The sequence below is a fragment of the Vibrio rarus genome (genome assembly GCF_024347075.1).
GTDB lineage: Bacteria > Pseudomonadota > Gammaproteobacteria > Enterobacterales > Vibrionaceae > Vibrio > Vibrio rarus.
Window position 1 is genome coordinate 2190404 of sequence record NZ_AP024900.1, and the last position, 57671, is coordinate 2248074.

50 protein-coding genes (2 of these 50 running past the window's edge) are annotated in these 57671 nt (G+C 43.8%); 15 read left to right on the forward strand and 35 right to left on the reverse strand.

From position 1 onward, the window contains the following. A protein-coding gene (locus OCU56_RS09950) for an ABC transporter permease (protein ID WP_261873079.1) crosses the window boundary here: on the reverse strand, positions 1-270 show its start. The gene continues 1422 nt to the left of window position 1, outside the view; 270 of the gene's 1692 nt are visible here — the first part of the coding sequence; the start codon lies at positions 268-270; its stop codon lies beyond the left edge, outside the window. A gap of 6 nt (positions 271-276) precedes the next feature. Further along, the gene (locus OCU56_RS09955) at positions 277-1422 is read right to left on the reverse strand and encodes an ABC transporter substrate-binding protein (RefSeq protein WP_261873080.1); all 1146 of its coding nucleotides are present in this window, start codon (positions 1420-1422) and stop codon (positions 277-279) included. Positions 1423-1821: 399 nt separating this feature from the next. Here OCU56_RS09955 and OCU56_RS09960 point away from each other — a divergent pair, with 399 nt between their 5' ends. Continuing rightward, positions 1822-2769: an IS30 family transposase gene (locus tag OCU56_RS09960; protein ID WP_261872596.1), complete on the forward strand. Its 948-nt coding sequence runs from the start codon at positions 1822-1824 to the stop codon at positions 2767-2769. Between the two features lie 115 nt (positions 2770-2884). Here the strand turns inward: OCU56_RS09960 and OCU56_RS09965 are convergent, their stop codons facing one another. From OCU56_RS09965 to guaB, 3 genes are all read right to left on the reverse strand, one after another. Continuing rightward, positions 2885-3406 carry a DUF2058 domain-containing protein gene (locus OCU56_RS09965; protein ID WP_261873081.1) on the reverse strand — a complete coding sequence of 174 codons (522 nt, stop codon included), beginning with the start codon at positions 3404-3406 and terminating at the stop codon, positions 2885-2887. A 144-nt stretch (positions 3407-3550) separates the two neighbouring features. Further along, entirely contained in the window at positions 3551-5128 is a 1578-nt protein-coding gene (gene guaA / locus OCU56_RS09970; RefSeq protein WP_261873082.1) for a glutamine-hydrolyzing GMP synthase, read from the reverse strand. 232 nt (positions 5129-5360) lie between these two features. Beyond that, positions 5361-6824, reverse strand: a complete 1464-nt coding sequence (gene guaB / locus OCU56_RS09975; protein WP_261873083.1) for an IMP dehydrogenase — start codon at positions 6822-6824, stop codon at positions 5361-5363. A gap of 208 nt (positions 6825-7032) precedes the next feature. On the opposite strand from guaB, the gene xseA reads away from it, so the two are divergent. Next, positions 7033-8379 (forward strand): exodeoxyribonuclease VII large subunit, encoded by a 1347-nt coding sequence (gene xseA, locus OCU56_RS09980; RefSeq protein WP_390904836.1) that lies wholly within the window; start codon positions 7033-7035, stop codon positions 8377-8379. A gap of 40 nt (positions 8380-8419) precedes the next feature. Here xseA and OCU56_RS09985 read toward each other — a convergent pair whose 3' ends face one another. From OCU56_RS09985 to trmJ, 20 genes are all read right to left on the reverse strand, one after another. Further along, the gene (locus tag OCU56_RS09985; protein ID WP_261873084.1) at positions 8420-8647 is read right to left on the reverse strand and encodes a zinc ribbon domain-containing protein; all 228 of its coding nucleotides are present in this window, start codon (positions 8645-8647) and stop codon (positions 8420-8422) included. 416 nt (positions 8648-9063) lie between these two features. Next, a complete protein-coding gene (gene der, locus OCU56_RS09990; RefSeq protein WP_261873085.1) occupies positions 9064-10551 on the reverse strand; it encodes a ribosome biogenesis GTPase Der in 1488 nt (495 codons plus the stop codon). A 312-nt stretch (positions 10552-10863) separates the two neighbouring features. Continuing rightward, positions 10864-12024: an outer membrane protein assembly factor BamB gene (gene bamB, locus OCU56_RS09995; protein WP_261873086.1), complete on the reverse strand. Its 1161-nt coding sequence runs from the start codon at positions 12022-12024 to the stop codon at positions 10864-10866. Between the two features lie 11 nt (positions 12025-12035). After that, positions 12036-12650: a YfgM family protein gene (locus tag OCU56_RS10000; protein ID WP_261873087.1), complete on the reverse strand. Its 615-nt coding sequence runs from the start codon at positions 12648-12650 to the stop codon at positions 12036-12038. Between the two features lie 11 nt (positions 12651-12661). Beyond that, complete coding sequence (hisS, locus tag OCU56_RS10005; RefSeq protein ID WP_261873088.1) at positions 12662-13930, reverse strand: histidine--tRNA ligase; 1269 nt, start codon at positions 13928-13930, stop codon at positions 12662-12664. Between the two features lie 40 nt (positions 13931-13970). Next, positions 13971-15092: a flavodoxin-dependent (E)-4-hydroxy-3-methylbut-2-enyl-diphosphate synthase gene (gene ispG / locus OCU56_RS10010; RefSeq protein WP_261873089.1), complete on the reverse strand. Its 1122-nt coding sequence runs from the start codon at positions 15090-15092 to the stop codon at positions 13971-13973. 2 nt (positions 15093-15094) lie between these two features. Beyond that, positions 15095-16024, reverse strand: coding sequence for a RodZ domain-containing protein (locus OCU56_RS10015; RefSeq protein ID WP_261873090.1), 930 nt, complete (start codon positions 16022-16024; stop codon positions 15095-15097). 48 nt (positions 16025-16072) lie between these two features. Further along, positions 16073-16747: a type IV pilus biogenesis/stability protein PilW gene (pilW, locus tag OCU56_RS10020; protein ID WP_261873091.1), complete on the reverse strand. Its 675-nt coding sequence runs from the start codon at positions 16745-16747 to the stop codon at positions 16073-16075. 61 nt (positions 16748-16808) lie between these two features. Beyond that, positions 16809-17924, reverse strand: a complete 1116-nt coding sequence (locus tag OCU56_RS10025; protein WP_261873092.1) for a bifunctional tRNA (adenosine(37)-C2)-methyltransferase TrmG/ribosomal RNA large subunit methyltransferase RlmN — start codon at positions 17922-17924, stop codon at positions 16809-16811. Positions 17925-18073: 149 nt separating this feature from the next. Further along, on the reverse strand, positions 18074-18502 hold the full coding sequence (gene ndk / locus OCU56_RS10030; protein WP_261873093.1) for a nucleoside-diphosphate kinase: 429 nt from the start codon (positions 18500-18502) through the stop codon (positions 18074-18076). Between the two features lie 82 nt (positions 18503-18584). Then, the gene (gene pepB / locus OCU56_RS10035) at positions 18585-19871 is read right to left on the reverse strand and encodes an aminopeptidase PepB (protein WP_261873094.1); all 1287 of its coding nucleotides are present in this window, start codon (positions 19869-19871) and stop codon (positions 18585-18587) included. Positions 19872-20082: 211 nt separating this feature from the next. After that, complete coding sequence (iscX, locus tag OCU56_RS10040; protein ID WP_261873095.1) at positions 20083-20277, reverse strand: Fe-S cluster assembly protein IscX; 195 nt, start codon at positions 20275-20277, stop codon at positions 20083-20085. Between the two features lie 22 nt (positions 20278-20299). After that, complete coding sequence (gene fdx / locus OCU56_RS10045; protein WP_261873096.1) at positions 20300-20638, reverse strand: ISC system 2Fe-2S type ferredoxin; 339 nt, start codon at positions 20636-20638, stop codon at positions 20300-20302. 12 nt (positions 20639-20650) lie between these two features. After that, a complete protein-coding gene (hscA, locus tag OCU56_RS10050; protein ID WP_261873097.1) occupies positions 20651-22501 on the reverse strand; it encodes a Fe-S protein assembly chaperone HscA in 1851 nt (616 codons plus the stop codon). A gap of 19 nt (positions 22502-22520) precedes the next feature. Beyond that, positions 22521-23036, reverse strand: coding sequence for a co-chaperone HscB (hscB, locus tag OCU56_RS10055; RefSeq protein WP_261873098.1), 516 nt, complete (start codon positions 23034-23036; stop codon positions 22521-22523). A gap of 60 nt (positions 23037-23096) precedes the next feature. Beyond that, positions 23097-23420, reverse strand: coding sequence for an iron-sulfur cluster assembly protein IscA (gene iscA, locus OCU56_RS10060; protein WP_261873099.1), 324 nt, complete (start codon positions 23418-23420; stop codon positions 23097-23099). Between the two features lie 48 nt (positions 23421-23468). Continuing rightward, positions 23469-23852: a Fe-S cluster assembly scaffold IscU gene (gene iscU, locus OCU56_RS10065; RefSeq protein WP_261873100.1), complete on the reverse strand. Its 384-nt coding sequence runs from the start codon at positions 23850-23852 to the stop codon at positions 23469-23471. Positions 23853-23885: 33 nt separating this feature from the next. Further along, the gene (locus OCU56_RS10070) at positions 23886-25100 is read right to left on the reverse strand and encodes an IscS subfamily cysteine desulfurase (RefSeq protein ID WP_261873101.1); all 1215 of its coding nucleotides are present in this window, start codon (positions 25098-25100) and stop codon (positions 23886-23888) included. Positions 25101-25127: 27 nt separating this feature from the next. Further along, on the reverse strand, positions 25128-25631 hold the full coding sequence (gene iscR / locus OCU56_RS10075; protein WP_261873102.1) for a Fe-S cluster assembly transcriptional regulator IscR: 504 nt from the start codon (positions 25629-25631) through the stop codon (positions 25128-25130). A 112-nt stretch (positions 25632-25743) separates the two neighbouring features. After that, positions 25744-26475: a tRNA (cytosine(32)/uridine(32)-2'-O)-methyltransferase TrmJ gene (trmJ, locus tag OCU56_RS10080; protein ID WP_261873103.1), complete on the reverse strand. Its 732-nt coding sequence runs from the start codon at positions 26473-26475 to the stop codon at positions 25744-25746. Between the two features lie 153 nt (positions 26476-26628). Between trmJ and suhB the strand changes: the two genes are divergently transcribed. Further along, positions 26629-27432 (forward strand): inositol-1-monophosphatase, encoded by an 804-nt coding sequence (gene suhB, locus OCU56_RS10085; protein WP_261873104.1) that lies wholly within the window; start codon positions 26629-26631, stop codon positions 27430-27432. A 164-nt stretch (positions 27433-27596) separates the two neighbouring features. Here suhB and glmM read toward each other — a convergent pair whose 3' ends face one another. The 4 genes from glmM to rlmE form a co-directional block, all read right to left on the reverse strand. Continuing rightward, entirely contained in the window at positions 27597-28934 is a 1338-nt protein-coding gene (gene glmM, locus OCU56_RS10090) for a phosphoglucosamine mutase (RefSeq protein ID WP_261873105.1), read from the reverse strand. A gap of 16 nt (positions 28935-28950) precedes the next feature. After that, the gene (folP, locus tag OCU56_RS10095) at positions 28951-29781 is read right to left on the reverse strand and encodes a dihydropteroate synthase (protein WP_261874808.1); all 831 of its coding nucleotides are present in this window, start codon (positions 29779-29781) and stop codon (positions 28951-28953) included. A 91-nt stretch (positions 29782-29872) separates the two neighbouring features. Continuing rightward, the gene (gene ftsH / locus OCU56_RS10100) at positions 29873-31810 is read right to left on the reverse strand and encodes an ATP-dependent zinc metalloprotease FtsH (protein WP_261873106.1); all 1938 of its coding nucleotides are present in this window, start codon (positions 31808-31810) and stop codon (positions 29873-29875) included. A 108-nt stretch (positions 31811-31918) separates the two neighbouring features. Beyond that, complete coding sequence (gene rlmE / locus OCU56_RS10105) at positions 31919-32548, reverse strand: 23S rRNA (uridine(2552)-2'-O)-methyltransferase RlmE (protein WP_261873107.1); 630 nt, start codon at positions 32546-32548, stop codon at positions 31919-31921. 131 nt (positions 32549-32679) lie between these two features. On the opposite strand from rlmE, the gene yhbY reads away from it, so the two are divergent. Beyond that, on the forward strand, positions 32680-32976 hold the full coding sequence (gene yhbY / locus OCU56_RS10110) for a ribosome assembly RNA-binding protein YhbY (RefSeq protein ID WP_261873108.1): 297 nt from the start codon (positions 32680-32682) through the stop codon (positions 32974-32976). 70 nt (positions 32977-33046) lie between these two features. Here yhbY and greA read toward each other — a convergent pair whose 3' ends face one another. Continuing rightward, a complete protein-coding gene (gene greA / locus OCU56_RS10115) occupies positions 33047-33520 on the reverse strand; it encodes a transcription elongation factor GreA (RefSeq protein WP_261873109.1) in 474 nt (157 codons plus the stop codon). 492 nt (positions 33521-34012) lie between these two features. On the opposite strand from greA, the gene OCU56_RS10120 reads away from it, so the two are divergent. Both OCU56_RS10120 and dacB read left to right on the forward strand, forming a co-directional pair. Beyond that, on the forward strand, positions 34013-35050 hold the full coding sequence (locus OCU56_RS10120; RefSeq protein ID WP_261873110.1) for a porin: 1038 nt from the start codon (positions 34013-34015) through the stop codon (positions 35048-35050). A gap of 115 nt (positions 35051-35165) precedes the next feature. Then, entirely contained in the window at positions 35166-36548 is a 1383-nt protein-coding gene (gene dacB, locus OCU56_RS10125) for a serine-type D-Ala-D-Ala carboxypeptidase (RefSeq protein ID WP_261873111.1), read from the forward strand. A 50-nt stretch (positions 36549-36598) separates the two neighbouring features. On the opposite strand, the gene OCU56_RS10130 is transcribed toward dacB, so the two are convergent. Both OCU56_RS10130 and tyrS read right to left on the reverse strand, forming a co-directional pair. Next, the gene (locus OCU56_RS10130; protein ID WP_261873112.1) at positions 36599-37444 is read right to left on the reverse strand and encodes a magnesium transporter; all 846 of its coding nucleotides are present in this window, start codon (positions 37442-37444) and stop codon (positions 36599-36601) included. A 396-nt stretch (positions 37445-37840) separates the two neighbouring features. After that, positions 37841-39028 (reverse strand): tyrosine--tRNA ligase, encoded by a 1188-nt coding sequence (gene tyrS / locus OCU56_RS10135; protein ID WP_261873113.1) that lies wholly within the window; start codon positions 39026-39028, stop codon positions 37841-37843. A gap of 127 nt (positions 39029-39155) precedes the next feature. Here tyrS and OCU56_RS10140 point away from each other — a divergent pair, with 127 nt between their 5' ends. Continuing rightward, a complete protein-coding gene (locus tag OCU56_RS10140; protein WP_261873114.1) occupies positions 39156-40451 on the forward strand; it encodes a peptidoglycan DD-metalloendopeptidase family protein in 1296 nt (431 codons plus the stop codon). 58 nt (positions 40452-40509) lie between these two features. On the opposite strand, the gene OCU56_RS10145 is transcribed toward OCU56_RS10140, so the two are convergent. From OCU56_RS10145 to erpA, 3 genes are all read right to left on the reverse strand, one after another. Next, positions 40510-43620 (reverse strand): efflux RND transporter permease subunit, encoded by a 3111-nt coding sequence (locus tag OCU56_RS10145; RefSeq protein ID WP_261873115.1) that lies wholly within the window; start codon positions 43618-43620, stop codon positions 40510-40512. A gap of 10 nt (positions 43621-43630) precedes the next feature. Beyond that, positions 43631-44713: an efflux RND transporter periplasmic adaptor subunit gene (locus OCU56_RS10150; protein ID WP_261873116.1), complete on the reverse strand. Its 1083-nt coding sequence runs from the start codon at positions 44711-44713 to the stop codon at positions 43631-43633. 127 nt (positions 44714-44840) lie between these two features. Next, positions 44841-45182 carry an iron-sulfur cluster insertion protein ErpA gene (gene erpA / locus OCU56_RS10155; RefSeq protein WP_261873117.1) on the reverse strand — a complete coding sequence of 114 codons (342 nt, stop codon included), beginning with the start codon at positions 45180-45182 and terminating at the stop codon, positions 44841-44843. 198 nt (positions 45183-45380) lie between these two features. On the opposite strand from erpA, the gene hemL reads away from it, so the two are divergent. From hemL to OCU56_RS10195, 8 genes are all read left to right on the forward strand, one after another. Then, the gene (hemL, locus tag OCU56_RS10160; RefSeq protein ID WP_261873118.1) at positions 45381-46667 is read left to right on the forward strand and encodes a glutamate-1-semialdehyde 2,1-aminomutase; all 1287 of its coding nucleotides are present in this window, start codon (positions 45381-45383) and stop codon (positions 46665-46667) included. Between the two features lie 108 nt (positions 46668-46775). After that, positions 46776-47861, forward strand: coding sequence for an AI-2E family transporter (locus OCU56_RS10165; protein WP_261873119.1), 1086 nt, complete (start codon positions 46776-46778; stop codon positions 47859-47861). Between the two features lie 12 nt (positions 47862-47873). After that, complete coding sequence (gene rsmC, locus OCU56_RS10170) at positions 47874-48893, forward strand: 16S rRNA (guanine(1207)-N(2))-methyltransferase RsmC (protein WP_261873120.1); 1020 nt, start codon at positions 47874-47876, stop codon at positions 48891-48893. A 107-nt stretch (positions 48894-49000) separates the two neighbouring features. Then, positions 49001-52384, forward strand: coding sequence for a response regulator (locus OCU56_RS10175; protein WP_261873121.1), 3384 nt, complete (start codon positions 49001-49003; stop codon positions 52382-52384). A gap of 577 nt (positions 52385-52961) precedes the next feature. Then, a complete protein-coding gene (locus tag OCU56_RS10180) occupies positions 52962-54635 on the forward strand; it encodes an ABC transporter substrate-binding protein (protein ID WP_261873122.1) in 1674 nt (557 codons plus the stop codon). 151 nt (positions 54636-54786) lie between these two features. Beyond that, a complete protein-coding gene (locus OCU56_RS10185; RefSeq protein ID WP_261873123.1) occupies positions 54787-55773 on the forward strand; it encodes an ABC transporter permease in 987 nt (328 codons plus the stop codon). 1 nt (position 55774) lies between these two features. After that, positions 55775-56809 (forward strand): ABC transporter permease, encoded by a 1035-nt coding sequence (locus tag OCU56_RS10190; protein WP_261873124.1) that lies wholly within the window; start codon positions 55775-55777, stop codon positions 56807-56809. Further along, on the forward strand, positions 56806-57671 hold the 5' portion of the coding sequence (locus OCU56_RS10195) for an ABC transporter ATP-binding protein (protein WP_261873125.1). It continues 154 nt past the right edge of the window; the window shows 866 of its 1020 coding nt (coding positions 1-866); the start codon lies at positions 56806-56808; the stop codon falls past the right edge of the window. The genes OCU56_RS10190 and OCU56_RS10195 overlap by 4 nt, the downstream gene beginning before the upstream one ends.

Consider the following 57671-nt stretch of genomic DNA (forward strand, 5'->3'; position numbering starts at 1 on the left):
CTTCCACCACGATGTATTCCAACACGCTTGCACAATAGCAAAAGAAATCAAGCACGCTAAGTAGCTACTGGCCATCGCTGAAAAGAAGGTTAAAGCGATGGAACGCCACACGCCATGCCAATTAAATACTTGCTCAAAACCGTGCAGTGACGGAGTCATCATCCCCAGCGGTGGAACATAACTTAGGGAGGATGACACCACGCCTAATATTCCAGGGACTGTGGGTACTATGCATAATAGCACCACCAGTCCGTAGAAAAATCGTAGCATCAGCGCTTATTGCCCATAACGTTTCAGCCACTCTTGCTCAATTTTCACCTGCCAGCTTGGGTGAGGTTCAGCAATAGACTTAAACTGCTCAGAAGCTTGAGCTGTGCCCTTTAAATACTTTTGTTGCAGTACTGAAGGATCGCCCCATACATTAAGATCCCCTTTATGGGATTGAGCTTCTGGGCTAAGTAAAAAGTTAATCGCCACCAGCGCCCCTTCTTTTACTGAAGAGTTCCAAGGAATAGCCAAAAAGTGAATATTAGAAAGTGCGCCGCTATCCATTGCGTAAGGTTTGGTTGTGTATTCCAAATTCCCCGCAGCCTGTGCCGAATACACAGCATTAGGATTAAAGGTAATCGCTAAATCAAGCTGCCCATCATCCAACAAGCGAATCGTCTCCGCTGAACCTGCAGGAAACTGCTTACCGCTACGCCATGCAACACTATGGAAGGTATCAAGATAGCCCCATAATAAAGGGCTTAAACGAGAAAAGGCATCCTCAGTTACCGGTTGAGCCAATGCGGGATCATTATCTGAAAGTTCAATCAGCAACGCTTTTAAGAAGCTACTGCCATGAAACTCTGGAGGTTTAGGATAAGTCAGGCGGTTCGGGTGCACTTTGGCATAACTTAACAAATCGGCAAATGATGCTGGCGGTAGCGTTAAACGCTCTTCATCATAAATAAAGACTAACTGCCCCACTCCCCACGGGGCTTCAAGCCCTTCCGTTGGCTCTGAAAAATCAACAGTGACAGGAAGTGACTTATCAACATACTGCCAACTAGGTAACGACTCAGTAAAAGGGCCAAATAACAGCTCTTTCTCTTTCATTGACTTAAAGTTTTCACCATTAATCCAAACCAGATCAATACTGCCACCTTCACTTTTACCTACCGCTTTTTCTGCTATTAATCGTGGGGTACTTTCTGCTATATCCGATACTTTGACATGTTTTAATGTCACCGAATATTGTTGCTGTAACTGTTTATTAGCCCATTGAATATAGCGATTAATTTCTTGGCTACCACCCCATGCGTGAAAATAGACCGTTTGCCCTTGGGCCTTTTTTTCTATTTGTTCCCAATCAAGAGTAGCGCCATTCACTGCAAACGTTGTGCACAATGTTAGGGCTGCCGTTAATAATTTTTTCATAGAGACTTCCGTTACTATCCTTGGCTTTTGCCTATAAAAGGGTGAATTATATAAATCTGGCAGGCGATAGGTTATTTTAATATGCCACCATGGCTTAAGGTAAGCTTTTTTACATCCTAACCTCAAGGGGCTGTAAATAGCAAAGCTAAATAGGTATTTTATAAAGACCTGACATTAAGGTAATTACTTTCAATTAAATTTATAGCTTTTGTAATAATGAACAAATATTCTTAATGAATTGCCCTCTTATTTTTTACTGTGCTATTTCTGTGAATCGTTTTAATTTGGCTTACCCCCGATTTCAGATAATAACTGCGACATTCATGGAAAGGCATAGAAGAAGAAGCCAACTGCCGAAAGTGGTACGCTCTTCTCGCCAAAGAAACAAGCAGAACTACTATGAATTATCAGCAGTTGACCGAGGGAAGAAGATATCAAATTTCTGCCCTTTTGGAACGGGGAATTTCAATATCTGAAATTGCTAAGACAGTTAAATGCCATCGCTCAACCGTTTATCGAGAGCTGAAACGATGTAGCAAGAAAGAACAATATCGGCCAGACAAAGCACATCATCAATCAATAGAAAAACGACGGCAAGCCCGTAAGTATCAAGTACCTCAATCGCGTATAGATTTTATTGAGGTTCTGTTGTCTATCGATTGGAGTCCAGAGCAAATATCTAATGTCTTAACCCGCGCAGGGGCTAAAGTGAGCCATGAGTGGATTTACCGATTCGTCGCTCGTAATAAGCGACAAGGTGGAAAGCTATTTAAGCACTTGCGCCAAGGCCATAAGCGGTATCGACGGGGCAAGACAGAGAAAGCACCTGCAATCAAAAACGCAGTTTCAATAGATGAAAGGCCTGACATTGTTGATAGTCGTGAACGCTTTGGTGACTGGGAAATTGATACGGTCTTAGGCAAGCATGGAACGGGGGCAATTGTCACTCTCTTAGAGCGTCAAACGCGTTTTTATCTGACACAGAAAGTGCCCTCTAAGTCAGCAAAAGACGTGACTAACGCAACCATAGCAATGCTGATGCCTTATAAAGCGTTCGTTCATACTATTACCGCAGATAATGGTCGTGAGTTTGCAGGTCATGAAGAAATAGCACGGGCATTAGAAACCGACGTGTACTTCGCACACCCTTACAGCTCTTGTGAACGAGGAGCGAATGAAAATGCTAACGGCCTGTTGAGACAGTACGTAAAGAAAGGAACAGATCTAAGAACGGTTAGTGATGATGATATTGAAAGGGCGCAACAACGAATTAATTATCGTCCAAAAAAGTGTTTAGGGTTCAAGCAACCTGCTGTCATTTTTAGAGAAATGATGGAGGCTACTTGAATATTAAGAATGTCGCACTTCGGAGTTGAATTCGGGCCTAGCTAATAAGTACTTTTAATCGAGCATAAAAAAGGGCAGCCAAAGCTACCCTAAAATAAATGACACTAAACCAGAATTACCACATAAGATCGTCAGGAACGACAAAGTCTTTATATGGGTCATCTTCGTCTGGTGTATCGTCTTCCGTTTTAATGGTTTCAACAATCGCTTCCGGCACACGGGTAGCTATCTTCTCTGCCACAATCGTTGGGATCACAGCGTAGCTTTCGCCGTAACGTGCGATACTTAAAATGCCTTTGATTAATTGGCTACGATTCAACTCTTCCACATACAGTGATTTAACTAGCGTCCCATCGGTGAAGTTATACTTGATCTCACCTTTACTAATATCAATGCGATTCATTTCAATTAACTGTTTTACTTGAGCTTTAAGTTCTTTAGCAAGACGCTGCTGCTCACGCTCTTGGTTAATTTTTTTATCGCGCTCTTGCTGAGCAATGCGGTTTTCTTCTGCTGCGGCTTTCGCTTCACGAGCTTGTACTCGGGACTTCTTTGCGCCTTTTTTTGCTTTCTTGAGCTTCTTCTCGTTCACCAAGCCCGCTTTTAGCATTTGTTCTTGAAGGGTCAGTTTTGCCATTTCTAATACTTCTATTGTTCAATTAATCTCATTACGGTTATTTTCGCACGCTTAACACTATTTTTCCTAATTTTTGAGTCACATAAAAAAACCCGCAAGTCATACTCACGGGTTTATTGTCATTGCTTTAAGCTAATGTGTTGCTTATTCCCACTCGATAGTCGCAGGTGGCTTACCTGAAATATCGTAAACAACGCGAGAAATGCCTTCTACTTCGTTGATGATACGGTTAGATACCTTACCAAGGAAGTCGTATGGAAGGTGTGCCCAATGAGCGGTCATAAAGTCGATGGTTTCTACTGCGCGTAGGGATACAACCCAGTCGTATTTACGACCATCGCCCATTACGCCAACAGAGCGTACTGGTAAGAACACAGTAAATGCTTGAGAGACTTTATGGTAAAGATCGGCATTGTGCAGTTCTTCAATAAAGATAGCATCGGCGCGACGTAGTAAGTCACAGTACTCTTTTTTGATTTCACCAAGCACGCGAACACCTAGACCTGGCCCTGGGAACGGGTGGCGGTAAAGCATGTTGTATGGCAGACCAAGCTCTAGACCAATCTTACGGACTTCATCTTTAAACAGTTCACGCAATGGTTCAACTAAGCCCATTTCCATATCGTCTGGCAAACCGCCTACGTTATGGTGAGACTTAATCACATGTGCTTTACCTGTTTTAGAAGCGGCTGATTCGATAACGTCAGGGTAAATAGTCCCTTGTGCCAACCATTTAGCATTTTTAAGCTTCTTAGACTCTTCATCAAATACATCCACAAATACGTGACCAATCGTCTTACGTTTTTGCTCAGGATCAGATTGACCTTCCAGAGCTTTAAGGAAACGCTCTTCTGCTTCAATCTTGATGATGTTGAGACCAAAATGATCACCAAACATATCCATCACTTGCTCGCCTTCGTTGAGACGAAGAAGACCGTTATCAACAAACACACAAGTGAGTTTGTCGCCGATGGCACGGTGTACTAGCATAGCAACAACAGAAGAATCTACACCGCCGGACAGGCCAAGGATCACTTCGTCATCACCCACTTGCTCTTTAATGCGAGCAATTGCGTCATCAATGATAGATTGCGAAGTCCATAGCTTTTCACAACCACATACGTTCATCACGAAGTTTTCAAGCATACGCGCACCTTGGCGAGTATGAGTCACTTCTGGGTGGAATTGAACGCCGTAGTATTTTTTCTCTTCATTTGCCATAGCAGCAAACGGACAAGTATCTGTTTCAGCAATCTTAGTAAAGTCAGATGGGATTTCTACGACTTTGTCACCGTGGCTCATCCAAACATCTAAAAGAGCATTGCCGTCTTCAGCAATGGCATCTTCAATGCCGTTAAATAGAGCAGACTCTTTAACCACTTTAACTTGTGCGTAACCAAATTCGCGCTCATCGGAACCGGCAACTTTACCACCAAGTTGCTCCGCCATTGTTTGCATGCCGTAACAAACGCCCAGCACAGGAACACCAGAATCAAACACATATTGAGGTGCACGAGGAGAGTTAAGTTCTGTAACACTTTCTGGGCCACCAGAAAGAATGATGCCGTCTGGATTAAATTCACGGATATCCGCTTCTTCTACATCCCAGCTCCAAAGCTCACAGTAAACACCAATTTCACGTACACGGCGCGCAACCAGTTGAGTGTACTGAGAACCAAAATCAAGGATCAAAATACGTTGGTCGTGGATATTCTTAGTCATTTAGAAATCTCAATAGTATTAGATGGATGGAGGTAGACACCTCCACAACTTTAAATAAATTTTATTCTAATCTAGATATACCTAGATTAGATTTGGCTAAGCAAATTGCTCGTTATATAAGAGAAGGCGCACCGTTTACCTAATACTAATCGTAAAAAGTAACTGAGCACCTTCTGTATAACGTTAGGAAAACCATCGCCATAAAAATAACGATGGTTATAAACCGCAATAATTAACCTAAACGGTAGTTTGGTGCTTCTTTAGTGATCTGAACATCATGAACATGAGATTCGTTTAGACCCGCACCAGAAATACGAACAAACTCAGCTTTAGTACGCATGTCTTCGATTGTTGCAGAGCCAGTTAGACCCATGCTAGAACGTAGACCGCCCATTTGCTGATGAACGATTTCTTTTAGGCGACCTTTATAAGGAGTACGACCTTCGATACCTTCAGGTACAAGTTTGTCTGCTGCGTTATCCGTTTGGAAGTAACGATCAGAAGAACCTTGAGACATAGCAGCAAGTGAACCCATGCCGCGGTAAGACTTGTAAGAACGACCTTGATAAAGAATGACTTCACCCGGTGCTTCTTCAGTACCTGCGAACATAGAACCAACCATGACACAAGATGCGCCAGCAACGATGGCTTTACAGATATCGCCTGAGAAGCGGATACCGCCATCAGCAATAACTGGAATATCAAATTCTGCAGCAACTTCCGCCGCATCAGCAACGGCTGTTACTTGAGGAACACCCACACCAGTTACGATACGAGTAGTACAGATTGAGCCAGGGCCGATGCCCACTTTAACTGCACTCACACCAGCGTCGATAAGTGCACGAGCACCTGCGCCAGTTGCAACGTTACCACCAATGATCTCTAGATCTGGGTATGCGGCACGTGTTTCGCGAATGCGGTTTAATACGCCTTCAGAGTGACCGTGTGAAGAGTCGATAAGCAGTACATCAACGCCCGCTTCAACAAGAGCAGCAACACGCTCTTCGTTACCCGCACCAGCACCAACAGCGGCACCAACACGTAAGCGACCACGTTCGTCTTTACAAGCGTTAGGTTTACGTTCTGCTTTATGGAAATCTTTTGCTGTGATCATGCCACGTAGTTTGAACTCGTCGTTAACAACAAGGACTTTTTCAACGCGTGCTTCGTGCATTTTCTCTTGAACTTCTTCAGGAGAGGCACCTTCTTTAACTGCCGCTAAGTTCTCTTTAGCCGTCATAACTTCAGCAACGGTCTTGCTCATATCCGTTACAAAACGAATGTCACGACCGGTAATGATACCCACCAACTCTTGGCTCTCTGTTACTACAGGGAAACCAGCAAAGCCGTGTTTTTCAGTCAGCTTAAGAACTTGATCAATCGTTTGCTCAGGACGAACTGTAACAGGATCAGAAACGATACCCGCTTCAAAGATTTTAACCTGACGAACCATCTCTGCTTGCAGAGCGATTGGCATGTTTTTGTGAATAAACCCAATGCCGCCTTCTTGAGCTAATGCAATAGCTAAGCGAGCCTCAGTAACTGTATCCATAGATGCAGAAATCATTGGGATGTTTAAGTTAATATTCTTCGTCAAGCGGGTGCGTAGATCCGCTGTATTTGGGAGAACGGTGGAGTGAGCTGGAACCAGTAGGACGTCGTCGAAGGTCAGCGCTTCTTTGGCAATACGTAACATTTGCAATATCTCACAACATAGATGTTAAAAGTAAGGACACCAACTTTTTGTCTGTATTAGAAACAGAGTTGGAATTGATATTGCGGTGGGATTATACGCAGAGCGCAATCGTTTGGCCACACATTTCTCAAATTAAAATTTGCGCTTTAACCATTGCTGTGTATTATACTGGCGCTATCCTCCATACACACCTCTGACGAGCGCCATTTTGCCTTCCCAGCAAACTAGCAACAACATCTTTACTGTTTCACGCCTGAACGCTGAAGTTCGCTTACTCCTTGAAAATGAAATGGGAGTGGTTTGGCTAATGGGCGAAGTTTCTAACTTCTCAGCACCGGTTTCTGGCCATTGGTATCTCACCCTTAAAGATTCTCGTGCCCAAGTAAAGTGCGCTATGTTTCGCGGCAATAATCGCCGAGTCACCTTTAAACCAGAAAATGGCAAACAAGTTTTAGTCAAAGCGCGCTTATCTTTGTATGAACCTCGTGGCGATTATCAATTAATTATTGAATCTATGCAGCCTGAAGGCGATGGCCGATTGCAGCAGCAATTCGATCAATTAAAGATGCAATTAGCGGCAGAAGGACTGTTTGCACAATCTAATAAATTGCCGATTCCTGAACATCCTAAGCATGTAGGAGTGATAACTTCATCTACGGGCGCGGCACTGCACGATATCTTACGTGTATTAAAACGCCGTGACTCTAGCCTACCCGTTATGATTTATCCCACTATGGTGCAAGGGGAAGCCGCATCTATCAGCATTGCGCAAGCCATAGGGTTGGCTAATGCCCGAAATGAATGTGATGTATTAATTGTGGGTCGCGGTGGCGGTTCTTTAGAAGATCTGTGGTGCTTTAATAATGAAATTGTTGCCAGAACCATCGCCTCTAGCCAAATCCCTATTATCAGTGCGATTGGCCATGAAGTAGACGTCACTATCGCCGACTTTGTTGCCGACCTGCGCGCAGCGACGCCTTCTGCGGCAGCTGAACTTGTCAGTCGTGATCAAAGCTTTAAGTTGCAAGGTATTGTTGCTAAGCAAAAACAGCTGAACCATGCCATGAGTCGTTACTTAAATCAGCAGCAGCAACAAGTACTCATCCTGCAACATCGACTGGATAAACTGCACCCTAAACATCAATTGCAAAAACAAAGCCAGCAACTAGATGAGAAAGAGGCGTTGTTGAAGCAAGCCATGCTCGGGCAGTTAAACGCTGTAAAACAGCGCTTTGCTCGCCTACAAATGCAATTAGATATGCACAGCCCGGCCAATAAAATTGCTAAGCAGCAGCAACATTTGAGCTATCTTGAGTTGCGCCTTAACAAAGCAATGCAAGCTCAAGTGCGTCAACAAAGACATCACTTTGAACTGCTTACCGAAAAACTTGATGCCGTTAGTCCACTGGCTACCATGCGCCGTGGTTACTCTATATCAACAAAACTTGGCAAGGTTGTCACACAGTCCAAGCAATTAACGGAAGGGGATATTTTAGTCACTCGCTTCGCTGATGGCGATATTACTTCAACCGTAAATGGACCTAGCAACAAATAGGCTTCTACGAGCCTCAACAAGGTACTGGGTTAAACCTTGTTTAATCCAGTACGCGAAATTCAAATCGAGCTGTAGACTTTGACTTGAGTTCATTACAGCTATGATTGCAAAAATAACTCACCGCTCCACAAGCCTGTAACTTTTCTAAGCGTGCACCACAATCGGCACAAAACGCCAACTTCTGATAATGTACTTGGCAATGAACACAATGGTACTTGCCATCCCACGTCAATTGTTTACTGCATTTCGGGCAGAGGTTCTGTGGCATAGTCGCTCTTTCTCCTATAATTGATACCAATAGTACTAAATAACGGGTCATTCTAGCGGATTACAACACTTGATAACCCCGTTGAAATTATCACATTCTGTTTTTTATTTTACCTCCATGTATGCTAAAACTCACCTGACAGCATTAACGTGATCTTTGTTTGATCTTCTACTTTATCGCTCATGATCAGCGATCTACCATTAAAAGAACATTTATATAACCACACACCGAAAGCATAAGTTACATATCCTGCATTTCAATTTTATATAGTCATTTATTTCACCACGACCATTAATTGACGACATTTACAGTATTTAATAAAAAGATCATGTTAGGTCACTCATCACGTTTTGTACAAATTACAGGCGAAAAAAAACCGTTTCTATAACAGAAACGGTTTATCTCAATCTTAATGGTTACTTCTTGCTACGACCTTTCAGCATTTGCGATAAGCGTTTTTTCTTACGCTCTTGCGAGATAGTCATCTTACTGGTTTTGCCTTCAAATGGGTTTTCACTGCTTTGGAATTGAATACGAATTGGCGTACCCATAATCTCTAAAGCACGGCGATAGTAATTCATTAGGAAGCGTTTATAAGAAGCAGGTAACTCATTAACTTGGTTACCATGAATCACCACGATAGGTGGGTTGTAGCCCCCTGCGTGAGCGTATTTTAATTTCACACGACGGCCACGAACCAATGGAGGTTGGTGATCATCGGTTGCCATCTTCATGATGCGAGTCAGTACTGATGTACCTACGCGAGTAGTCGCGGATTTATACGCTTCTTGTACTGATTCAAATAGATTACCAACACCGGTACCGTGCAGTGCTGAAATAAAGTGAATTCGTGCAAAATCGACAAAACCTAGACGGCGGTCTAGCTCTTTTTTCACGCGCTCTCTCACGTCATTATCTAAGCCATCCCACTTATTTACAGCGATGACAATAGAGCGACCTGCGTTTAAAGCAAAGCCGAGTAGGCTTAAATCTTGATCAGAGATATTTTCGCGCGCATCAATCACTAATAGTACGACGTTTGCATCTTCTACCGCTTTCAAAGTCTTAACTACCGAGAATTTTTCTACGGTTTCATTAATACGTTTACGACGACGAACGCCTGCCGTATCAATCAAGACATATTCACGCTCGTCACGCTGCATCGGTATATAGATAGAGTCACGAGTGGTGCCAGGCATGTCATACACCACCACACGTTCTTCACCTAAAATACGGTTAGTCAGTGTTGATTTGCCGACATTAGGTCGGCCAATGATAGCCAGTTTAATCGGTTGATCTTGCAGACGTTTATATTCTGCTTCCGCTTCTTCTTCTGTGTATTCTAGCTTGTCGTCTTCTGCGTCTTCAAAGCCGGTAAGATCTTCTAACTCACCTTGCTCTTTAAGCAATGCTTCTGCAAATGGATTAAGGGCTCGGTCGATTAATGCGCTCACACCACGGCCATGGGCCGCGGCAATTTGGTACATGTTTTCAACACCTAACTGCCAAAACTCGGCACTGGCTGCGTCAGCATCGATACCGTCCACTTTATTGACAACCAGCATGGCCGGTTTTTCTATGGTACGTAGGTGCTTTGAAATGGCTTCATCAGAAACCGTCAGTCCTGCACGGCCATCAACCATAAATAACACGACATCAGCTTCATCAATCGCCGCGAGTGACTGTTCTGCCATTTTGGTTTCTACGCCTTCCTCAGTGCCGTCAATACCGCCGGTATCGATAACAATGAATTCATGTTCACCAAGTTTAGCTCGGCCATATTTTCTATCGCGTGTTAAGCCTGGGAAATCGGCTACTAACGCATCTCTTGTGCGAGTTAAGCGATTGAATAATGTGGACTTTCCTACGTTAGGACGCCCAACAAGCGCAACAACTGGAACCATAATAACCTCAAAATAAAAGCGTTATGTAGTTATAGGTAAGCTGGTTTGCATTCACTTATACCAATCACAATAATTAAATGGTCTGAAATCGCGCTGGAAAAACAGTTGAGAACAAGGCGCTACTTTTGATGTTCTACATTCAAAAATTGCAACGCCGTTATCAAGTGTTTTAACAAGCTAGAATGATCAGCTAATTACTACGATTAGTATTACCTATAACTACATCAAAAATTAATAATAAAAACGGCTCTTAACTGTTTCCAGTCAAGAGCCAATTGTGAATTATATCACATTACTGAAACGTCTGAAGATCTATTTGATCTTCATCATTTTAACGTCACCGTTACGTGTCGTAACGACAAAGCCATCGTCCACGGCAAGAGGCGAAACAGCGAAACCGCTGTCATCTTCCATCTGCTGTGCAATGAATTCACCCGTATTACGATCAAGCCAGTACAGATAACCTTCGCTATCCCCTAGCACTAATTTACGGTCAATGACGGTAGGACCCGTTAATAGACGATATTCCAGTTGACGGTTTTGCCACAACTCAGTACCACTTCGCGCATCAACAGCCACTATGTAATCTTTATCTGTCACCAAGTAAATATTACGACCATCTGTCGCCATATCTTGAGCCGAAGAATAGTTACGTTTCCATGCAGGTGAACCAGAGCGTAGGTCGATGGCAATTAATTGACCGTTGATACCTATGGTATAGAGCATGCCACCGACAATCAGAGGTTTCGCATCCGAATCCACTAAGCGATCGATTTCTGTTGCCCCTTTCGGCGTCCCGACGGGTTGTTGCCAGATCATCTGACCACGTTCAACAATTGCAGCAGCTAAACGTCCGTTCGCGGTTCCCCAGAACACACCACCAGAAACGGCCACTGGCGCACTGGTTCCGCGGAGTGTTAGGTTTGGCACTTCCGTACTTACTGTCCACTTCTCGTTACCCGTATCTTCATCTAGAGCGACTAAAGCACCACGAGTAGTATGCACAATAACCAAGTTGGCATCGGTTTCTGGTACAGATAACACCTCACCATCAACGTCTACTCGCCAGTTTTCTGCACCTGTTTCCGCATCTAGCGCGACCACTTCCCCGTTTTCTGTACCGATAAATAGCTGCCCATAAGAAGCATTAATACCACCAGATAAACGAGCTGGAACATCTTTTTCTAAATCCACAGACCAGAGTTTATCGCCACTTTCAGGATCAAGTGCAACAACATCTCCATCACGACTGGCAATATACACCTTGCCATAAGCGTAGGCGGGCGTCAGTTTAGAAAAATATTGTCCAACACCATCACCTACAGAGGTTGACCAAACAACATCGGGAGTGAATTGACTTTCCACCACCGGCACAGGGGCCATTACAATGGTGTCTTCTTCGCTCGCACAACCGACAATAGCTACCGTAAATGCGGTAATCAGTGTGCGGCGAAACCACTTGTTCGTTAGCATGCAATGCAATCCTATTTGGCTAGGTCGTCAAGTTTATACTGAATCGATTGGCTTGCATCTGTTGCTTGCTGCGCTTCAGAATAGGCTGTGTATGCGGCTTCACTGTTACCTTTACGAAGTTGTAGATCACCTTCAAGCTCAGCAATACGCCCTTCCCAACCGGCATATTTCATTGTTGATATTTCAGCTAGCGCGCCATCAACATCGCCCAGTTCCGATTTCACACGAACGGCACGTAAAGCGATAACAGGTAAAATAGCGTCGTCTTTAGTGTTGGCTTTGGCCCACTCTAATTGATCTAATGCTGACTGATAATCACCGGCAGTAACTTGCGCTTGAGCCAATTGTAAAGCAGCAAGCACTGAGTATTCACGGTCCGCATTGGCTGCGATAAATGCTTTAACACTTTCAGAAGCGTCCAAACCTTTAGTATTCAGCGCTTGTACTGTTTCTGCGTAAGCATCACCGGCACTTTCTTGAGCTTGTATTGTTGCGTCTTGATAATAACGCCAACCAAATAAGCCACCTAGACCGATAACGGCACCTAAAATGACGGCTTTACCATTTTCTGACCACCAATCCTTGATGGCTTCAACTTGTTGTTCTTCGCTATCGTACAATTCCACGACCGATCCTCTTAAATTAATTCTTTTAGTTTATTCGCAAGATCTGTTTGCGCGATAGTGACTTGCTCGCCGCCAATAAGATCTTTAACTACCACATTATTTTCAGCAACTTCGTTCTCACCGAGTACTAGGGCTACTGCCGCGCCAACTTTGTCCGCACGTTTAAATTGTTTTTTGAAATTGCCACCACCAAAGTGAGTCATGACACGTAATTCAGGCATTTGCTCACGTAAATTTTCCGCCAGCTTCATCCCTGCCATTAATGTGCCTTCACCCGCTGTAACTACATAAGCGTCAACTGAACGACGAACATCATCTAATTCTAAGGTTTCTAACATCAACACTAGACGTTCAAGACCCATAGCAAAACCAACCGATGTGGTAGGTTTACCGCCTAATTGCTCCACGAGTCCATCATAACGGCCACCGCCGCAAACAGTACCTTGCGCGCCAAGGCTTTCGGTAATCCATTCAAATACAGTGCGGTTGTAATAATCCAATCCACGCACTAAACGTTCATTTACTTGGTATTCGATTCCTGCATTATCAAGAAGTTCACATAAACCAGCAAAGTGTTGTTTTGATTCTGGATCTAGATAGTCAGACAAACGAGGGGCATCCCCAAGAATGGCTTGTACATCTGGATTTTTAGTGTCTAAAACACGCAAAGGGTTGGTATGCATACGACGTTTACAGTCATCATCCAATACCTCTATGTGTTGCTCTAAATACGCAATCAATGCTGTGCGGTAGTTGGCGCGAGCTTCAAGTGAACCAATGGAGTTCAACTCTAGACGTACATGCTTATCAATACCTAATTCACGCCATAAACGCGCAGTCATCATGATAAGTTCTGCATCCACATCAGGACCGTCTATACCGAACACTTCCACGCCACATTGGTGGAATTGACGATAACGACCTTTTTGTGGGCGTTCATGACGGAACATAGGTCCCATATACCATAAACGTTGCTCTTGATTGTATAAAAGACCATTCTCGATACCAGAGCGTACACAACCGGCAGTCCCTTCAGGGCGCAAAGTTAGGCTATCGCCATTGCGATCTTCAAAGGTATACATTTCTTTTTCAACGACATCGGTCACTTCACCGATGGCACGACTAAATAAGTTTGTCACCTCAACGATAGGCATACGTACTTCGTTGTAGCCATAAGCGCTAACGACACGTTTAACCGTAGACTCAAGTTTCTGCCAAAGAGGAGACTGAGTTGGGAGGCAATCGTTCATGCCTCGAATTGCTTGGATTGTTTTTGCCACAATTAAATACCGTATATTGTAAGGGCCGAGCCCTCTGCATTTATTCTTGAATATCGTTAACGTCGATTCGATTTGCAGGGTCTAATTGACTCGCTTTAGCGCGGATCTTAGTCTCTAGTTGATCGATGATATTATCATTATCAAATCGTTCTTTCTGACGCTTACCATCTAGGTAAAAAGCGCTCTTTCTATTGCCACCAGCAATCCCCATATGGGACGCTTCTGCTTCACCTGGGCCATTAACTACGCAACCAATAATAGATACATCCATAGGGGTAATTATATCTTCTAGTCGCTGTTCAAGGGCGTTCACCGTATTGATGACATCAAATTCTTGACGTGAACACGTTGGGCAAGCAATAAAGTTAATACCACGCGAGCGAATGCGTAGTGATTTTAAAATATCAAAACCCACTTTAATTTCTTCAACTGGGTTGGCGGCTAATGAGACTCGTAAAGTATCACCGATACCTTCCGATAACAGCATACCTAAACCCACGGCTGATTTAACAGCGCCCGCTCTAGCCCCGCCCGCCTCGGTAATACCTAAGTGCAGGGGTTGATCAATTTTGTTTGCCAATAGGCGATAAGAGTCCACCGCGAGGAAAACATCCGACGCTTTTACGCTTACTTTAAATTGATCAAAATTCAGTCTATCTAAGATATCAACATGACGCATTGCCGATTCAACCAAGGCTTGTGCGGTAGGTTCACCGTACTTTTCTTGGATCTCTTTTTCTAACGAACCACCGTTTACGCCAATACGAATAGGGATATTTCTATCTCTTGCACAATCGACGACAGAGCGAATGCGACTTTCATTACCAATGTTACCTGGGTTAATTCGCAGGCAATCCACACCGTATTCCGCCACTTTTAGCGCAATACGATAATCAAAATGAATATCGGCAATTAAAGGAACAGCCACTTGCTGTTTTATCGCTTTAAAGGCTTCCGCTGCGTCCATGGTAGGGACAGAAACGCGGACGATATCTGCGCCCACTTTTTCTAAGGCGCGGATTTGCGCCACAGTGGCATCCACATCAGTGGTGCGGGTATTGGTCATCGACTGGACGGCGATGGGTGCGCCATCGCCAATAGGTACGTCGCCTACGTAGATACGTGTCGATGGGCGACGCTTGATTGGAGATTCGTGATGCATAATTACTCTGCAGTGAAACGTGCTACTTTGCCTGAAGTATACCTAGAAAGGTCGATAGGTTCACCCGAAATTGAAAGTGAAACCGCTTCAGGCGCACCTAGAACAAATTTGAATGGGCCTTGACCTTCAAGTTCAAGCTGTTGACCGTTATGTTTTACCCCAGTCCATAGCATTTTGCCATGCACATCTTGCACTTGAATCCAGCAATCAGCTTTAAAGCTCATTGCAATTTTGGGAGCCGCTATCACTGGGGCTGACGCGGCTTTTTCTGCTGTGTTATCCGTGGCAACACCCGTTTCACCGTCTTTTGTTGCCGGTGTTGTGCTGTCTGGTGCTGTGCTGTCTTGTGGATGCGTCTCAGGGTTTGATGACTCAGGGTTTGCTGACTCAGGCTTAACTAACAAACTCGGGTCTGAGACCGCTTGCTGAGGTGCACCCGCCTCTGTTGACTGAGTTGTGACCATAGGATCACTCACTACCGTATCGGTGTTTTGCTCACTCTGCCACCACCACACGGCTGAGATACCGACAATAATCGCAAAGATACCCCAAGTGAGTTTCATGATGTTGTTGTCATGCTTGGTCTTCTTGGTTTTCTGAGAAAAGCTTTGCATGTTGTGTTCGGCTGGTTGAGCTAACTCAGAATCATCAAATAGCTGTACTAGTTGCTTTTCGTCCGCCCCAACAGCGCGCGCATAAGAGCGAATGTAGCCTCTAGTGAAGGTATGCACTAGCCCTACTTGAAAATCGTTACTATCTATACTTTGTACTATTGCTAATCGGAGTCTGAGACGATCGGCAATTTCTTTCTGGCTAATTCCTAAAGACTCTCGCTTAGCTTTTAAAATATCGCCAACTTTAGGCGTTGTATTTCCGCTTTCAGCATAAGCCTCAGTCTGTTGCACGTCTGAGTTATTTGATTCTTTGTTCATTGTATAATGTACTTCATTCCTTAAGGAGGCTCGGTGGGATATAGGTCATTAATGAGCTAGCGATGACATTCCATTAAGTTCATCTTGTAGCTCTTGCGCCTCACTCCCAAAACCAAACCTCGAGTGAATATATTGTAACCGTTGTCGAGCTTCGCTAAAGGCGCCGAAGTGAATTGATAGTTTGACCAATTCAATACTGCTTCGGAAGCGAGATGGCTCGTACTTTAAAGACTTAAGAAAGTAAGCCTCAGCTCGGCGTAAATCTCCCTGCATTTTGGCACAGAGTCCTGCGTTTTCGTAGCTTGCAGGTACATGTTCATAACTAGACAGTTGAATAGCTTGCATGAACGTCTGTTGAGCTAAAGCGTATTGCTGTTGTCGACACAAAAACACACCATAATCATTCAACACATCACCATTTTCTGGTGATTCTGTTAATGCTTTTTTATACCATTTGTCAGCAAGTTCTACTTCAGATACCTGTTGATAATAATAGGCTATTGCGGATGAAGCATGTACATAATTAGGTGCATAACGGTGTGCTAGGTCAAGATTTTGCTTTGCTCTGACATTGTACCCTAGCGCAAGGTAGTTTATACCTAATTCGATTCGGGCATCCGCAGCTTTGATAGGATTAAATTTAGCGGTTTCAGCCTCGTTGTTAACTGTAACACAACCAAGAGTGAGACTGAGTAAAAAAAGTGTGACCGATCCTTTAAACATAAGGTTTCCCGATAGTATTGGCAGGAAACCTTACTCCATATAATCAGCCGAGCTCACTTTATTACAGTGATTTTACCGGAATGGCTTCCCCAGTGTTTTTCAGGGTACGTTTAGTTCGGTCAATAACATCACCGACTAATTGACCACAAGCGGCATCTATATCGTCACCACGGGTCTTACGTACAGTTACCGTAAAGCCGTCTTGCATTAATGTTTTCATGAAACGATCAATACGTGAATTACTCGGCTTGTTATAAGGTGAACCAGGATACGGATTAAAGGGTATTAAATTGATCTTAGCTGGCGTATCTTTTAATAATTGTGCGAGCTGTCTCGCATGCTCCATATCGTCATTCACATGATCCAACAGAATATACTCAACCGTCACCTTACCTCTGTTTGCATTAGACGCTGCAATATAACGGCGCACTGAAGCTAAGAACTCTTCTATGTTCCAACGCTCATTGATAGGCATAATTTGATTACGCAATTCATCCGTTGGCGCGTGTAACGAAATGGCTAACGCCACATCAATGTTGCCGGTCATTTGATCAAGGCCAGATACCACACCTGAGGTTGATACGGTTACGCGACGTTTTGATAAACCAAAAGCCAGATCATCTAGCATAAGATTTAGAGAGGGCATTAAATTCTTCATATTTAGAAGAGGCTCACCCATTCCCATCATAACGACGTTGGTAATAGGACGGCGGCCGGTTTCTTTTTCCAAACCAATCTCACGGGATGCGCGCCAAATTTGACCAATGATCTCTGAAACGCGAAGGTTACGGTTGAAGCCTTGCTGTCCTGTTGAGCAGAAAGTACATTCTAATGCACAACCTACTTGAGATGAGACACACAAAGTCGCACGATCCCCTTCGGGAATGTATACGGTTTCCACATCTTGGTCGCCTACTCGCATCGCCCACTTAATGGTACCGTCACTTGAATATTGCGCATCCGAAACGTAAGGAGAACGAATTTCAGTAAGACGAATGAGCTTCTCACGCAACTTCTTATTTAAGTTAGTCATTTTTTCGAAGTCATCACAACCAAAATGGTATATCCACTTCATTACTTGATCCGCTCTAAATGCTTTCTCACCAAGCTCATCAGAAAAATACTGACGCAACCCTTGGCGATCAAAATCGAGCAGATTAACTTTAGCTTTAGTCATGGTGCCTCTCAACGACGAACATCAAATCTTGGGGCGCAGATTGTACAGTGTTTGTGCAACCGCAACAAGGAGTATGTGAGTTCAAACAAAAAGGCCTAAGCAAACGCTTAAGCCTTTGGGTGGGTGTTTTAGCTATTGGGAAGCCCCAATTAACTTCTAGCGTGGATCTCTGACGTTGGGAAGAAGAACTCTATTTCACGTGCTGCTGAAGTTGGACTGTCAGAACCGTGTACAGAGTTAAAGCGCATACTTAATGCATGGTCGGCACGAATGGTGCCACAGGCGGCTTGTTCTGGGTTGGTTTTCCCCATTAACTCGCGGTAACGAGCAATGGCGTCTTCCCCTTCTAGTACTTGAACCATGATAGGTCCAGAGGTCATAAACTCAGTGAGCTCACCAAAGAAAGGTTTGCCTTCATGTTCAGCATAGAAGCCACTAGCTTGTTCATCAGTAAGGTGCACCATTTTCGCGGCAACGATACGCAATCCTGCTTGCTCAATGCGTTGATAAATAGTGCCTATAAGGTTGCGTTTTACCGCATCGGGTTTCACGATAGAGAATGTTTTTTCAATGGCCATTTAATTTCCTTTATAGCTCTTGGTTTATCTATGATGGATGTACAAAAAACAAAAAAGAGGCCACCAAGGACCTCTTATTATTTTACTGATTATTCAACAAGTTGGCTAGAGTTCGAACCCCCATACCGGTACCACCCGCAGCCCACTTATCGGTACTCGACTTACGATAAGCCCCTGCACAATCAAAATGCAACCAGCCCGTTTTATAGTCTTCTACAAAGTAAGACAAGAAGGCAGCTGCGGTTGACGCGCCCGGTGAGTAATCACCGCTACTGATGTTGGATAGGTCAGCAAAGTTTGACGGCAACATACCGCGATGAAAATCGGCTAATGGTAAAGGCCACAAGCCTTCTTTTTCTTCTGCAGCGCAAGCAAGAGCCTGCTCTGATAAGGCATTATCAAAGCTCAATAATGCATGGAAGTCGTTACCTAATGCATTTTTAGCGGCGCCAGTTAGTGTGGCACAATCGATAATGATCTCTGGGTTTTGCTCGCTAGCGTAAATTAGACCATCGGCTAATACTAAGCGTCCTTCAGCATCAGTATTCATGATCTCTACTGTTTTGCCATTTTTATAGGTAATGACATCGCCTAATTTAAGGGCACGGCCTGAAATCATATTTTCAGCACAGCAGAGAATCAATTTAACACGCTTATTTAAGCCACGTAGGATAGCCAGCGCCAAACCGCCAGTAATGGTCGCCGCGCCACCCATGTCTGACTTCATCGCTGTCATAAATTGCGAAGGTTTCAGGCTGTAACCGCCAGAATCAAACGTGATCCCTTTACCAACCAGACAAGCCATTACTGGCGCTTCTGGATCTCCGGTTGGGTTAAAGTCTAATTGCAGCATAGCGGAAGTACGCGCTGAACCACGCCCTACCGCATAAATGCCTTCCCAACCTCCGGTTAAGAGATCTTTATCTTTTACGATTCGGTAGGTTACTTGACCCGGAGCCACTGATTTAATCAACTCTCCTGCCATCGTTGCTAACTGACGAGGTGCGACTTCTTCTGCGCTTTTATTGATAATATCTCGTGTCCAGTTAGCCACAGTAATACGATCTTGTAGCTCTTTTTCTTCCGCTTCTGCTAGTGGTTGCCATTGTAAGCTGTTATCACGTTTTGGGTTGCGGAAGCCTTGAGCAAAAGCCCACACTCCTTCCAGATCCCATTCGCTACCCACTAGATTAACTTGTTTAATTCCTTGAGAATCAAGTTTACGGCCCGCTTTTTGAATGGCGCCATAATCATGACCTTGACCTACATGAACAGAGCAACCTTGCTCCGTATAAGAAAGAATGGCATTTTTGCCCCATTGAGGTGCTGCTTTATCTGTAGATAATGATACTTGCATTGCTGTCGACATGACCTCTCCTTGCCCTCTATTTATGTGTTTTTTATATACTTTCAAGATACAGGATTCCAAGTGTCTACGACAGAGGAAACGCTGTTATTAATGGAAAGTTAGATGTTCCATCTTTAGTCACAATGATCTGTATTATGCCTATCTAAGTGCTAAAAACATAAAAATCGGACTCAAGGGCCCGATCTTTATTAAATAAGTGTTAACTAAAACACTAATCTGCCTCATCAATCCAGCATAGGATTATGGCTTCTAATATTTTTTCATTTGAATGATTTGGTTCATCATCAAATTCTTCCAGCTCAGTCACCCACTGATGCAGGTCGGTAAAGCGCACTGTTTGAGGCTCTACATCTGGAAATTTTTCAACTAATTCAATAGCAATATCGCGACTGTCAATCCACTTCATATTTACTTCCCTGTCATTCTAATTAATGCTCTTCAGACACTTGGTTGAGTGTATAGCGAGGTATTTCAACAACCAGATCTTCCTCTGCCACCACGGCTTGGCATCCTAAGCGAGACTCAGGCTCTAAACCCCATGCTTTATCTAGCATGTCATCTTCAAGCTCTTCGCTTTCCTCAAGGGAGTCAAACCCCTCACGTACAATCACATGACAAGTAGTACATGCACAGGATTTCTCACAGGCGTGCTCAATTCCAATACCATTTTTCAACGCCACGTCTAAGACAGTTTCGCCGCTGTTAGCTTCTAAAACTGCCCCTTCAGGGCAAAGATCATCATGGGGTAAAACTACAATCTTTGGCATAATGACTTATCTCTATATGTCGTCTACTGACTGGCCAGATAGCGCCTGGCGAATCGATTTATCCATACGACGGGAAGCAAATTCTTGGCTCGCTTTATCCGTCAGCTTAATTCCATTTTCAATCTCATCGGCACTATTACCATTACGCAATACGATAAGTTCTTCAATCACTTGTAGTAATTGTGTGCGCTCTTGCTCTGTGAGCAATTCGTCACCATCTGCTTGTAATGCGGCAATAAGCCCTTCGATTACTCTATCGGCTTCAACACGTTGCTCAGCCAAAGCTCGAGCTTGCATGTCTTCTTTGGCGAATGTCATGGAGTCTTTGAGCATATCGGCCACTTCATTGTCGCTCAAACCGTAAGAAGGTTTTACTTGTATTTCTGACTGAATGCCCGTGCTTTTCTCCATGGCGGTGACCGAGAGCAACCCATCGGCATCCACTTGATAGGTCACACGAATATGCGCCGCTCCTGCCGCCATTGGTGGGATACCTTTTAAGGCAAATTTAGCCAGTGATCGGCAATCCTCCACCATTTCACGTTCCCCTTGTACGGTATGCACTGTCATTGCAGTCTGACCGTCTTTAAAGGTTGTGAACTCTTGCGCTTTAGCGACAGGAATGGTGGTGTTGCGGGGAATGATCTTCTCAACCAAACCGCCCATGGTTTCAATACCTAAAGAGAGTGGGATGACATCAAGGAGCAGCATATCTGAGTCAGGTTTATTGCCCGCGAGAATGTCCGCCTGAATAGCGGCACCTATGGCGACCACTTCATCAGGATTAATGCTAATTAATGGCTGTCTTTCGAAAAATTCACCGACCATAGAACGCACTAACGGAGTACGGGTAGAGCCACCAACCATGACGACTTCCAGCACTTCTTCTTTGCTCACTGAAGCATCTTTTAATGCGCGGCGACAAGACATTAATGTCTTTTTCACTAGCGAACGAATAAGATCATCAAATAAATCACGGGTCACAACGCCCTGCCAACCTAAGACAGATACTTTTGTTTGCTCACTATCAGATAAAGCAATTTTTGTTTTAGCTGCTGCGTTTAATAAAATGCGCGTTTGTTCTGCCGTTAAACTGTCTAAACCCATTTGTTGTTGCAAGTACTCAGCCAGTAGGTGATCGAAATCATCCCCCCCCAGTGCCGAGTCCCCGCCAGTTGAGAGCACTTCAAATACGCCTTTTGATAATCTCAAGATAGAGATATCAAATGTACCACCACCTAAATCATAAACGGCAATCACACCTTCCTGAGCTGAATCTAAACCGTAGGCAATTGCCGCCGCTGTAGGTTCATTCAATAAACGAAGTACATTGAGACCGGCTAATGTAGCCGCATCTTTAGTACCGGCACGCTGCGCATCATCAAAATATGCTGGAACGGTTATGACCACGCCAGTTAGTTCGCCACCTAACGTGGTTTCCGCTCGCTGTCCTAGGGAGCGTAAGATGTCCGCTGAGACTTGAATTGGGTTTTTATTGCCATTACTGGTTTGTAATACAGGTAAGCCATTATCACTGGCCACTAACGAGTAAGGGAGATTAGGGTAACGCTGTTGAATGTCAGTAACCGAACGCCCTAATAGGCGTTTTACTGAAATAATGGTATTGATAGGATCACTTTCAGCTGCGTCCAGCGCTGAATAGCCCACGCAAAAACTATCCGTTTTATAGTGAACGGCTGAAGGTAATATGGCGCGACCCTCAGGATCTAATAATGGGCTAGCTTGACCACTGCGCACAGCGGCGACCAATGAATTTGTGGTACCTAAGTCAATACCTGCCGCAAGCTTATGTTGGTGAGGGGCCGAGCTTTCGCCTGGCTCTGCTATTTGAAGTAATGGCATGACATTCCTATAGTGGCGACTAATTGAGTAGTCGTTCTTCTAATCGTTCTATTTCTACTAATAGTTTAGCGATAAACTTGAGTTTTCTAACACTGTCTGCAGCGTCACTCCAGCTTTGGGCATTGAGTTGCTGCTCGACTAATTGTAATTGCTGATGATGCATTTTGGATACAGACGATTCAAAATCAAACAATAATTCATCTGCATTATCACTCTCGCCAATTTGCTCAAGCTCTTCTCGCAGTTCCATTTGTTGCATCAAAAAAATAGGATCTTGCAACGTTTGCTGTTCTGCGCGAATGTCATGCTGATTTTCTGCCAACATGTACTCGGCACGAGAGATAGGATTTTTTAGCGTTTGATAAGCGTCATTAATCGTAGCGGCTTTGTGCACTGCCATTAACTGGTCTCGCTCAGATGCTGTCGCAAATTTATCAGGGTGAAAACGACGCTGTAATTCTCTGAATTGAGAAGAAAGAAGGCTACCGTCCACTGTAAATTGTGTTGGTAGCCCGAATAGTTCGAAGTGGTTCATAATGAGACTCTAGATGTCTAAAGATTTGAGTTAAGCCTAACCCAAATCTTAATTCACTAATTAAACGTTGAAGCTCTCGCCACAACCACACTCGCTCTTAGCGTTCGGGTTGTTGAACTCAAACCCTTCGTTAAGACCTTCTTTAACGTAATCTAGTTCTGTACCATCAAGGTATACAAGGCTCTTGGCATCGATGATTACTTTCACGCCTTGCAGCTCGAAAATACTGTCTTCATCGTTCACTTCATCTACGAATTCAAGCACATACGCCATACCTGAACAGCCGGTTGTTTTCACACCCAAACGTAAGCCGATGCCTTTACCACGACTGTCTAGGAATGCTCTAACGCGGTCTGCCGCGGTTTGTGTCATTGAGATGGCCATACTACAACCTTTATTACCAATGAGGGGACAAGCCCCTCTAACTAATTATTACTCTTGATGTTTTTTCTTGTAATCTGATACTGCCGCTTTAATCGCGTCTTCCGCAAGAATAGAGCAATGCACCTTAACTGGTGGCAGTTCTAGTTCTTCTGCAATTTCAGAGTTTTTGATTGCGGCTGCTTCATCCACCGTTTTGCCTTTTACCCACTCTGTGACGAGGGAGCTAGAAGCAATGGCGCTACCACAACCGTAGGTTTTAAATTTTGCATCTTCAATGATGCCCTCTGGGGTCACCTTGATTTGCAGTTTCATTACGTCACCACACGCTGGTGCACCTACCATTCCGCTACCTACATTGGCATCGTCTTTATCAAAAGATCCAACATTGCGTGGGTTTTCGTAGTGGTCAATTACTTTTTCGCTGTAAGCCATAATATAGTCCTCTTACTCTCTACTTCCGTGGAACTAGTGATGTGCCCACTCAACGGTGTCCAGATCAATACCTTCCTTGTACATGTCCCAAAGTGGCGACATGTCGCGTAATTTCGTTACCGCTGTGCGAACTTGCTCAGCCGCATAATCAATATCTTCCTCTGTGGTATAACGACCAAAAGAGAAGCGTACTGAACTGTGTGCAAGCTCATCATTTAAGCCTAATGCACGAAGTACGTACGATGGCTCAAGGCTCGCAGATGTACATGCAGAACCTGAAGAAACCGCAAGGTCTTTTAAAGACATTAATAATGATTCACCTTCAACAAATGCAAAGCTCACATTCAAGTTGTGAGGAACGCGTTGCTCAAAGTCACCATTGACAGTTACCGCTTCCAAATCTTTAATCGCATCCATTAAACGGTTACGTAGATTTAAAGCGTGTTGATAATCTTTTTCCATATCCAGTTTTGCAATACGGAATGCTTCGCCCATACCAACAATTTGGTGAGTAGGTAACGTACCGGAGCGGAAACCACGTTCGTGACCGCCACCGTGCATTTGTGCTTCAAGACGAATACGCGGTTTACGACGCACGTAAAGTGCACCAATACCTTTAGGGCCGTAGATCTTATGTGCTGAAAGAGAAATAAGGTCTACTTTCATTTCTTGAACATCAATCGGCAATTTGCCTGCTGACTGCGCTGCATCTACATGGAAGATGATTTTACGTTCACGACACATTTCGCCAATTGAAGTGATATCTTGAATCACGCCAATTTCGTTATTCACATGCATAATAGAAACTAAAATCGTGTCTTCACGTATCGCTTGTTGCAGTTTATTTAAGTCGATAATGCCGTTAGCTTCTGGCTCAAGGTAAGTCACCTCAAAACCTTCGCGTTCTAGTTGACGACATGGGTCAAGAACCGCTTTGTGTTCTGTCTTACAAGTAATAACGTGCTTGCCTTTCTTTGAGTAGAAATGAGCAGCACCTTTAATTGCTAGGTTATCGGACTCTGTTGCACCGGAAGTAAAGACGATTTCACGAGGATCGGCATTCAATAAATCCGCAATGTTTCCACGAGCATTGTCCACTGCTTCTTCAGCTTGCCAACCAAAGCGATGTGAACGCGAAGCTGGATTACCAAAGGTGCCATCCATAGTCATATACTGGACCATTTTCTCGGCAACACGTTCATCTACAGGGCTAGTTGCTGAGTAGTCTAAATAAATTGGCAGTTTCATTATTTACTCCAAGTAAAACTGTTTGCTCTATGAGCGGACATTGATACCGATGGCTTCAGCTATCGATTTAGAGCTAAACCCATGACTGGAAGCAAGCTCCATATCTTGGCGTCCGGAAATCTCTAAAACTTCATTGTCCATCATCAACTCACCTAAGGTGATGTTGTTTAAAAAATCACTGATTCGAGAACTTAAGTCTCGCCATAACGTATGGGTAAGACAGCGTGCGCCACCTTGACAGTTGGCTTTGCCATTGCATCGAGTGGCCTCAACAGATTCGTCAACTGCCGAGATAATGGTGCCAATGGCAATCAATTGTGCATCTTTACCTAGGTTATAACCGCCACCAGGGCCTCGAACACTAGCAACCAAGCCTGCTTTACGCAGCTTTGAAAATAATTGCTCTAAATAAGAAAGCGAAATCCCCTGGCGTTCTGAAATTTCAGCCAGAGGTACTGGGCCAGACTGAGAATGCAATGCTACATCAAGCATGGCGGTTACGGCATATCTTCCTTTCGATGTAAGCTTCATATCACACTCTTTCCAATTGCTTTGTTAGGCAAAAGTTTCCCATACCCGACAAAAACGGTCAAGTATTTATTTGACCAATTTACTCAAGTATTTAACCGCAATGGTTATGTGGCTATTTTTTATGCGTATTTTGTCTTTGTATTGCCGTTAATACGCCACGTAAAATATTGATTTCTTGTACTTCTGGACGAGCGCGACTAAAGAGTCTTCGCAGCTTATTCATAACCTGATTAGGCTTGTCCTTCTCAATAAACTGGGTATCAACTAGCACATTTTCAAGGTGTTGATAAAACATTTCTAGCTCATTATGTCTTGAGTATTCAACGGGCTCACCTTGTGGGTACTGTGCTTTATCACTTTCAAGAAAGGCCATTCTTATTTCATAACAGAGGGTTTGCACCGCCATCGCAAGGTTTAGTGAGCTGTATTCAGGGTTAGCAGGTATGGCAACGTGATATTGGCAAAGCTGTAACTCGTCATTGGTCAAACCGGTTCTTTCGCGACCAAACACTAAAGCAACCGGTGCACTACTCCCCTCTTGAACAAACTTAACCCCACACTCTCGTGGTTCTAACATTGGCCAGTTTAATGTGCGTGAACGTGCACTCGAGCCAACCACTAACGCACAATCAGCCACGGCCTCTTGCATGTTGGAAAATACTTGAGCATTACTCACCACATCATCCGCACCTGCGGCCAAGGCCATAGTTTGATCGTCAATCTCACATTGGGGATCAACCAAGACGAGTTGCTTGAGTCCCATAACCTTCATCGCTCTTGCCGCAGAGCCAATATTTCCAGGGTGAGAGGTTCCCACCAATACCACTTTGACGTTCTCTAACATCAAACCTACCTCAATTTATTACAATCGACGCATAGTATCACAGACCCTTATGGGAATAAAAAAACGCTCGTGCAAAAAATAACCACTTCCCTTTTCCATCGAACTTGCTTATACTCGCCCCGCTTTCGTTCTTTAACATCCGTTGGGTAAATTATGCATCCTATGCTAAATATCGCTATTCGCGCTGCGCGAAAAGCAGGCAATCATATTGCGAAATCTCTAGAAACTACTGACAAAATTGAAACTACGTTAAAAGGCACAAATGATTTTGTGACTAACATAGATCAAGAAGCAGAATATTTGATTATCGATACCATTAAATCTTCATACCCTGACCACAGCATCATTGCTGAAGAGTCTGGTTTAACAGTAGGTAAAGATGACGCAGTTCAATGGATCATTGACCCACTGGATGGCACCACTAACTTCGTTAAAGGTATCCCTCACTTTTCTGTTTCTATTGCTGTTCGCATCAATGGCCGTACTGAAGTGGCGTGTGTATACGACCCTATGCTTAACGAACTGTTCACCGCACAACGTGGTTCTGGCGCTCAGCTAAACAACTCTCGTATTCGTGTTAAGCAACTTAAAGATCTTCAAGGTACTATTCTTGCTACTGGTTTCCCTTACAAGCAAAAACAACACTCTGAATCTTACTTCAATATCATGAGCTCTCTATTTACCGAAGTGGCTGACTTCCGTCGCACAGGTTCTGCAGCTCTTGATCTTTGCTACCTTGCAGCTAACCGCGTTGACGGTTACTTCGAGCTAGGCCTAAAACCTTGGGATATGGCAGCAGGCGAGCTTATCGCTCGTGAAGCAGGCGCCATCCTAACTGACTTTGCTGGTGGCACTGACTACCTTAAGTCTGGTAATGTTGTTGGTTCAAGCGCACGTGGTGTTAAGAATATTCTTCGTCACATTCGTGAACACGCTAATGAAGGCATGCTTAAATAAGCCACCTTTATCAAAATATACAAAAACGGCCATCATTTGATGGCCATTTTTTTTGTAGCGCTCATACCAAATCGTAACAAGTAACCGCTCGGTCTAGCTGGTTTTGACACCAGCTATTTCAACTAGGCTATTGCAACTCAGTGGCTGCAATTGGTATGCAATAATTAGCAATTTTCGCGTACAGTATCAGCAATACGATTCGCCAGTGTCAATACTAGCTCACCATCTTCCCCTTCAACCATCACACGAATCAGTGGCTCTGTGCCTGATTTACGTAGCAATACGCGGCCTTTATCCCCTAGCTCTTGCTCTGCTTGAGCCACAGACTCTTTCACTATATCCAGTTGCATTGGATCCGTTGCGCCGCTAAAGCGAACATTGATCAGCTCTTGTGGGTATAGGGTCATGCCTTGAGAAAGGTCATACAGATTCATGCCACTATCCACAATAGACGCCAACACTTGTAACGCGGCAACAATGGCATCACCGGTTGTGACTTTATCTAATAGGATCACGTGACCTGAGTTTTCTGCACCAATGCTCCAGCCTTTTTCTTTCAGCTGTTCCATTACATAGCGATCACCGACTGCCGCGCGAGAAAATGGAATACCCAACTGCTTAAGGCCGTTTTCCATTCCTAGGTTGGTCATTAAGGTCCCTACCACGCCACCTTTTAGTTCGCCACGACGTAACGCATCACGGGCAATAATGTAGGCAATTTGGTCACCATCTACTTTGTTACCTAGGTGATCAACCATAATAATACGGTCACCGTCGCCATCAAATGCTAGGCCTAAATCTGCTTTTTCTTCAACGACTTTAGCCTGTAGTGCGCGTACATCGGTAGCGCCGACTTGTTCATTGATGTTTAAGCCGTTTGGCTCACAACCAATTAATACTAACTCTGCACCGAGCTCTTTAAATACATTAGGCGCAATGTGATACGTTGCGCCATGGGCACAATCAATGACAATTTTTAATGTGGATAAATTAGCAGAGTGTGGAAATGTGCTTTTACAAAATTCGATATAACGGCCAGCAGCGTCATTCATGCGTGAGGCTTTACCGAGTAATGCCGACTCAACACATTCAATCTCTTTATCCAGTTCAGCTTCAATCGCAAGTTCAACTTCATCCGCCAGTTTTGAACCTTCAGAGGAGAAGAACTTAATTCCGTTATCGTAATATGGGTTATGAGAAGCCGAAATCACAATGCCCGCTTCTGCGCGGAATGTTTGCGTTAAGTAAGCGACAGCAGGCGTTGGCATTGGTCCCGTAAATGAAGCTTTCAAACCGGCTGCAGCCAGTCCTGCTTCAAGTGCAGACTCCAACATATAGCCAGAAATACGAGTGTCTTTACCTATGATAACTTTTTTGGTGCCTTGTTTAGCTAGCACGCGACCTGCAGCCCAACCTAACTTTAATGCAAAATCAGGAGTGATCGGGTACTGACCCACTTTTCCTCGAATACCGTCGGTACCAAAATAGCGTCTTTTAGACATGTTAAATTCCTAGTTCTTATTTTAATGAGTTCATAAAGCTCACGACTCGCACGGCATCTACCGTTTCATCTACATCATGTGCTCTAATAATTTGTGCGCCTTTTTGCGCGGCAATTACCGCACATGCGACACTTGCGGATACACAATCCGCAGGGGCTTTATTGAGTAGCTTAAATACCATCGACTTTCTAGACATCCCTGCCAAGATAGGCATATCAAAGCGATGAAACTGTTCTAGGTGTTGTAATAAATGGTAGTTATGTTCAAGTGTTTTACCAAATCCAAAGCCAGGATCAAGTATTAATTTGTCCCGCGCAATTCCGACTTTTGCGCAAGCGTCAATACGCTCTTCTAAAAACGATGCCACATCAGACAAGAGATCATGGTACTGAGGATGAGCTTGCATGGTTCTAGGCTGCCCTTGCATGTGCATCAAACAAATGGGCACCCCAGATACCGCGGCGACCTGCAAAGCCTCAGGTTCACGAAGCGCTCGTACATCATTAATGATATCCGCTCCTGCTGCCGTGGCTTGACGCATCACCTCAGCTTTACTGGTATCTATAGAGATCCATACATCCGATTCTGCGCGCAGAGCTTTAATCACTGGGATTACCCGCTCAAGCTCCTGTGCCAACGTCACTTTTGGAGCTCCCGGACGCGTAGACTCCCCACCAATATCAATGATACTTGCTCCTGCTGCGATCATTAATCGAGCTTGAACTAAGGCATCTTCAATACGGTTAAATTTCCCACCATCGGAGAAAGAGTCAGGAGTAACGTTAAGGATGCCCATAACTTGAGGCGTAGTCAGATCGAGCTGTTTGGTTCCGTGATGTAAAATCATAGCGTTAACGAGTTTTAGATTATTCAAAGGGGTTTGCTAGGGGCAAATATAGAAAAACCCCGAGAGCTCTCGGGGTTTATTATCATATGAGTTATTCTGAATCTTTATCAGTTGATTCTGATGTAGATTGTTCTGTCTTTTCAGGTTCCGCTTTCGCTTCAGGCTTACTTGGAGCAGGTTTAGATTCCTCAGCAGATCGGGTTGGTTGTTCTCCCCAGCCGGCAGGTTCTCTAATATCAGATTTACGCTCCATGAGGTCATCAATTTGACCAGCATCGATTGTTTCGTACTTCATCAATGCATCTTTCATTGAGTGCATGATATCCATGTTCTCTTCAAGAATTTGACGAGCACGAGCGTAGTTGCGGTCAATGATTTGACGAATTTCATCATCAATCAGTTTTGCAGTGTCATCTGACATATGTTTGGTCTGAGTCACGCTACGACCTAAGAAGACTTCGCCCTCTTCTTCAGCATAAAGAAGCGGTCCAAGTTTTTCAGAGAAGCCCCACTGAGTCACCATCTTACGAGCAATATCAGTAGCACGTTCGATATCGTTCGAAGCACCCGTAGACACTCTCTCTTTACCGTAGATAAGTTCTTCAGCAAGACGGCCACCGTAGAGGCTTGAAATCATTGATTCAAGGTGACGACGGTTCATGCTTACGCGATCTTGTTCTGGCAAGTACATGGTCACACCTAGCGCACGGCCACGTGGGATAATAGACACTTTATACACAGGATCGTGCTCTGGAACTAAGCGACCTATAATGGCGTGACCGGCTTCGTGATAAGCCGTTGACTCTTTGATGTCATCGGTCATTACCATTGAGCGACGTTCCGCACCCATCATGATTTTGTCTTTTGCTTGCTCAAATTCAACCATTGATACGTTGCGCTTGTTACCGCGAGCGGCAAATAGAGCGGCTTCGTTAACTAGGTTAGCAAGGTCAGCACCAGAGAACCCCGGTGTACCACGAGCAATTAATGATGGTTCCACATCGTTTGCTAAAGGCACTTTACGCATGTGCACTTTAAGAATTTGCTCACGACCACGAACATCAGGAAGACCAACAACGACTTGGCGGTCAAAACGACCTGGACGCAATAATGCAGGGTCCAATACGTCAGGACGGTTGGTTGCGGCAATAACGATAATACCTTCATTACCTTCAAAGCCATCCATCTCAACCAGCATTTGGTTCAATGTTTGTTCACGCTCATCGTGACCACCACCTACACCTGCGCCACGTTGACGACCTACAGCATCGATTTCATCAATGAAGATGATACAAGGAGCGGCTTTCTTAGCTTGTTCGAACATGTCACGCACACGAGATGCACCCACACCCACAAACATTTCAACAAAGTCAGAACCAGAAATAGTAAAGAACGGTACTTTTGCTTCACCGGCAATCGCCTTAGCAAGCAAAGTTTTACCTGTACCAGGAGGACCGACTAGCAGAACACCTGTTGGGATCTTACCACCCAACTTTTGGAATCGGCTTGGGTCACGCAAGTAATCCACTAGCTCTTTTACATCTTCTTTTGCTTCATCACAGCCAGCAACGTCAGAGAAAAGTGTTTTGATCTGTTCTTCACTCATCATACGAGCTTTAGATTTACCGAAAGACATAGCGCCTTTGCCGCCGCCGCCTTGCATTTGACGCATGAAGAAAATCCACACACCAATCAGTAGAATCATAGGGAACCATGAAATAAAGATAGTCCCTAGAAGACTTTGCTCTTCTGGTGGGGTACCACTTACTTTCACGTTTTTATTGATCAAATCATCAAGAAGCTTAGTGTCATACACTGGCATATAAGTCACATTACGTGAGTTATCGTTGCGGTAGAAGACAATTTCTTTGTCATTGATTTTTGCTTCACGAATTTGACCTTGGCCAACTTCCTGTACAAAAGTGGTATAGTCCACTGATTTTCCGTTACTGTCTCCAGGGCCAAAGCTCTGGAAAACGGACATTAGCACTACAGCTATCACTAGCCACAGAATTAGATTTTTTGCCATGTCACTCAAGGTGTAAGCCTCTCGATAACTAATTGTAATTAAAAGTAGATTACTACAGTTTTTATGCTGTAGCCAGAATGTAACAGCTTTCTCGTGCTTGAAGTTCGATTAGCCTTTGTAACCAGTTGCTACAATGAACACTTCACGAGAGCGAGCTCTAGAAGAATCAGGTTTACGGACTTTCACTGTTTTGAACATTTCGCGTACATCTTTAACGTACTGATCAAAACCTTCCCCCTGAAACACTTTAACAACAAAACTACCATTGGTAGCTAGAACTTGTCGACACATATCAAGTGCTAATTCAACTAAATACATCGCTCTTGGTTGGTCTACGGAGTTATTGCCAGCAATATTAGGAGCCATATCAGACATAACCACATCCACCATACTTGGCTGAATGCGTTCAAGCAATGCTTCTAGCACGCTATCTTCCCTAAAATCCCCCTGTAAGAAGCTTACACCAGCAATGGGGTCCATAGGCAACAAATCACACGCAATTATTTGTCCATTGTCACCAACTATTTTCGCAGCGTACTGAGACCAACCACCAGGGGCTGCCCCCAAATCCACGACCGTCATCCCTGCTGTGAACAGTTTATCCTTGGTATGAATTTCTTCCATTTTGAAATAAGCCCGTGAACGATAGCCTTTTTTACGAGCTTCATTTGCGTACTTATCATCAAAATGCTCTTTTAACCATCGACCCGAACTGGCCGAATGCTTTTGTTTGCTCATGCAATTTCCAACGTGTTTGGAGTAGGCAATTAGCCTAATATCCCCGTTTCATGGATAAAGTATAGTCTTGAGACCTATATGACGTTAAAATAGGATTTTTCAACCCTTACATAAAAGAAATTGGCCGCGATATGAACTTAAGCACCAAACAAAAGCAGCATCTAAAAGGCCTAGCGCACCCGCTAAAACCGGTTGTGCTAATGGGCGCAAATGGACTTACTGAGGCTGTTCTAGCGGAGATTGAAATTGCACTGGATCATCACGAGTTGATCAAGGTTAAAGTTGCATCTGAAGATCGTGACACAAAAAACCTTATCATTGATGCTATCATCCGTGAAACCGGCGCAGAAAAAGTACAGACTATTGGTAAAACACTGGTCATGTACCGCCAATCAGAGCAACGTAAAATCGAACTCCCTCGTAAATAAAGTGACTTCGATTTATCGTACTAAAAAAGGCTGCTAATGCAGCCTTTTTGCTATCGCTAAGCCAATTAAACTATAGATATTCTACTTGATCAATTTCGTAGTCTTTTACGCCACCAGGAGTGGTGATAGTGACTTCGTCACCTTCAAGTTTACCGATCAAACCACGCGCAATGGGTGAGCTTACAGAGATGCGACCTAGTTTAATTTCCGCCTCATCTTCACCAACGATTTGATACTTAAACTCTTCTTCTGTATCCACATCAATAAGTGTCACTGTTGTGCCAAAAATGACCTTGCCGCTATTTTCCATTTTAGTGACATCAATCACCTGAGCAACAGATAACTTGTATTCAATATCACGAATTTGCGCTTCACAAATACCTTGCTCTTCACGCGCCGCATGGTACTCAGCATTTTCTTTAAGGTCGCCTAATTCGCGAGCTTCGGCAATCGCTTTAGAAATAAGAGGACGTAGTTTTAGCAATCTTTCTAGTTCTGTTTTTAATTGCTGCTCACCACGAACAGTCATTGGTACTTTTTCCATAATAAACCTCTTTGTCCTGTAAATTTAGGACAATAAAAGCCTATCAAGTAACAAACTTAATAGGTAATTAACTGACAATAATGCCCTAATTGTACCGAAAAACTCGTTCACTTTCACCTTAAATTGATGGCTCTACCCCTCACTTACCTATGAGCACTACTGATAAAAAACCCACTTCTTTGACAAAATAAATCTAAATTTTCATCAAGGCTGTGACAGATAAGACCAGAAGTACAACCACTGTAACTTACTGTTTTAAGGCATTTAGCACCCCGTAGACAACAATTAACCTAAAAAAGTTCCATTCATTTATATAATTTTACTTCCATTAGTTGCATGTTTTAGATTAAATCTTCACCGAAACTCAGCCCTTTTATAGGTGAAACGCCTTACATTACAACAACTTAACCAAGATCTTGACCAAGGCTTTGTTTAGGATGTAGGGTATGTCTCATCAATTTTTATTGGACAAATACAATCAAGGATTTGGAAATGAATAAGAAAATTATTGCTCTAGCAGTAGCAGCAGCTGCATGTGCCACTCAAGCATCAGCCGTTGAATTATACAACCAAGATGGATCTACTTTCTCTATCGGTGGTCACGTTGCGATAAGTGCTAAAGGTAACTCTGATGTTGGTGGTACTGATCTTATCTCTAACTCACCACGTATTAACTTCAATGCTACACAAGACCTAGGTAATGGTTTTACAGCTGATGCTAAAGGTGAATGGTCACTTAACTACCTTGACGGTGGCGAAAATTCATTCACTACTCGTCTTGGTTACATTGGTGTATCTCACGACGTATACGGTCGTGCTGTAGCGGGTACGCAGTGGGCTCCGTACTACGATGTTGCTGGTGTTACTGATATGCCTATCGCATTTGCCAATGACTTCCTATACGACAACCATGGCGCGCTAGGTACTGGCCGTGCAGAAAACATGGTTTCTTACCGTAACGATTTCCAACTAAATGACAACCTATCTATCTTTGGTGGCCTAGGTCTACAAGACGGTGCAACTGCTGGCTTCGACAACCGTGGCCAAGTAGCTATCGGTGTAAACTTCGCTGACTTCATGGTTGGTTATGCATACACTGCAGGTGATCGTACCGACGGTCTAACTAGCAAAGAAGATGCTACTTCTCACGCACTTTCAGCTAAATACGGTTCATACGGTGACGGAGTTTACGTTGCAGGCGTTTACACTATCAACGAATACATGAACGGAACAACTAACTACAATACTAATGCTAGCACTGCTGATGTATTAGATGACTCTAACGGCATGGAGTTTATCGTTGCATACGCCTTCGCTAACAGCCTAAACCTATCTATTAACTACGAAACTCTTCAAAGCAATGACAAGAAAGTTGTAGATGGTACTGTATACAGCCAAATGGCATTCCAAGCCGAGTATAACATTACTCCTACATTCGTTGGCTTTGCTGGTTACCAACTAGACCTTGGTTCTGACCTAAACAAAGAAGAAAACGACATGTGGAACCTTGGTGTTCGTTACTACCTATAATGGTAGAAAAACTATAATAGCCTGACTACACAACTTGCTATTAAAACACCTGCCTATTGGCAGGTGTTTTTGTTTATACTGTAATTTAAATAGCTTCAGCTTTGTTAGGAATGCCATGCGCGCTTTTATTCTACTACTGACCTGTGTCACTTTTATCGCCTCAGCGTCAATTATCACGCCGTATGAAATCTTACCGCAAGGACATTTATCCAGCGTCATTGTGACACATGACTCCGAGGTAAAAGTATCCACTAATGCACAACAACTTTTTCCACCCGCCAGCACCCTAAAGTTAATCACCGCCTTAGCTGCCAAGCTTCACTGGAAAAATGGCCATCAATTTTCGACGCAACTGTTTAAGCAAGGCTCAGATTACAGCCTTCGCTTTTCAGGCGATCCTAGCCTCAAACGAAGTGATCTTGAGGTATTGTTAAGTGAGTTAAAAGGGCACACTATCGCAGGTAATTTGTATCTCGACGGTTCTCTCTTTACCGGTTACGACCGTGGTGTAGGTTGGCCATGGGATGTCCTTGGTGTGTGTTACGCAGCGCCTGCTTCAGCATTAACTTTAGATGGCAATTGCGTACAAGCCTCGATTAGCACATTAAAAGACGGCACCACTTCAGTCTTCGTGCCTAAGCATCAACCTATTATCGTAAAAAACCAAGTTAAGACTGTTTCTAAAGAAGAAAAAGAGCGCAGTTACTGTAACTTAGATCTTGTGACATCACCGAACAACAGTTATACGTTAAGCGGTTGTTTAACCTATCGAAATACCCCTTTGCCCCTTAAATTTGCCGTGCAGTCTCCTAGCCTTTACCTTAAAAAAAACGTTGCTGATATTCTTAAACGACAAGGGACTAAGGTGCAAGGGAAGATAATGCTCGGTCAAACGGATCAGCAGGCGGTATTGCTCGCACAACATCACTCAGCCCCTTTAAACCAGCTGCTTGAATTTATGCTTCACAAATCTGACAACCTCTATGCAGATAACATTACTAAACAACTTGGGGCGGACTTATATGGCAAGAAAGGAAGCTTTAAAAGTGGCACATCTGCGATAACAGAGATCTTACTCAAACAAACGGGGATCGATTTATCCAATGGGATTTTAGAAGACGGTTCAGGCTTGTCCAGAAACAACCGTATCTCGCCACATACCATGATGGACGTTCTGCAATATATAAAGGATCATGATAAACAGTTGCACCTGATCAGCTTACTTGCGACATCCGGTGTAGACGGTACATTAAAGCATCGACCCAGCATGCGTATTTCACCGATTAAAGGGCAAATCAAAGCAAAAAGTGGCTCACTATTTGGTAGCCATAATATGGTTGGTTACGTCTATGACAAGCAAGGCAATATCCAATATACCTTTGTGCAATATGTCACTAACTATCATCCAAAATCGACCAAGAAAGGCGCTGAACCGGCCATCACTCGTTTTGAGAAAGCGTTTTACCAGTCAATGATTGAACCGAAAATAACGCCATAGTGAGTGCTTGCACAGTAGGGGCATTTCCTGCCCCTACTCAAGCGATGACATCATGCAATATCGAGAAAGTAATTCACTACGTTGAAGTAAATCCACATTCCAGAAATATCCACGATCGAAGCCAGTACAGGACTAACAAGTACCGCAGGATCCAGCTTAAAGGCCCGTGCAATAATCGGTAGTACGCCACCGAGCGTGGTGGAGATGGAGATCTGAATAAACAAAGCAACCGCAATCGCTAACGCGATCATATTTAGGTCGTAACCTGCGGTGGAAACCCCCTCACTAAATAATAGAATGCGTCCCACCATCACCAGCGCAATAACCAAACCTATGCACAGCGCTACGCGACTTTCTTTCCATAGCACAGACAACCACTGTCGCTTCTTTAACTCTCCTGTGGCTAACGCTCGAATGACCAGTGTCGCCGATTGAGTACCCGTGTTGCCTCCGGCAGCGGCAATGACCGGCATATAGATAGCCAATAGCACTAATTGACTCAAGGTATCTTCATAACTGGCTATAATCAGGCCAGATACAATGCCCATTAATGCTAAACCAATAATCCAGCCTATACGTTGCTGTACATGGGCTAGCACTCCTGTAGAAAGGTAGCCTTTATGGGGCTCAGCTTCTGAGCGGATAAATCCTAATTGATGTGCGAAATGACGCGCTCTTACATCCTCACCAATGACTTCTAGTTCGGCAATAATATGCTGAACAAAAGCCACAGAGCATTGATTTAAGATCGCTACCGCCTCTTCTATAGGCATCACTTTAAGCAGTCTCACCTGCTGTTTTTCTTCATACTCCCAAAATGCGCTTGTGGCTGCGCAAATTTCCTCACGAGAAAAGGTATTAATATCGTGAGCTAACGTTGTGTTCATTACCGTCATGGCGAATCTCCCGATTAGCTGTGTCAACATCAGCTAGGTAAAAGCTAATATAAATGGGGTAACGACCATCGAAATAGCACCCAGCTTTCGCTGCAATAGCAAAACTAAAGGCGGTATTAGCGACTAGAATATAAGGAGAAAAATGTATAGGGAATGGGGGCTTTATTTGCATTCTCTACCGCGAAGGCAGAGACGAACAACGAATACATACCGACAGCGAGCTATTTTTCTCCCTTTATACTAGGAGGATGGTCGGTAGTGTTCATAGTGTTCTCCAAAGGTTACTGGGATGCCCCAGCGGCGCGTAATATAACAAAAATCAGACTTGCTTCACAAGTTCACAAAATGAAAAAAGGCGCCTAAAAGGCGCCTATTAATTAAAACTTACAACTTAAGCTACTTGAAGGTTAGACGAGCAAACTTACGCTTACCCACTTGGAAAACAAACGTGCCTGCTTGAGGAACAAACTTGCTGTCTGTGATTTTCTCACCATCAATTTTAGCCGCGCCTTGTTTAACCATACGCATGGCTTCTGAAGAAGATGCGCATAAGCCCGCTTCTTTCATTAAGTTGCTTACCGGACGACCGACCTCGAATTCAAACTCAGGCATCTCATCAGGAATAGCCCCTTTTTGGAAGCGATTAATAAACTCTTGCTCTGCCGCTTCTGCATCTGCTGGCGAATGGAAACGTGCGATGATTTCTTTGGCTAACAAAATCTTAATATCGCGAGGGTTTGTGCCATTTTCTACGTCAGCTTTAAATTGTTCAATTTCTGCCAAAGGACGGAAAGAGAGCAATTCATAGTAGCTCCACATTAATACATCGGAGATGGACATGATTTTACCAAACATTTCTGTTGGTACATCACTCACACCAATGTAGTTATGAGATGACTTAGACATTTTCTTCTCGCCATCAAGACCGACAAGAAGAGGCATCATTAATACACTTTGAGGCTTTTGTCCGTGTGCTTTTTGCAATTCACGTCCCATCAGCAAGTTAAACTTCTGATCGGTACCGCCTAGCTCAACGTCTGTTTCCATCGCTACAGAGTCATAACCTTGTAGTAATGGGTACATGAACTCATGAATAGCAATAGGTTGGCCGCCTGCATAGCGCTTTTTAAAATCATCGCGCTCTAACATGCGAGCCACAGTTTGGTTTGATGCCAAACGTAGCATCCCTTCTGCGCCTAAGTCACCTAACCACTTAGAGTTAAAGGCAATCTTGGTTTTCGCAGGATCTAAAATTTTAAACACTTGCTCTTTATACGTTTCCGCATTACGCAATACGTCTTCACGAGTCAAAGGTGGACGCGTAGTGTTTTTACCTGTTGGATCACCAACCATACCGGTGAAATCACCAATAAGGAAAGTCACATCATGACCAAGGTCTTGGAAAGTACGCAGTTTATTAAGAATCACTGTGTGACCAAGATGAATATCTGGTGCTGTTGGATCCGCGCCCAATTTAATACGTAGAGGACGACCTTCTTTTAACTTGGCGATTAACTCTGCTTCTGGAATCAACTCTTCAACGCCACGTTTGATTTCAGCTAAGGCAGCTTCGAAACTTGCCATACTAGTTTGCTCCCACAAAATCAGCAAAAAATATATCCCGACAGTGTACTTGAATAGCGAATAGTTTTGAAAGCAGTTAAACTAATCTAACACCAATTTTTTCACTGATTACTTAACGAATCGGGATATGCTGACCATTTTTCATCATTTACCTCTTTTGCACCGAGCGTTAATCTGCTGTTTTAGTGCCATTATCATCATTGCTGTGTTTTTACTCCCTGATCCTCGTAGCCTTCGCACTAAAGAAAGTCTCTATGAGGTGGGGCGTATTTACCCTATTGCCATGAACCCCGACAGCCTCTCTTCGCCTAAGAGGGAGCAACACAATGCAATAATGCGCTGGGAAACTCATAAAGTACGCTCAGGAGAAAGTGCCTCAGTCCTATTTAGTCGCCTTGGGTTGTCTCCGCGACTGTTACATACCATGGTCACAAGCGATGAGGCCATTAACAAACAACTGTCTCGCCTACGTCCTAATGATGAGTTGGTATTTGGTTATGATGATCAAAACAACCTCATCCAACTACAGCGTCAAATTAGCGCTTATGAAACCTTTAAAGCGGTCAAGGATGGGGACAAATTTAAAGCGGTTACCCATAAAAAAGAAGTGAATGTGCAGCTGAACTATGCCGAAGCGAGTATTAGTTCAAGCTTTTGGAATGCTGCCATTGATGCTCAACTCACCCCCAATCAAATTATGAGTGTGGCTGGAATTTTTGGTTGGGACATCGATTTTGCTTTGGATATTCGTCCCAATGATAGTTTTAAATTGCTTTTTGAAGAAAAGATAGTCGAAGGGGAATTCGTCGGATATGGCCGTATTTTGGCCGCACAATTCACCAACCAAGGGGATTCATTTACCGCTATTTTAGATGACGAAAGTGGCAACTATTACGATGAGAAAGGCCGAGCTATGAAAAAAGCCTTTCTTCGCTCTCCTGTGGATTTTCGTCGCGTCACCTCTAACTTTAACCCTAACCGACGCCACCCTGTGACAGGTAAAATCCGCGCTCATCGAGGTACAGATTACGCAGCCCCTGTTGGAACCCCAATTTACGCTGCCGGTGATGGCGTGGTGCTTAAATCTGGTTACAACCAATTTAATGGCAATTATGTCTTCATTAAGCACAGCAATATTTATATTACCAAGTATTTACACCTGCAAAAACGTCGCGTTAAAGGCGGGCAACGGGTTAAACAAGGGCAAACCATTGGCACTCTTGGGGGAACAGGTCGTGTCACTGGGCCACACCTGCATTACGAATTTTTAGTCAATGGCGTACATAAAAATGCACGCACCGTTAAACTACCAGAAGCTAAATCACTCAGCGGCAATAAGAAAAAAACCTTTATGACACTGGCAAGCCAACGCTTAGATGAGCTAAAACGCTATCAACACTTACTTACGGCCTCTATCAACTAATTAGGCTCAGTGATTTTCTCACTGAGCCTGATAAGATCTTGGCTTCTTTTCCCATAACTTAGCTTTGAGACGACTTATCTTTATTTAGCACAGCATCATTGCGGCTAAACATCAACAGACACGGGGTCAATACCAAGGTTAATACCGTGGCAAAAGCTAACCCTCCGGCAATAGCGGTGGCTAACTGTGTCCACCATTGAGTGCTTGGGGCGCCAATTTCTACTTTTTGGTGAATGAGATCGATATTAGTTTGTAACACCATTGGCATGAGTCCCAATATCGTTGTCACTGTGGTTAACATCACCGGACGCAGACGCTGAACACCGGTGCGTAAAATGGCCTGTTCTTTTGAGAAACCTCGGCGACGCAATTGATTAAACGTATCTATCAATACAATATTGTTGTTCACCACAATGCCTGCCAAAGCGATCACGCCAATACCGGACATCACAATACCAAAAGGGCGTTGGAATAATAATAAGCCAGCAAACACCCCGACCGTGGAAAACAGCACCGCACTTAGAATTAATAAAGCCTGGTAAAAGCTATTAAACTGAGTAATTAAAATCAATGCCATTACCGCTAACGCAGCCAAAAATGCGGACTGTAAAAAAGTGGATGAGTTTTGCTGCTCTTCGTTTTGTCCTTTTATGCGAAGTTCAATACTGTCAGGTAAGCCTAACTCTTGCAGTGCCTGCTGAATATGCGGTAACTCTATTGCTAAATTGTAACCCTCGCTCATGTCAGCCACCACATTAACAATGCGTCGACCATCTAAGCGGTTAATTGTATCTTGCTTTGGTTCGGCCTGTACTTTGGCAAAATTGGTTATAGGGACTAAGCCTGCTCGGGTTTTCACTCTTAACTCATCAAAACGGCCGATATCGCGTTTATCTTCTGGGTAACGCACCAAGATATCCACTTCATCATCAGTATCGTCAGGTAAGTAATCCCCCACTCTTAACCCGTTTGTTATGAACTGTACCGTGTTACCCACCAAAGACGCATCGGCACCAAACCGAGCGGCATCGGCACGGTTAACATCGATAGTCCAATCAATGCCCTCCTTACTAGAAGTATCACTAACGTTGGTTAATGCGGGGTTACCATCCGCCCATAAACGAATCCGTTTGGCGGCAGCATCAATGTCACTCACCTCTTTAGAGGTCACTTCAATAACCAGATCATTTTCCACCGGAGGGCCTGCATCTGGGAATTTGTATTCCACTTCGACACCCGCAATTAAATCACTTTTTTGCCTAAGATCTTCGATGATCTCTTTAACTGAGCGACGGTTCTGCCACTCCACAGGGGTCACTTGTATTGTGCCTATTTCATCTTGGCCACCGGTTCGAGTATAAACACTCTCTAATTCAGGGTTACCTATAATTTCCTTTTCTAGTTCGCGCATTATGCTGTCTTTTTCGGTAATCGACAGATCCCCATAAGAGCGCGCCTTAACATTAAAATACGGGGGATCCACTTCAGGGAAAAACTCTGCACCTAACCCTGCTTTGTTATAGGCGACGCCGACCCCCATCGCCAGTAACACTGCACTTAACAACACTTTAAGCGGATGTTGAATTGCAATGGCAAGAGTGTGGTAGTAGAGCTTAGTGATTCCTGTTGCTTTTGAAAAATCCCCCTCATGCAGTTGCTGCATTCTTGTTTGGGTGATGGCATTCATATACTGAGGTTTACCGATTAAACTGCCCAGAACCGGAACAAATACGAGAGCCATCAACAAAGAGGCGCTCAGTGTCGCAATTAAAGTTAATGGCAAATACTTCATAAATTCGCCAGTGGTATCTGGCCAAAACAGCAAAGGGGCAAAAGCGGCTAAAGTGGTGGCGGTTGAAGCCGTAATAGGCCAAGCCATACGCTTTGCTGCATCTCGATACGCCTTGTTTCGTGGGACGCCTTCTTGCATTTTTCGATCAGCAAACTCTGTCACCACTATCGCCCCATCCACTAACATGCCAACGGCCATAATCAAGGAAAATAACACCACGATATTGACCGTAAGACCGAATATAGATAGAACGAGTAAACCTGTTAGGAAAGAACCTGGGATGGATATTCCCACCAGCAAAGCAGTGCGTACACCCAATATGGCAATGATCACTATCACAACTAAAATAATGGCCGATAGCACATTATTCTGTAGATCCGTCAACATTTGATCGACATTTTTAGAATCATCATAAGTGTATTTGACCAGCAAATTATTTGGCCAGTCTGGCATTTTTTGCGCCTCAGCCAATACCGCTTTTACTATATCCACAGACTCGATAATATTTTCTCCAGCGCGCTTTTTTACATCTAATACCACCGCGCTTTCACCGTCTAAACGGGCAAAACTCTCGGGATCTCTAAAGGTTCGTCTTACGGAAGCCACGTCACCAAAAGTGATCACCTGCTTGCCATCCACCTTGACAGGTAATTCTAATACGTCTTTCAACGAGGAGAATACCGAAGGCACTTTTACAGAAAAACGCCCATACCCCGTATCAACAAAACCGGCGGCCACAACTCGGTTACTGGCGGCAATCAGATTATAGATATCCCCTTGATCTAAGCCGTAACTTTCCATCAGCAAAGGATCAACGACCACTTCCACGATATCTTCTCTGTCACCCGCAATATCCACTTCCAGTATCTGCTTAAAGCTCTCCAACTTATCTTGAATTTTACGGCCTATTTGCACTATGGTTCTTTGTGGAACGGTGCCGTACAAAGCCACCGATAATATCGGTTGTTCACTGGCTAAGGTGACTTCATTTACTGTAGGGTCATCACTCCCATCTGGAAGCTTGGATTTCACCAGATCCACCGCTTCGCGAACATCGGTCATCGCTTTATCTAAGTTACTGCCCGCCACAAACTCAAGGGTGACAGAGCCATGCCCTTCAGAGGCGGTTGAGGTCATTTTTTTCACCCCTTCAATAGAACGTAACTCTTGCTCTATTGGGCGAACTAACATGCGCTCTGCATCTAAAGGGGAGATCCCTTGATGCCCTACAGAAACGTAGATAATAGGAATAGTGATATCTGGGCTGGATTCTTTGGGTATGGTGATGTAGGTGTAAATCCCCGCGACAATGACCATAAACAGTAAAGTGAGTACAGTTCTCGAACGCGATAAAGCGGCTTCTATTATAGAATGCATAACCTACTCCCTACTGCTGAACGGCAATGACAGGATCACCATCACGTACAAATCCTTGTCCTTTGGTTATAATCTGGACACTCTCTCCCAGACCACTTAACCACACACCGTCTTGTTCTGCTTTAACGATTTGAATAGCGACAAAATAAACATGATCGTCTCTAAGAGTTTTAACCCCTAAGTTACCCGCCTCATCCAGTGCTAACATAGCAGGGGTCACTTTGACGGCCATTTGTGTTTCAAGCTCAACCTCTACCTCAGCACTGACTCCTGAAGGCAGCCTTTGATCTTGATTGGCTATTTCAATTTCGATGGGAAACGTATTGGTGGTTAGGGATGAGTTACGTGATACATAACGTAATCGACCTTCGATCTGTTCACCGCCTAATAACGTTATATTAGCGGCCTGTCCTTTCTGTATTCCTTGTATGTGGCGCTCACTGAGATCCGCCTCGATAATCAGTTTCTCGAGATCGATCAAATGGGCTACCTGATCGCCTTTGGCCACATAATCACCCAACTCAACATGCAAACGGTCAATCACTCCAGAAAATGGCGCTCGTATTACGCTATTCTTGAGCCCTAACCTCACATTAGCCACCGTTGCCTTAGCATTGGCGAGCTCAGCCTCGGCTTTGGTAAACTCCACTTCATTTTGTAAGCCACGCTTTTTAAGAGAGGTGGCGGCATTAAATTCTTTTTGTTTTACACGTAACAGAGCATTGGCACGATCAAGTTGGATATCTAAATCCCCTTTGTCGATAGTGGCAATAATTTGTCCTCGTTTAACCGAAGCGCCTTTACGCACTTGTAAACGCTCAATAGTGCCCGCTAACTCTGCACTGAGCTCCACATCGCGATTGGGGGCCGTTCTGCCATAAAGATCGATTTTTCTGGCAACCGGTTGAGCATCAAAGTCAGTAACAACGACTTTGGCTAACGGGACATGGCGTTCTTGTTGGGGGGGTGGGGATAAGGAGGGTTCAGATTGCAGAGCGCCGACTAAAAGCCAAGCGCCAAGGGCTGCAAACAAAATAAGCGATATAATCCAAGGGCGCTGGGCAAAGAGTTGCCCTGTCCTTTTTAATGGCATAATTAAATCCTTTTAATTAGCTAGGGGCTGTGGCCTTATGGCCTTACTACTAACGGCATATCCTTGCCTAAATCAGCCTAACGTAAATTGCCTCGAGTATCTGAGGCTAGGATCACATGCTAAAGGATCACACGCTAAATGAAGCACCACAACCACAAGTCGTCGTGGCATTAGGGTTGTTTATAAAGAAACGCGCTCCCTCTAGACCTTCCGTATAATCTACCGTACCGCCAATCAAGTATTGTAAAGACATAGGGTCAACCACTAGAGTCACTTCATCTTTAACTATCACAGCGTCTCCTTCGTTGACTTTTTCATCAAAGGTAAAACCATACTGGAAACCACTACAACCACCACCAGTAATATACACTCGCAATTTAAGTTCTGGGTTTTCTTCCTCTGTAATTAATACTTTTACGCGTGCTGCTGCTGCGTCAGAAAAATTCAAAGGGACATTAAGTTCGCTCACCGAGACCTCTCTTTATTCGATGTTGTCACTGAAAGTGACTGTGTTGGTTTGGCGATTATCTAATACCTGAGCAAAGTGTTCAAGTATTGTAATCTTTATCCTCAATGTAATAGTGAGACACAAGCGTTAGACTTGTGCACAATATTTATTACAATGCTGTCACTCTCAAAAATGCTATTCGAACAGCAAGGACAATTAATGAGCAAATCAGAAGCACTCTATCAGCAAGCCCAAACCATTATACCAGGTGGGGTTAACTCACCAGTACGAGCCTTCAATGGTGTCGGCGGTTCTCCCCTATTTATTGAGCGCGCTGATGGCTCTCGCATTTATGATGCTGATGACAAAGCCTACATCGACTATGTGGGCTCTTGGGGACCGATGATCTTAGGTCACAATAACCCTGTGATTCGTGATGCAGTGGTAGAAGCGGCGCAACGAGGCTTAAGCTTTGGCGCACCTACTGAACTAGAAATCAATATGGCAAAACTGGTCTCGTCGCTGGTTCCTTCTATGGAGCAACTGCGTATGGTGAGCTCAGGTACAGAAGCGACGATGAGTGCTATTCGCTTAGCTCGTGGTTATACCGGTCGTGATAAAATCATGAAGTTTGAAGGTTGCTACCATGGGCATGCCGATAGCTTATTAGTAAAAGCCGGCTCCGGTGCACTCACATTAGGCCAACCTAGCTCCCCTGGTGTCCCAGAGGATTTTGCAAAACACACTCTTACTGCCACTTTTAACGATCTTGACTCTGTTCAAGCTCTGTTTGATGCAAATCCACAACAAATCGCTTGTATTATTGTTGAGCCAGTCGCCGGTAACATGAACTGTATTCCGCCAATGGACGGTTTCCACCAAGGCTTAAGAGAGATTTGTGATAACAATGGCGCTTTGCTGATCTTTGATGAAGTAATGACAGGTTTCCGTGTGGCTTTAGGTTGTGCCCAAGCCCATTACAACATCACGCCGGATCTTACCACGCTAGGTAAAGTCATCGGTGGTGGTATGCCTGTTGGTGCTTTTGGTGGCCGTAAAGAAGTCATGCAACATATCGCACCTACTGGACCGGTATATCAAGCAGGAACGTTATCTGGTAACCCTATTGCCATGGCCGCCGGTTTTGCTTGTCTCACTCAACTTGCCCAAGCGGGTAATGAAGAGCGCCTAAACGAAATTACCGCCAAGCTTGCACAAGGCTTTAAAGCCTGCGCTGATCAACACGGCATTCCGTTATATGTCAGCCAAGTAGGTGGTATGTTTGGCTTTTTCTTCACTGAGCAAAAACAAGTCACTTGCTACGAAGAAGTGGCTAAGTGCGATGTGGAACGCTTCAAGCGTTTCTTCCACCTAATGTTAGAAGAAGGTGTTTATCTTGCGCCATCTGCATTTGAAGCCAGCTTCACGTCTCTGTCTCATACCGATGAAGACATAGCGCAAACTCTGGCGGCAGCTGATCGCTGTTTTGCTGCCTTAGCGAAATAAATTCCATAACATTATGTGATAAGGAGCCATTGGCTCCTTTTTTATTTCTAGCGCTTCAAGTTTCATAACGCTATGATTTATCATTACAAAAAAACGAGTCCGCTAAAAGTGCCTAAAAAAATCCTACTCACATCCAGCCAATGGCTGTTAATTATAGCCTTACTGGTTTGCGCTTACGCCTGTTTTACTCTAATCGAACCCTACATAAACTCGATCGTCATGGCCTTTATTATCTCCTTACTCATATTTCCTATACATGACTATCTCGATAATAAAATGCCCAACATGAGAAACACTTCTGCGTTGTTGTCGTGCATTATTCTCACTTTTATTATTGTGATTCCATTGCTGTTTGTGTTCACCGCCATTATTCAGCAGGGATCTTCATTTTCGCAGAGCGTATATCACTGGGTGACAGAAGGAGGTGTCCAAGAACTGTTTACCCAGCCATATGTGGTAAAAGTGCTCGCGTTGGCCAACACTTACCTGCCTTTTAATGCTTTAGAACCCTCTGAAATTGCTCAAAAAGTCGCGGAACTCGCCACTTCATTTGGTTCAAATCTAGTGGGTATAAGTGCCTCTGTTGTCGGCAGCGCCACCAGCTTTTTAGTCAATTTTGGCTTGATGCTGTTCGTGCTGTTTTTCTTACTGCGTGATCATGAGACAATCATCACCGCCATACGGCACATTGTTCCCCTATCTCGCTCACAAGAAGATCGCTTGTTAGTAGAAATAGAACAAGTCTCTAAATCTGCGGTAATGGGTTCATTTCTCACCGCCATCGCGCAAGGCGTAGCGGGAGGACTGGCAATGTGGTTGGTGGGCTTCCCTGGTCTGTTTTGGGGTACTATGATGGGCTTCGCCTCATTTGTCCCAGTCGTTGGAACCGCTCTTATTTGGATTCCTACCTGCCTATACTTGCTACTAACTGGCGATACCGGTTGGGCGATATTCCTATTGATCTGGTCCGTTGCCGTTGTGGGGTCCATTGATAACATATTGCGACCACTTCTTATGCAAGGTGGTGCCGGTATGAATACCCTAATGATCTTCTTTTCTTTGCTTGGCGGTTTGCATGTCTTTGGCTTAATTGGTTTAATCTACGGCCCGCTTATCTTTGCCATCACCATGGTATTGTTTAACATGTATGAAGAGGAGTTTAATGACTTCCTTGATAAGCAAGATAATAACTAGTAAGAGTACAATATGAGTGTCTACACTGCCCCAAGTCAAATCGCCGAACGTCAACTTGCTTCCTTTGCTGGCAAGAAAGTGGTCATTGCAGGTGAAGCTGAAGATCTGTTCCCTAAACAACTACAGCAACATGCACAATCAGTAACTGTATTTACTTCTCACTATGGCTACTACCAACAAATGCAGCGCAGTGGCGTTGATTGCCAATTTGGGGTGGAGTTTAACAACAACGTAGACGCTGATCTGCTGCTTCTTTACTGGCCTAAAGCCAAAAGTGAAGCGCAATATTTACTGGATATGATGCTCAGTAAACTGGCAGCAGAAACCGAAGTTGTAGTGATAGGCGAAAACCGTTCTGGGGTGAAAAGCATTGAGAAAATGTTCAAGGACTTTGGCCCTATCAATAAATATGACTCGGCTCGTCGCTGTTCATTTTATATGGGGATCAGCCAAACCCCACCGAGCCATTTTGATATCAATCGCTACTTTAAGACCTATCAAGTAGAACTTGAAGGCGCCCGTATTGAAGTACAAAGCCTGCCGGGCGTATTCAGCCATGGTGAATTTGATTTAGGTACTCAGCTTCTGCTGGCCAATTTACCAAAATTGCACGGCAAAGTTTTAGACTTTGGCTGCGGTGCTGGCATTATTGGCGCAGCAATGGCATTGCGCTACCCTGACATTGAGTTACAGATGTGTGATGTAAGCGCGTTTGCCGTTGAATCAAGCAAACGCACTCTGGAAGCTAACGGTATTAAAGGGCATGTTTTTGCCACTGATGTCTATTCACAAGCGAGCAATGATTACCAATTTATTATCAGTAATCCGCCATTTCATTCCGGTTTAGATACCAGCTACAGCGCAACAGAAACATTACTCCAACAAGCGCCAGCACATCTTATTGGTAATGGTGAGCTAGTCATAGTTGCCAATAGCTTCTTGAAATACCAACCAATTATTGAAAAATCCTTTGGCCAATGTGTCACTGTGGATAAAACAAATAAGTTTGCAATCTACAGCGCAAACAAATAAAACTGTGTGAGGCAACACGCTTTTTTAAGGCTTTGCTTGCCTCGATCTTTTTGACGAGTACATTTCAGCATTGATGATCTTTTTATCAGGCTTTGAATTCGCACTCTATGTCAAAATATCATTCACACCCAAAATTTAAACGCCTTAAAAGCACCTTAATGGGGGCTTTTTTATTCGTTAGCCTTGTGCCAATGCTAGTTATTGCATTCTTTTTTCTTCAATCTCATATTGAAGACTTAGAAGAGCAAAGTACCACTTATCTCACTTCAATGAGAGATGGCACAACCAATCAAGTCACCGCTTACATAAAAAGCCTCGATTCCGAAGTGATTGGCTTTGTGCACTCCGAATTGGCCTATGCAAGTGGCGGGCGTTTTTATGGTTTGATTGATTCTTTTCGGCGCCTCGGGGCTAATCCGCAACAGTCTCGACATATTGGGCAGCAAAAATATGTTTTAGGCTCTGGGGACAAAGTGAATAAAACCACTATAAAAGGCACCCAAACCCATCTCAACGTCAATCGTTATCGTCTGCTACACACTCGCTATCACTCTACTTACACAAGCCTATTAGAACGCTCAGATTTTGATGATATTGCTCTCGTAGATCTTGACGGAAACGTCGCCTATTCGGTACAAAAAAACGGATACTACTCGACAAATTTAGAAACAGGGCCATACCGTGATAATGAACTTGGCCGGCTATTTAAACGGTTAAAACAACACATTAAATCTGAAAAAGACACCTTAGATGAATACAATGAAATTGTACTCATGAGTGATTTTTCCAAAGGGTTAGATGGAACAGATGATCGAGAATTTGTCTGGTTTGCCGCTCCCATTATTCAGCAAGAATATCTACACAGCTACGCTTTCTTTCGCTTACCTTTATCAGCACTAGCTTACCTCATTGAGGTTGATCATGAAAACCAGACCACTATCTCTCTCATTGACCAATCTCATAAATTACTAGTGCAAACCTCAGAAACGGGAGCCGAAAACAACCTATCGGTTGCGTCTAAAGCCTTGCAAGGTATAGAGCAAGTAGAAACTTATACCAATACAGCCAATCAAAATATGATTGCGGCGTACGCACCTATTAAGGTACACAATTTAAAATGGGCAGTGATTGTTGAAACCCCAGAAAATGTTGCTTTTGTGCGCGTAAATAAACTTTATTCTCTGTTCTTAATCATTATATGCAGCGCCGTTATCGTCATCGTCATCGGTTCACACTACTTAGCCAACTTTATTACTCGCCCTTTATTAAAACTCACTTGGGCCGCTGAGCGCATTTCTGCTGGGGATCTGTTCGAAAATGTCGAAGGCACTGAACGCAAAGATGAAATTGGCCGACTAGCGGTAAGCTTTGAACGAATGCAACGCTCCGTGCGCGAAAAGATAGAACTGATCAATAAGCAAAATACAGAACTTGCTTACAACCTAGATACCATTGCTACACAAAATAAAGAGTTACAACAAGCCGATAAGCTAAAAGATGAGTTTCTTGCCACCACCTCACATGAGTTAAGAACCCCTCTACACGGCATGATAGGCGTGGCTCAGGCCATTATTGGAGAAGCTCACGGAAGTATTCCAGCATCTCAACGCTATCAACTAGAAATTATTATAAATAGTGGGCATAGACTGTCTAATTTAGTCGATGATCTATTGGATTATCATAAGATGCAATACGGCCAGTTAACGTTGCAAGCGGTACCGGTATCATTATCTTCTGCATCTAGCTTAGTTATTGAATTATCTAAACATCTTATTGGGGAAAAACCAGTACGTATCATTAATCAAATTGATGATAGCTTACCTATGGTCAGCGCCGATCCTCAAAGGCTTGAGCAGGTTCTCTACAACCTAGTGGGTAATGCGATGAAGTTTACCCCGGAAGGAAAAATCATTCTGACCGCAGAGCAAGATGGAGAACAACTTAAGATCCAAATCATTGATACAGGTTCAGGAATACCCGAAGATGATCTTGAGCATATTTTCGAGCCGCTTATTCAAGGCAACTCATCCAATTACCAACAAGGGACAGGGCTTGGCTTATCCATTAGTAAGCAGTTGATTACCATCATGCACGGTGAGCTTAGTGTCACCAGTCAACCCTTACTAGGTACGACTTTTACCCTCACCTTGCCACTGGCGAGCGAGCAACAATTACAAACGTTTAATCGCGATGTGGATACGGCGCACTACACCCGACAAAACATCTCATTTAACGAAGACACCCATACTCCGCCACACAATCCTGATGGCAAAGTGGTCATGATTGCCGATGATGAACCGGTCAACCTTAAAATCCTAGAAAGCTTTTTGCACATGGAAGGGTATCAAGTGATTAGCGCCAATAATGGACGCCAAGCACTTGATCTTATTGAACAAGACAAGCCTGATATGCTATTGCTAGATATCATGATGCCAGAACTCAATGGCTTTGAGGTGTGTAAGCACTTACGTGAGTCCTACAGTTATAACGAACTGCCGATAATCATGCTAACCGCCCTTGGTCAAAGCGAAGACAAAATTAAAGGTTTTGATTATGGTGCGAACGACTATTTAATTAAGCCATTTAATAAACAGGAATTATCCGCGCGTATTCAAGTACACTTAAATGCCAGTCTCTCAGAACAACGTAAACTAGAAAATGATTATCTAAATGATCAATTAAGCCAAAGAGAAAAAGTAGAATCATTACTTTTAGACACTCAAGACAAATTATTAGCCCAACTCGAGAGCACTCCAGAAGCGATCATCTGTGTTAATGAAGCGCATAAAATAACCTTTGCTAACAAAAGTGCCTTACAGCTATTCCAGCGCTCTAATGAACAAATAAAACGCTCGCAAATCGAAGAGTTTATTGCCCCCAAATATCTACAATTTGATCAACCGCATCGCAGTATTGATATCGATCTTTTTGTTGCTCAAACCAAGCAGACCATCCCTTGTGACATTTTCACCCTCCCATTAGAAACGGGGCTTAAAGGGATGATTATCTTTAATCCAGATATGGATGACAGCACTTCACGAGTAGACAACCTTGAAGTGGCTCTAGACGCGCTAGCAAGCTATGCCTTTGCCGGTGATAAATCCCAATTAGAACACCTAAAGAACTTAGGTGAAGAGTTTGCTGACATTGTGAATATGATTGACAGTGATAAAGACAGTAAGCAGCAAAAAATGCGACAACTGTTAGTGGATTGCATGTCAGAGGCATTGGATTATTGGGAGAGCCACCAAGGAAATACTAAGTTTGGATTTGCTGAGCAAAGTGGCTTGTGGCGCGTTTATTTAGACAGAAGCACACTGCAAACACGCACTCTTGATAAGTACTTAAGAATTGAAACCCTGCCCAACACGCCACGTTGGCGCACCGTTCTTAACTCTTTAGATTACATTCTTGCCAATAGCCATAATGAAAATGCTCAAAGAGCACAACTCATCGAACGAAAAGAGCAACTGCAAAGCTTATTTTCTTAAGGGCGTAGCCGCTCTATTGCGGCTTTAAATTATTGTGCCACTCTTATTTTTAATCACTAAAAAAGTTCATTTCACGCGATTGTACACCTCCATACCATGGCTATAACTGGCAAAATATCGCAGGTAATTTTAAATGTGAGAGCGCAATCACAACAAATCATGTTGTGTATTTTTAACCAGAAAATAAAGTAACTCAGCCTCTTTAACCGCACATCACACTTATCTGCAAAGCCACTAAAGCCAACTAACATAAAGACCCAAACCAATAGTATGCACTAACTAACTTTAGTTATTTACTCATAACAGGGGCCATTAAGCAGATGAAGAAAAGTAGAGAAAACGATTTTAATTTAACGTTTTTAACGAGAATAGGTATGCGTTTGACGTTTTTAACGGGAATCTACATTGACGATATTCACTTGAAGGCTGATTCTACAAGTGCTCCATGGTTCTTAGGTCATATCTCTACCCCACAATAAAAGATTAGAACCACAGGGTGACACTGTATAAGCATTAAACTTTGGTAATCAAACCTGATTACTGACTAATAAAAGCAAACAGAGACAAAGGACATACCATGCTTGCTAATATAAAAAAAACAGCTCTTGCTACAGTAATCGTCGCTACTGCGACTACCGCAATATCAGCTCCGGCAATAGCCAGATCGGAACTGACTATCGTACCTGATTTTTATCCAACGATGGTTCGCAACTTTAACCCCTACCTTGCGACAAACCTTCGTACTACTACAGACTTCATCTATGAACCTTTAGTCGTTTTCAACGAAATGCACGGCAACGAGCCGGTTATGCGTTTGGCTGAAAGCTTTAAGATGGCGGATGATCTAAAAAGCGTTACCTTTGATATTCGCAAAGGTGTTAAATGGTCTGACGGGGAAGCATTCTCAGCAGATGATGTGGTTTATTCATTTAAACTTCTTGAGTCCAATACTGCGCTAGACCAAACAGGTATTAATAAGTGGGTGAGCAAAGTTGAAAAGATCAATGATCATCAAGTTCGCTTTACTCTTACCGAAGGCAACTCGAATGTACCTTATGAAATAGCCAAAGTCCCTGTTGTGCCTGAGCACATCTGGTCAAAAGTAAAAAATCCTAGCTCTTTTACTAATGAAAACCCTGTAGGTACAGGCCCATTCACTGAAATTGACACCTTTACTCCTCAACTTTATATTCAGTGTGCTAACCCTAACTATTGGGATGCCGATAACCTAGATGTTGATTGCCTTCGCGTACCTCAAATTGCCAACAATGATCAGCTGCTAAGTAAGATTGTTAATTCTGAGCTCGACTGGACGTCAGCATTTATCCCTGACATCGACCGCACCTACAAAGCAGCCAACCCTAATCATGGATACTGGTATCCACCAGCGGGCACACAATCTCTTGTCGTAAACTTCAAAAACCCAGATCCTGCAAAGAATGAAGCCCTTACTGATGTCAACTTCCGTCGTGCGATGAGTATGGCTATCGACCGTCAAACTATCATTGATATTGCGTTTTACGGTGCCGGTACTGTCAATGACTTCGCCTCGGGTCTTGGCTATGCATTTGCAGCTTGGTCTGATGAGAAAGTTCATAATCAGTACAAAAAATTCAATACCTACAATCCGCAAGGAGCGAAGAAGTTACTGCAAGAGTCTGGGTTTAAAGACACGAACGGTGACGGATTTGTCGAAACGCCATCTGGGAAATCTTTTGAGCTATTAATTCAATCACCCAATGGCTGGACTGATTTTAACAACACAGTGCAACTCTCAGTTGAGCAGTTAAACGAAGTAGGTATTAAAGCGCGTGCTCGTACCCCAGAGTTTGCGGTATACAACCAAGCCATGCTAGAAGCGACCTATGACGTGGCGTATACCAACTACTTCCACGGTGCAGATCCACACTTGTACTGGAACAGTGCTTATAACTCTGCACTGCAAGAAGGTAGCGGTATGCCTCGTTTTGCCATGCACTTCTACAAAAATGCACAGCTAGATAACTTGCTAAACAGCTTCTACAAAACAGCGGATAAAGCAAAACAAATGGAAATTGCACACGGTATTCAGAAAATCATCGCTGAAAACCAAGTCACGATTCCTGTCTTATCTGGTGCAAGTAACTATCAATACAACACCACCCGTTTCACTGGTTGGTGGACAGAAGAAAACGCAAAAGGTCGTCCAAACATTTGGGCCGGTATCCCAGAGCGCTTACTTCACGTACTTGATTTAAAACCTGTCAAATAACTTGGCTTCTTAATGGCGTACTTAGGTGCGCCATTATCACCCTTGATAAAACTCACAATAACAATGGCGTGTATACGTCAGGGATTCTTTCGCGCAAAGCGTGGATTTTATTCGATATACAAGCAATAAATCGGATAATTAAGGTGTAGGTATGGGATATTTTCTAAAACGTCTGTCGTTCTATTTTGTAGCGCTATTAGTAGCCGCTACCATCAATTTTATTCTTCCGCGAGCAATGCCTGGAGACCCTGTCACCATGATGTTTGCTCACGCTACAGCCCAAGTAACACCAGAACGCATTGAGGCGATGCGACAACTGCTTGGCTTTGTCGATGGTCCCCTTTGGCTGCAATACATCACTTATCTTAAAAGCATACTCAGCTGGGAGTTAGGGACTTCAATTAAATTTTACCCTCTCAGCGTTAATGAGTTACTTGGTGGAGCATTTGGCTGGTCATTATTTCTCGCTGGAACCGCGGTGCTTTTATCATTCTCCATAGGCTCTCTACTTGGCATCTTCGCAGCTTGGAAACGAGGTAGCACATACGACACTTTAGTCACGCCGGGAATGCTGATTATTCAAGCGGTCCCCCAAGTGGTGATTGCGATGTTAGCCATGTTCATTTTTGCTATCGGACTAAAATGGTTCCCTACTGGCTACGCTTATACCCCTGGCGTTATCCCCGACTGGACTAGTTGGGAGTTTATTAAAAATGTCGCCTATCACGCCGTACTCCCTTTATTTTGTGCCTCACTGGTACAGATTGGTGGCTTCTTGGTCAATATGCGTAACAACATGATAAACCTACTAGCGGAAGACTATATCACCATGGCGAAAGGCAAAGGCCTTAGCGAAAACCGTGTGGTATTTAACTATGCAGCGCGTAATGCGCTGCTACCTAGTGTTACCGCACTTTCAATGTCGTTAGGTATGGCCATTGGCGGACAGTTGATCATAGAAATCATCTTCAACTACCCAGGTTTAGGGACTGTTCTATTTAATGCAATAACCGCAAGGGACTACCAGGTATTACAGGGGCAGTTACTTATCATGACCTTATTCATGCTGTTCTTTAACCTAATTGCTGACATGTTATATGTCTTACTTGACCCTCGCCTACGTAAGGGAGGTAAATAAAATGAACGATATTTTTAAGCTTATTCGTGGCAATACGATTGCAATGATTGGTGTGGCAATTTTAAGTACCTTTTTGTTTATTGCACTGGCCGCCCCTCTAATCACGCAACATGCACCAGACAAACGCACCGGTAAGCCTCACGAATACCCGGCAGCATTAGTGAAAGCGGCTCAATCCAACCCTGATGGATGGGTAGCCACTCACCTAGCCACAGATAGCCGCACTCTAAGAATGTCTAAAGATGCTGAGCATGTTTTAGGCACAAGCCGTATGGGGCGTGATGTGTGGGCTCAAGTCGCCTACGGGGCTCGCGTTTCCCTTGCTGTTGGGTTTGGCGCAGGTTTAACTGTGTGCTTTCTTGCCACTATTATCGGGGTATCCGCCGGTTACTTTGGTGGCAAAATTGATGACTTTCTCACTGCGGCCATGAACATAATGTTGGTCATTCCCCAATACCCACTCCTGTTTGTTGTTGCTGCATTTATTGGGGAGGCAGGTCCGTTCACCATTGCACTGATCATCGGCCTCACCTCCTGGGCATGGGGGGCGCGCGTGGTACGCGCACAAACCTTAGCCTTACGAGAAAAAGAGTTTATTAAAGCGGCCGAAGTATTAGGTGAGTCTCCTGCAAGAATTATCTTTGTAGAAATTTTGCCTAACCTTATTTCCATTGTGGGTGCAAGCTTCATCGGTTCGGTGATGTACGCCATCATGATGGAAGCGACGATCTCCTTCTTAGGCATGGGCGATCCTAACACTATCAGTTGGGGCATTATGCTGTATAACGTGCAAACCTCCTCTTCCATGCTCATTGGCGCTTGGTGGGAATTACTCGCCCCTTGTATAGCGCTAACTCTACTGGTCACAGGACTGGCACTGCTTAATTTTGCTGTGGATGAAATTGCCAACCCACAACTTCGCTCCCATAAAGGCATGCGCCGTTGGAAAAAACTGGCACAACAAGATAAGAAAAGCCGCAAACCAATAGCAGACAGTGCCACAAATCAGCTATCAACATCAGGAAATCAATCATGATTAATCCACTAATTTCTGTTCGTAATCTTTGTGTTGATTACATTACCGATGCTGGAGACGTTAGAGCCTGCAATAACGTCAGCTTTGATATTGCTCCAGGTGAAGTATTTGGTCTGGCAGGGGAATCAGGGTGTGGTAAATCAACCGTGGCTTTTTCCTTAATGCGTCTACATAAGCCACCGGCATTTATCACTGGCGGTGAAGTTATCTTCAATGGTGAAGACATCCTACAATACAGTGACTTGAGCATGCAGGCGTTCCGCTGGAGCGAAATGTCCATGGTATTTCAAAGTGCCATGAATGCACTCAATCCTGTACTGCCAATGGAAGAACAATTTTGTGATGTGATAATGCATCACACCAATATGACTCGCAAGCAAGCCATTAAAAGAGCGCAAGGGTTATTGGAAATTGTAGATATACACCCAAGTCGCTTAAGCGACTATCCACACCAGTTTTCAGGGGGGATGCGTCAACGATTAGTGATTGCTATTGCCCTAGCCTTGAATCCTAAGATGATCATCATGGACGAACCAACTACCGCATTAGATGTCGTCGTTCAACGGGAGATTTTACAAAAGATTCATGCCTTAAAAGAAGAGTTTGGCTTCTCCATTTTATTCATCACCCATGACTTATCTTTAATGGTTGAATTCTCAGACCGTATTGGAATCATGTACTCCGGTGAACTTATCGAGGTCGCACCAGCAAAAGAGATTTTGACCAACCCATACCACCCTTATACGCGAGGACTAGGCAGTTCTTTTCCTTCTCTTACCGGACCTAAAGCACAGCTTATTGGTATTCCCGGAAACCCGTTAAATCTGCTAGAAATCCCTCAAGGGTGCCGCTTTCAGGCGCG

Bases quoted from the DNA above. Each gene is read 5' to 3' on its own strand.
- OCU56_RS09985 (WP_261873084.1), bottom strand. From the start codon at position 8,647: ATGCCACAGAACCTCTGCCCGAAATGCAGTAAACAATTGACGTGGGAT.
- pepB (WP_261873094.1), bottom strand. From the start codon at position 19,871: ATGTCGACAGCAATGCAAGTATCATTATCTACAGATAAAGCAGCACCT.
- suhB (WP_261873104.1), top strand. From the start codon at position 26,629: ATGCATCCTATGCTAAATATCGCTATTCGCGCTGCGCGAAAAGCAGGC.
- OCU56_RS10130 (WP_261873112.1), bottom strand. From the start codon at position 37,444: ATGACGGTAATGAACACAACGTTAGCTCACGATATTAATACCTTTTCT.
- trmJ (WP_261873103.1), bottom strand. From the start codon at position 26,475: ATGTTAGAGAACGTCAAAGTGGTATTGGTGGGAACCTCTCACCCTGGA.
- ftsH (WP_261873106.1), bottom strand. From the start codon at position 31,810: ATGGCAAAAAATCTAATTCTGTGGCTAGTGATAGCTGTAGTGCTAATG.
- OCU56_RS10070 (WP_261873101.1), bottom strand. From the start codon at position 25,100: ATGAAACTGCCAATTTATTTAGACTACTCAGCAACTAGCCCTGTAGAT.
- yhbY (WP_261873108.1), top strand. From the start codon at position 32,680: ATGAACTTAAGCACCAAACAAAAGCAGCATCTAAAAGGCCTAGCGCAC.
- guaA (WP_261873082.1), bottom strand. From the start codon at position 5,128: ATGACTAAGAATATCCACGACCAACGTATTTTGATCCTTGATTTTGGT.
- folP (WP_261874808.1), bottom strand. From the start codon at position 29,781: ATGATTTTACATCACGGAACCAAACAGCTCGATCTGACTACGCCTCAA.
- ndk (WP_261873093.1), bottom strand. From the start codon at position 18,502: ATGGCCATTGAAAAAACATTCTCTATCGTGAAACCCGATGCGGTAAAA.
- OCU56_RS09955 (WP_261873080.1), bottom strand. From the start codon at position 1,422: ATGAAAAAATTATTAACGGCAGCCCTAACATTGTGCACAACGTTTGCA.
- OCU56_RS10140 (WP_261873114.1), top strand. From the start codon at position 39,156: ATGCTGACCATTTTTCATCATTTACCTCTTTTGCACCGAGCGTTAATC.
- pilW (WP_261873091.1), bottom strand. From the start codon at position 16,747: ATGTTTAAAGGATCGGTCACACTTTTTTTACTCAGTCTCACTCTTGGT.
- bamB (WP_261873086.1), bottom strand. From the start codon at position 12,024: ATGCTAACGAACAAGTGGTTTCGCCGCACACTGATTACCGCATTTACG.
- OCU56_RS09965 (WP_261873081.1), bottom strand. From the start codon at position 3,406: ATGGCAAAACTGACCCTTCAAGAACAAATGCTAAAAGCGGGCTTGGTG.
- OCU56_RS09960 (WP_261872596.1), top strand. From the start codon at position 1,822: ATGAATTATCAGCAGTTGACCGAGGGAAGAAGATATCAAATTTCTGCC.
- OCU56_RS10185 (WP_261873123.1), top strand. From the start codon at position 54,787: ATGGGATATTTTCTAAAACGTCTGTCGTTCTATTTTGTAGCGCTATTA.
- hscA (WP_261873097.1), bottom strand. From the start codon at position 22,501: ATGCCATTACTTCAAATAGCAGAGCCAGGCGAAAGCTCGGCCCCTCAC.
- tyrS (WP_261873113.1), bottom strand. From the start codon at position 39,028: ATGGCAAGTTTCGAAGCTGCCTTAGCTGAAATCAAACGTGGCGTTGAA.
- iscA (WP_261873099.1), bottom strand. From the start codon at position 23,420: ATGGCCATCTCAATGACACAAACCGCGGCAGACCGCGTTAGAGCATTC.
- fdx (WP_261873096.1), bottom strand. From the start codon at position 20,638: ATGCCAAAGATTGTAGTTTTACCCCATGATGATCTTTGCCCTGAAGGG.
- rsmC (WP_261873120.1), top strand. From the start codon at position 47,874: ATGAGTGTCTACACTGCCCCAAGTCAAATCGCCGAACGTCAACTTGCT.
- guaB (WP_261873083.1), bottom strand. From the start codon at position 6,824: ATGTTACGTATTGCCAAAGAAGCGCTGACCTTCGACGACGTCCTACTG.
- OCU56_RS10190 (WP_261873124.1), top strand. From the start codon at position 55,775: ATGAACGATATTTTTAAGCTTATTCGTGGCAATACGATTGCAATGATT.
- greA (WP_261873109.1), bottom strand. From the start codon at position 33,520: ATGGAAAAAGTACCAATGACTGTTCGTGGTGAGCAGCAATTAAAAACA.
- ispG (WP_261873089.1), bottom strand. From the start codon at position 15,092: ATGCATCACGAATCTCCAATCAAGCGTCGCCCATCGACACGTATCTAC.
- iscR (WP_261873102.1), bottom strand. From the start codon at position 25,631: ATGAAGCTTACATCGAAAGGAAGATATGCCGTAACCGCCATGCTTGAT.
- OCU56_RS10180 (WP_261873122.1), top strand. From the start codon at position 52,962: ATGCTTGCTAATATAAAAAAAACAGCTCTTGCTACAGTAATCGTCGCT.
- hscB (WP_261873098.1), bottom strand. From the start codon at position 23,036: ATGAACCACTTCGAACTATTCGGGCTACCAACACAATTTACAGTGGAC.
- hemL (WP_261873118.1), top strand. From the start codon at position 45,381: ATGAGCAAATCAGAAGCACTCTATCAGCAAGCCCAAACCATTATACCA.
- iscU (WP_261873100.1), bottom strand. From the start codon at position 23,852: ATGGCTTACAGCGAAAAAGTAATTGACCACTACGAAAACCCACGCAAT.
- OCU56_RS10120 (WP_261873110.1), top strand. From the start codon at position 34,013: ATGAATAAGAAAATTATTGCTCTAGCAGTAGCAGCAGCTGCATGTGCC.
- rlmE (WP_261873107.1), bottom strand. From the start codon at position 32,548: ATGAGCAAACAAAAGCATTCGGCCAGTTCGGGTCGATGGTTAAAAGAG.
- iscX (WP_261873095.1), bottom strand. From the start codon at position 20,277: ATGAAGTGGATTGACAGTCGCGATATTGCTATTGAATTAGTTGAAAAA.
- OCU56_RS10150 (WP_261873116.1), bottom strand. From the start codon at position 44,713: ATGCCATTAAAAAGGACAGGGCAACTCTTTGCCCAGCGCCCTTGGATT.
- OCU56_RS10175 (WP_261873121.1), top strand. From the start codon at position 49,001: ATGTCAAAATATCATTCACACCCAAAATTTAAACGCCTTAAAAGCACC.
- OCU56_RS10025 (WP_261873092.1), bottom strand. From the start codon at position 17,924: ATGACTAAAGCTAAAGTTAATCTGCTCGATTTTGATCGCCAAGGGTTG.
- der (WP_261873085.1), bottom strand. From the start codon at position 10,551: ATGGTTCCAGTTGTTGCGCTTGTTGGGCGTCCTAACGTAGGAAAGTCC.
- glmM (WP_261873105.1), bottom strand. From the start codon at position 28,934: ATGTCTAAAAGACGCTATTTTGGTACCGACGGTATTCGAGGAAAAGTG.
- dacB (WP_261873111.1), top strand. From the start codon at position 35,166: ATGCGCGCTTTTATTCTACTACTGACCTGTGTCACTTTTATCGCCTCA.
- OCU56_RS10145 (WP_261873115.1), bottom strand. From the start codon at position 43,620: ATGCATTCTATAATAGAAGCCGCTTTATCGCGTTCGAGAACTGTACTC.
- OCU56_RS10015 (WP_261873090.1), bottom strand. From the start codon at position 16,024: ATGAACAAAGAATCAAATAACTCAGACGTGCAACAGACTGAGGCTTAT.